The organism is Candidatus Dojkabacteria bacterium (assembly GCA_030583845.1).
Taxonomy (GTDB): Bacteria; Patescibacteriota; Dojkabacteria; order SC72; family JAHDCA01.
In genome coordinates this window covers 634,385-689,604 of record CP129478.1, presented here as the reverse complement: position 1 = coordinate 689,604, position 55,220 = coordinate 634,385, and the positions used below count along the sequence as shown (strand labels likewise).

Annotated in this window: 71 protein-coding genes, 2 tRNA genes, 1 other RNA gene and 1 pseudogene (2 of these 75 running past the window's edge); 14 read left to right on the top strand and 61 right to left on the bottom strand. The window is 44.2% G+C overall.

Annotation, left to right across the window (positions count from 1 at the left end; all coding sequences use genetic code 11):
- The 3 genes from QY318_03175 to QY318_03165 form a co-directional block, all read left to right on the top strand.
- A protein-coding gene (locus tag QY318_03175) for a phospholipase D-like domain-containing protein (protein WKZ30825.1) crosses the window boundary here: on the top strand, positions 1-1,827 show its 3' portion. Its footprint begins 792 nt before the window's first position; the window shows 1,827 of its 2,619 coding nt (coding positions 793-2,619); its start codon lies beyond the left edge, outside the window; the stop codon is at positions 1,825-1,827.
- Positions 1,828-1,910: 83 nt separating this feature from the next.
- The gene (locus QY318_03170; protein ID WKZ30824.1) at positions 1,911-2,741 is read left to right on the top strand and encodes a hypothetical protein; all 831 of its coding nucleotides are present in this window, start codon (positions 1,911-1,913) and stop codon (positions 2,739-2,741) included.
- Between the two features lie 2 nt (positions 2,742-2,743).
- Positions 2,744-3,280, top strand: a complete 537-nt coding sequence (locus tag QY318_03165) for a sigma-70 family RNA polymerase sigma factor (GenBank protein WKZ30823.1) — start codon at positions 2,744-2,746, stop codon at positions 3,278-3,280.
- A gap of 5 nt (positions 3,281-3,285) precedes the next feature.
- Here the strand turns inward: QY318_03165 and QY318_03160 are convergent, their stop codons facing one another.
- The 5 genes from QY318_03160 to QY318_03140 form a co-directional block, all read right to left on the bottom strand.
- A complete protein-coding gene (locus tag QY318_03160; GenBank protein ID WKZ30822.1) occupies positions 3,286-4,284 on the bottom strand; it encodes a phosphatidylserine/phosphatidylglycerophosphate/cardiolipin synthase family protein in 999 nt (332 codons plus the stop codon).
- A gap of 149 nt (positions 4,285-4,433) precedes the next feature.
- Entirely contained in the window at positions 4,434-4,658 is a 225-nt protein-coding gene (locus QY318_03155; GenBank protein ID WKZ30821.1) for a helix-turn-helix transcriptional regulator, read from the bottom strand.
- Between the two features lie 3 nt (positions 4,659-4,661).
- The gene (locus QY318_03150; protein WKZ30820.1) at positions 4,662-5,168 is read right to left on the bottom strand and encodes a hypothetical protein; all 507 of its coding nucleotides are present in this window, start codon (positions 5,166-5,168) and stop codon (positions 4,662-4,664) included.
- 119 nt (positions 5,169-5,287) lie between these two features.
- Positions 5,288-5,361 (bottom strand) — tRNA-Pro (locus QY318_03145).
- A gap of 124 nt (positions 5,362-5,485) precedes the next feature.
- Complete coding sequence (locus QY318_03140) at positions 5,486-6,100, bottom strand: hypothetical protein (GenBank protein ID WKZ30819.1); 615 nt, start codon at positions 6,098-6,100, stop codon at positions 5,486-5,488.
- A 178-nt stretch (positions 6,101-6,278) separates the two neighbouring features.
- Between QY318_03140 and QY318_03135 the strand changes: the two genes are divergently transcribed.
- From QY318_03135 to miaA, 5 genes are read left to right on the top strand one after another with little or no spacing between them, the layout of a single operon-like run.
- The gene (locus QY318_03135; GenBank protein WKZ30818.1) at positions 6,279-7,586 is read left to right on the top strand and encodes a DUF3048 domain-containing protein; all 1,308 of its coding nucleotides are present in this window, start codon (positions 6,279-6,281) and stop codon (positions 7,584-7,586) included.
- 18 nt (positions 7,587-7,604) lie between these two features.
- Positions 7,605-8,177, top strand: coding sequence for a hypothetical protein (locus QY318_03130; protein ID WKZ30817.1), 573 nt, complete (start codon positions 7,605-7,607; stop codon positions 8,175-8,177).
- A 13-nt stretch (positions 8,178-8,190) separates the two neighbouring features.
- Positions 8,191-9,663 (top strand): hypothetical protein, encoded by a 1,473-nt coding sequence (locus tag QY318_03125; protein WKZ30816.1) that lies wholly within the window; start codon positions 8,191-8,193, stop codon positions 9,661-9,663.
- Complete coding sequence (locus tag QY318_03120) at positions 9,660-10,184, top strand: hypothetical protein (GenBank protein ID WKZ30815.1); 525 nt, start codon at positions 9,660-9,662, stop codon at positions 10,182-10,184. Before QY318_03125 ends, QY318_03120 begins: the two co-directional genes overlap by 4 nt.
- Positions 10,168-11,085: a tRNA (adenosine(37)-N6)-dimethylallyltransferase MiaA gene (gene miaA, locus QY318_03115; protein ID WKZ30814.1), complete on the top strand. Its 918-nt coding sequence runs from the start codon at positions 10,168-10,170 to the stop codon at positions 11,083-11,085. Before QY318_03120 ends, miaA begins: the two co-directional genes overlap by 17 nt.
- Before the next feature lie 26 nt (positions 11,086-11,111).
- Here the strand turns inward: miaA and QY318_03110 are convergent, their stop codons facing one another.
- The 3 genes from QY318_03110 to QY318_03100 are packed head-to-tail and all read right to left on the bottom strand — an operon-like array spanning position 11,112 to position 13,623.
- Entirely contained in the window at positions 11,112-11,678 is a 567-nt protein-coding gene (locus QY318_03110; GenBank protein WKZ30813.1) for a hypothetical protein, read from the bottom strand.
- Positions 11,679-11,681: 3 nt separating this feature from the next.
- Entirely contained in the window at positions 11,682-13,013 is a 1,332-nt protein-coding gene (serS, locus tag QY318_03105; GenBank protein WKZ30812.1) for a serine--tRNA ligase, read from the bottom strand.
- Positions 13,014-13,071: 58 nt separating this feature from the next.
- Positions 13,072-13,623: an HD domain-containing protein gene (locus QY318_03100; GenBank protein WKZ30811.1), complete on the bottom strand. Its 552-nt coding sequence runs from the start codon at positions 13,621-13,623 to the stop codon at positions 13,072-13,074.
- A 160-nt stretch (positions 13,624-13,783) separates the two neighbouring features.
- On the opposite strand from QY318_03100, the gene QY318_03095 reads away from it, so the two are divergent.
- A complete protein-coding gene (locus tag QY318_03095) occupies positions 13,784-14,380 on the top strand; it encodes a 3'-5' exonuclease (GenBank protein WKZ30810.1) in 597 nt (198 codons plus the stop codon).
- Here QY318_03095 and QY318_03090 read toward each other — a convergent pair.
- The 7 genes from QY318_03090 to QY318_03060 form a co-directional block, all read right to left on the bottom strand.
- A complete protein-coding gene (locus QY318_03090) occupies positions 14,377-15,162 on the bottom strand; it encodes an ABC-2 family transporter protein (protein WKZ30809.1) in 786 nt (261 codons plus the stop codon). The two genes, QY318_03095 and QY318_03090, sit on opposite strands and share 4 nt — an antisense overlap.
- Positions 15,163-15,966: an ABC-2 family transporter protein gene (locus QY318_03085; protein ID WKZ30808.1), complete on the bottom strand. Its 804-nt coding sequence runs from the start codon at positions 15,964-15,966 to the stop codon at positions 15,163-15,165.
- Positions 15,963-16,328 (bottom strand): hypothetical protein, encoded by a 366-nt coding sequence (locus QY318_03080; protein ID WKZ30807.1) that lies wholly within the window; start codon positions 16,326-16,328, stop codon positions 15,963-15,965. The genes QY318_03085 and QY318_03080 overlap by 4 nt, the downstream gene beginning before the upstream one ends.
- A 105-nt stretch (positions 16,329-16,433) precedes the next feature.
- On the bottom strand, positions 16,434-17,765 hold the full coding sequence (locus tag QY318_03075; GenBank protein WKZ30806.1) for a hypothetical protein: 1,332 nt from the start codon (positions 17,763-17,765) through the stop codon (positions 16,434-16,436).
- A 30-nt stretch (positions 17,766-17,795) separates the two neighbouring features.
- Positions 17,796-18,272 carry a GreA/GreB family elongation factor gene (locus QY318_03070; GenBank protein ID WKZ30805.1) on the bottom strand — a complete coding sequence of 159 codons (477 nt, stop codon included), beginning with the start codon at positions 18,270-18,272 and terminating at the stop codon, positions 17,796-17,798.
- Between the two features lie 101 nt (positions 18,273-18,373).
- Positions 18,374-19,042 (bottom strand): tRNA (guanosine(37)-N1)-methyltransferase TrmD, encoded by a 669-nt coding sequence (gene trmD / locus QY318_03065; protein WKZ30804.1) that lies wholly within the window; start codon positions 19,040-19,042, stop codon positions 18,374-18,376.
- A 28-nt stretch (positions 19,043-19,070) separates the two neighbouring features.
- Positions 19,071-19,145 (bottom strand) — tRNA-Glu (locus QY318_03060).
- 276 nt (positions 19,146-19,421) lie between these two features.
- Here QY318_03060 and QY318_03055 point away from each other — a divergent pair.
- A complete protein-coding gene (locus QY318_03055; GenBank protein WKZ30803.1) occupies positions 19,422-19,886 on the top strand; it encodes a GreA/GreB family elongation factor in 465 nt (154 codons plus the stop codon).
- 121 nt (positions 19,887-20,007) lie between these two features.
- Here the strand turns inward: QY318_03055 and QY318_03050 are convergent, their stop codons facing one another.
- The 9 genes from QY318_03050 to rny form a co-directional block, all read right to left on the bottom strand.
- On the bottom strand, positions 20,008-20,721 hold the full coding sequence (locus QY318_03050; protein WKZ30802.1) for a hypothetical protein: 714 nt from the start codon (positions 20,719-20,721) through the stop codon (positions 20,008-20,010).
- 17 nt (positions 20,722-20,738) lie between these two features.
- Positions 20,739-21,533: a hypothetical protein gene (locus QY318_03045; protein WKZ30801.1), complete on the bottom strand. Its 795-nt coding sequence runs from the start codon at positions 21,531-21,533 to the stop codon at positions 20,739-20,741.
- Positions 21,534-21,573: 40 nt separating this feature from the next.
- Entirely contained in the window at positions 21,574-23,016 is a 1,443-nt protein-coding gene (locus QY318_03040; protein WKZ30800.1) for a CAP domain-containing protein, read from the bottom strand.
- 184 nt (positions 23,017-23,200) lie between these two features.
- On the bottom strand, positions 23,201-24,418 hold the full coding sequence (locus QY318_03035) for a hypothetical protein (protein ID WKZ30799.1): 1,218 nt from the start codon (positions 24,416-24,418) through the stop codon (positions 23,201-23,203).
- 59 nt (positions 24,419-24,477) lie between these two features.
- Complete coding sequence (locus QY318_03030; protein ID WKZ30798.1) at positions 24,478-25,008, bottom strand: NYN domain-containing protein; 531 nt, start codon at positions 25,006-25,008, stop codon at positions 24,478-24,480.
- Positions 25,005-26,894 (bottom strand): N-6 DNA methylase, encoded by a 1,890-nt coding sequence (locus tag QY318_03025; protein ID WKZ30797.1) that lies wholly within the window; start codon positions 26,892-26,894, stop codon positions 25,005-25,007. Before QY318_03025 ends, QY318_03030 begins: the two co-directional genes overlap by 4 nt.
- A gap of 174 nt (positions 26,895-27,068) precedes the next feature.
- The gene (locus QY318_03020) at positions 27,069-27,341 is read right to left on the bottom strand and encodes an HU family DNA-binding protein (protein WKZ30796.1); all 273 of its coding nucleotides are present in this window, start codon (positions 27,339-27,341) and stop codon (positions 27,069-27,071) included.
- Positions 27,342-27,449: 108 nt separating this feature from the next.
- Positions 27,450-28,223, bottom strand: coding sequence for a TIGR00282 family metallophosphoesterase (locus QY318_03015; GenBank protein ID WKZ30795.1), 774 nt, complete (start codon positions 28,221-28,223; stop codon positions 27,450-27,452).
- Between the two features lie 43 nt (positions 28,224-28,266).
- Positions 28,267-29,799, bottom strand: coding sequence for a ribonuclease Y (gene rny / locus QY318_03010; protein WKZ30794.1), 1,533 nt, complete (start codon positions 29,797-29,799; stop codon positions 28,267-28,269).
- Between the two features lie 329 nt (positions 29,800-30,128).
- Here rny and QY318_03005 point away from each other — a divergent pair, with 329 nt between their 5' ends.
- Positions 30,129-30,839, top strand: coding sequence for a class I SAM-dependent methyltransferase (locus tag QY318_03005; GenBank protein ID WKZ30793.1), 711 nt, complete (start codon positions 30,129-30,131; stop codon positions 30,837-30,839).
- On the opposite strand, the gene QY318_03000 is transcribed toward QY318_03005, so the two are convergent.
- The 4 genes from QY318_03000 to queA form a co-directional block, all read right to left on the bottom strand.
- A complete protein-coding gene (locus QY318_03000) occupies positions 30,836-31,069 on the bottom strand; it encodes a DUF1653 domain-containing protein (GenBank protein WKZ30792.1) in 234 nt (77 codons plus the stop codon). The two genes, QY318_03005 and QY318_03000, sit on opposite strands and share 4 nt — an antisense overlap.
- Positions 31,069-31,815: an SAM-dependent methyltransferase gene (locus tag QY318_02995; GenBank protein WKZ30791.1), complete on the bottom strand. Its 747-nt coding sequence runs from the start codon at positions 31,813-31,815 to the stop codon at positions 31,069-31,071. The genes QY318_03000 and QY318_02995 overlap by 1 nt, the downstream gene beginning before the upstream one ends.
- Complete coding sequence (tgt, locus tag QY318_02990; GenBank protein WKZ30790.1) at positions 31,812-32,897, bottom strand: tRNA guanosine(34) transglycosylase Tgt; 1,086 nt, start codon at positions 32,895-32,897, stop codon at positions 31,812-31,814. Before tgt ends, QY318_02995 begins: the two co-directional genes overlap by 4 nt.
- Before the next feature lie 104 nt (positions 32,898-33,001).
- The gene (gene queA / locus QY318_02985; GenBank protein WKZ30789.1) at positions 33,002-34,090 is read right to left on the bottom strand and encodes a tRNA preQ1(34) S-adenosylmethionine ribosyltransferase-isomerase QueA; all 1,089 of its coding nucleotides are present in this window, start codon (positions 34,088-34,090) and stop codon (positions 33,002-33,004) included.
- A 58-nt stretch (positions 34,091-34,148) separates the two neighbouring features.
- On the opposite strand from queA, the gene fmt reads away from it, so the two are divergent.
- The gene (fmt, locus tag QY318_02980) at positions 34,149-35,087 is read left to right on the top strand and encodes a methionyl-tRNA formyltransferase (GenBank protein ID WKZ30788.1); all 939 of its coding nucleotides are present in this window, start codon (positions 34,149-34,151) and stop codon (positions 35,085-35,087) included.
- Between the two features lie 45 nt (positions 35,088-35,132).
- Here the strand turns inward: fmt and rnpB are convergent.
- An RNA gene (gene rnpB / locus QY318_02975) (RNase P RNA component class A) lies at positions 35,133-35,572 on the bottom strand.
- 99 nt (positions 35,573-35,671) lie between these two features.
- On the opposite strand from rnpB, the gene QY318_02970 reads away from it, so the two are divergent.
- Complete coding sequence (locus QY318_02970; GenBank protein WKZ30787.1) at positions 35,672-36,751, top strand: hypothetical protein; 1,080 nt, start codon at positions 35,672-35,674, stop codon at positions 36,749-36,751.
- A 49-nt stretch (positions 36,752-36,800) separates the two neighbouring features.
- Positions 36,801-38,225 (top strand): magnesium chelatase domain-containing protein, encoded by a 1,425-nt coding sequence (locus tag QY318_02965; protein WKZ30786.1) that lies wholly within the window; start codon positions 36,801-36,803, stop codon positions 38,223-38,225.
- Between the two features lie 10 nt (positions 38,226-38,235).
- Here the strand turns inward: QY318_02965 and rpsI are convergent, their stop codons facing one another.
- The 32 genes and pseudogenes from rpsI to tuf all read right to left on the bottom strand — a co-directional run.
- Complete coding sequence (rpsI, locus tag QY318_02960; GenBank protein ID WKZ30785.1) at positions 38,236-38,628, bottom strand: 30S ribosomal protein S9; 393 nt, start codon at positions 38,626-38,628, stop codon at positions 38,236-38,238.
- Complete coding sequence (gene rplM, locus QY318_02955) at positions 38,628-39,074, bottom strand: 50S ribosomal protein L13 (protein WKZ30784.1); 447 nt, start codon at positions 39,072-39,074, stop codon at positions 38,628-38,630. The genes rpsI and rplM overlap by 1 nt, the downstream gene beginning before the upstream one ends.
- 22 nt (positions 39,075-39,096) lie before the next feature.
- On the bottom strand, positions 39,097-39,654 hold the full coding sequence (locus QY318_02950) for a L17 family ribosomal protein (protein WKZ30783.1): 558 nt from the start codon (positions 39,652-39,654) through the stop codon (positions 39,097-39,099).
- A 25-nt stretch (positions 39,655-39,679) separates the two neighbouring features.
- Positions 39,680-40,645 carry a DNA-directed RNA polymerase subunit alpha gene (locus QY318_02945; GenBank protein WKZ30782.1) on the bottom strand — a complete coding sequence of 322 codons (966 nt, stop codon included), beginning with the start codon at positions 40,643-40,645 and terminating at the stop codon, positions 39,680-39,682.
- Between the two features lie 22 nt (positions 40,646-40,667).
- The gene (gene rpsD / locus QY318_02940; protein ID WKZ30781.1) at positions 40,668-41,279 is read right to left on the bottom strand and encodes a 30S ribosomal protein S4; all 612 of its coding nucleotides are present in this window, start codon (positions 41,277-41,279) and stop codon (positions 40,668-40,670) included.
- Between the two features lie 32 nt (positions 41,280-41,311).
- Complete coding sequence (rpsK, locus tag QY318_02935) at positions 41,312-41,707, bottom strand: 30S ribosomal protein S11 (GenBank protein WKZ30780.1); 396 nt, start codon at positions 41,705-41,707, stop codon at positions 41,312-41,314.
- 27 nt (positions 41,708-41,734) lie between these two features.
- Positions 41,735-42,118, bottom strand: coding sequence for a 30S ribosomal protein S13 (rpsM, locus tag QY318_02930; protein ID WKZ30779.1), 384 nt, complete (start codon positions 42,116-42,118; stop codon positions 41,735-41,737).
- 20 nt (positions 42,119-42,138) lie between these two features.
- Entirely contained in the window at positions 42,139-42,255 is a 117-nt protein-coding gene (rpmJ, locus tag QY318_02925; protein WKZ30778.1) for a 50S ribosomal protein L36, read from the bottom strand.
- 2 nt (positions 42,256-42,257) lie between these two features.
- Entirely contained in the window at positions 42,258-42,491 is a 234-nt protein-coding gene (infA, locus tag QY318_02920; protein WKZ30777.1) for a translation initiation factor IF-1, read from the bottom strand.
- Positions 42,492-42,551: 60 nt separating this feature from the next.
- Positions 42,552-43,304, bottom strand: a complete 753-nt coding sequence (map, locus tag QY318_02915) for a type I methionyl aminopeptidase (protein ID WKZ30776.1) — start codon at positions 43,302-43,304, stop codon at positions 42,552-42,554.
- A gap of 15 nt (positions 43,305-43,319) precedes the next feature.
- Positions 43,320-43,970 carry a nucleoside monophosphate kinase gene (locus tag QY318_02910; protein ID WKZ30775.1) on the bottom strand — a complete coding sequence of 217 codons (651 nt, stop codon included), beginning with the start codon at positions 43,968-43,970 and terminating at the stop codon, positions 43,320-43,322.
- 92 nt (positions 43,971-44,062) lie between these two features.
- Positions 44,063-45,343, bottom strand: a complete 1,281-nt coding sequence (gene secY, locus QY318_02905) for a preprotein translocase subunit SecY (GenBank protein ID WKZ30774.1) — start codon at positions 45,341-45,343, stop codon at positions 44,063-44,065.
- An 8-nt stretch (positions 45,344-45,351) separates the two neighbouring features.
- A complete protein-coding gene (rplO, locus tag QY318_02900; GenBank protein WKZ30773.1) occupies positions 45,352-45,807 on the bottom strand; it encodes a 50S ribosomal protein L15 in 456 nt (151 codons plus the stop codon).
- Positions 45,808-45,809: 2 nt separating this feature from the next.
- Positions 45,810-46,532, bottom strand: a complete 723-nt coding sequence (rpsE, locus tag QY318_02895; protein WKZ30772.1) for a 30S ribosomal protein S5 — start codon at positions 46,530-46,532, stop codon at positions 45,810-45,812.
- A gap of 24 nt (positions 46,533-46,556) precedes the next feature.
- Positions 46,557-46,886, bottom strand: coding sequence for a 50S ribosomal protein L18 (rplR, locus tag QY318_02890; protein ID WKZ30771.1), 330 nt, complete (start codon positions 46,884-46,886; stop codon positions 46,557-46,559).
- 20 nt (positions 46,887-46,906) lie between these two features.
- Entirely contained in the window at positions 46,907-47,446 is a 540-nt protein-coding gene (gene rplF / locus QY318_02885) for a 50S ribosomal protein L6 (GenBank protein ID WKZ30770.1), read from the bottom strand.
- A 2-nt stretch (positions 47,447-47,448) separates the two neighbouring features.
- A complete protein-coding gene (rpsH, locus tag QY318_02880) occupies positions 47,449-47,826 on the bottom strand; it encodes a 30S ribosomal protein S8 (GenBank protein WKZ30769.1) in 378 nt (125 codons plus the stop codon).
- Positions 47,827-47,834: 8 nt separating this feature from the next.
- Positions 47,835-48,029, bottom strand: coding sequence for a type Z 30S ribosomal protein S14 (locus QY318_02875; protein WKZ30768.1), 195 nt, complete (start codon positions 48,027-48,029; stop codon positions 47,835-47,837).
- Positions 48,013-48,567 (bottom strand): 50S ribosomal protein L5, encoded by a 555-nt coding sequence (gene rplE, locus QY318_02870; GenBank protein ID WKZ30767.1) that lies wholly within the window; start codon positions 48,565-48,567, stop codon positions 48,013-48,015. The genes QY318_02875 and rplE overlap by 17 nt, the downstream gene beginning before the upstream one ends.
- A gap of 125 nt (positions 48,568-48,692) precedes the next feature.
- Positions 48,693-48,995 (bottom strand): annotated as a pseudogene (gene rplX / locus QY318_02865) (50S ribosomal protein L24).
- Positions 48,992-49,360, bottom strand: a complete 369-nt coding sequence (rplN, locus tag QY318_02860) for a 50S ribosomal protein L14 (GenBank protein WKZ30766.1) — start codon at positions 49,358-49,360, stop codon at positions 48,992-48,994. The pseudogene rplX and the gene rplN overlap by 4 nt, the downstream one beginning before the upstream one ends.
- Before the next feature lie 83 nt (positions 49,361-49,443).
- Entirely contained in the window at positions 49,444-49,701 is a 258-nt protein-coding gene (gene rpsQ / locus QY318_02855; protein ID WKZ30765.1) for a 30S ribosomal protein S17, read from the bottom strand.
- 54 nt (positions 49,702-49,755) lie between these two features.
- Entirely contained in the window at positions 49,756-50,169 is a 414-nt protein-coding gene (gene rplP / locus QY318_02850; protein WKZ30764.1) for a 50S ribosomal protein L16, read from the bottom strand.
- 9 nt (positions 50,170-50,178) lie between these two features.
- Positions 50,179-50,820, bottom strand: coding sequence for a 30S ribosomal protein S3 (rpsC, locus tag QY318_02845; protein WKZ30763.1), 642 nt, complete (start codon positions 50,818-50,820; stop codon positions 50,179-50,181).
- Positions 50,821-51,165 (bottom strand): 50S ribosomal protein L22, encoded by a 345-nt coding sequence (gene rplV / locus QY318_02840; protein ID WKZ30762.1) that lies wholly within the window; start codon positions 51,163-51,165, stop codon positions 50,821-50,823. It lies immediately after the preceding gene.
- Positions 51,165-51,467: a 30S ribosomal protein S19 gene (gene rpsS / locus QY318_02835; GenBank protein WKZ30761.1), complete on the bottom strand. Its 303-nt coding sequence runs from the start codon at positions 51,465-51,467 to the stop codon at positions 51,165-51,167. The genes rplV and rpsS overlap by 1 nt, the downstream gene beginning before the upstream one ends.
- A gap of 20 nt (positions 51,468-51,487) precedes the next feature.
- Entirely contained in the window at positions 51,488-52,339 is an 852-nt protein-coding gene (rplB, locus tag QY318_02830) for a 50S ribosomal protein L2 (GenBank protein ID WKZ30760.1), read from the bottom strand.
- A 2-nt stretch (positions 52,340-52,341) separates the two neighbouring features.
- Positions 52,342-52,632, bottom strand: coding sequence for a 50S ribosomal protein L23 (gene rplW, locus QY318_02825; protein WKZ30759.1), 291 nt, complete (start codon positions 52,630-52,632; stop codon positions 52,342-52,344).
- A complete protein-coding gene (rplD, locus tag QY318_02820) occupies positions 52,629-53,216 on the bottom strand; it encodes a 50S ribosomal protein L4 (GenBank protein WKZ30758.1) in 588 nt (195 codons plus the stop codon). Before rplD ends, rplW begins: the two co-directional genes overlap by 4 nt.
- Before the next feature lie 5 nt (positions 53,217-53,221).
- Positions 53,222-53,806 (bottom strand): 50S ribosomal protein L3, encoded by a 585-nt coding sequence (rplC, locus tag QY318_02815; GenBank protein ID WKZ30757.1) that lies wholly within the window; start codon positions 53,804-53,806, stop codon positions 53,222-53,224.
- Between the two features lie 52 nt (positions 53,807-53,858).
- Complete coding sequence (rpsJ, locus tag QY318_02810) at positions 53,859-54,179, bottom strand: 30S ribosomal protein S10 (GenBank protein WKZ30756.1); 321 nt, start codon at positions 54,177-54,179, stop codon at positions 53,859-53,861.
- A gap of 95 nt (positions 54,180-54,274) precedes the next feature.
- Positions 54,275-55,220, bottom strand: the 3' portion of a protein-coding gene (gene tuf / locus QY318_02805; GenBank protein ID WKZ30755.1) for an elongation factor Tu. Its footprint extends 221 nt past the window's final position; only the last 946 of its 1,167 coding nucleotides appear in the window; its start codon lies beyond the right edge, outside the window; it ends in the stop codon at positions 54,275-54,277.

Here is a 55,220-nt window from a genome sequence, read left to right as displayed (position 1 = left end):
TTGATAATTAAGGATGCACATCTATCTGAGACTCTTCAGATTGATACAAAATTTGCTGCTTGGCAATTTGATGTCGAACCGCTGGCGACTAGAAGCGAGCCTGGTTTACCAACAGTGATGAATGTTGAATGCATAGATGGTGCTATATTTATCAATGGAGAAGAGAGCGATTACTCAAGCTGTCTTTCGACACCACAGTACGATGAAGAGGCTGGTGGAGTTCACATAGTTTGGATTTCACAAGATGTAGAAGGTACCAATTTCACAGAAGGGACAGATATTATTTATGAAGCGACCTTCAACGGCACCTGGAGTGACCAGATGGTGGTGTACGCGGCTGATGAGATCTCGGAGCTAAAACTCACATACTCAGATGGGCTCTGGCTTAGTTGGGTTGAAGAAGGCACCACTTCATGGGCTTTCCAGCCTGTCTATGCCTGTGATAGTGGAAATCTCTCGCGACTTGATAAGGTGCTTTACAATGCCATCACCGAAAAGAATTTCTATACAATTGACTCGTTCATTCCGTACTGTGGCAACAGCTACAATTCTATTGTTTATCTCCCAAACCCTGTATCACGAGATAGCAAGCAGCAGATCTCGCTCAACGGTAGCTATGACGAGATGGCAAAATTAACCAGAGAGGCAAAGTATGAAGTTCTCTTTACAACAATGGAATGGGTAGCCGACGATGAAGGGCTTAGCCCCGGAGCTGTATATGCCGCTGCCATAGCCGACCTTTACAATAGTGTGAAAGAGAATCCTGAGCAGTACCCGAAAGGGATGGATGTGAAGATCTTGCTCGGCAACTATCCAGAAGTAAACAATCGGGAGTGGGGTCAACAGATATTTAATGTATTGGAAGACCTGCATAATGCCGGTCTGTACACATTTAGCGATCCTGAGATCGGATGGAATCTTGAGGTAGCCAACTTTGATGGTACCTGGCCACACGGACACACCAAGTTTATCGTAGTCGACGGCAAAGAGGTGATCGCATCTGGCTTCAACTACAGCTACCTGCACCTAGCCATCAATCATCCATCACTCAAAGGACTAGGGATGGCAGACATGGGTCTCCACATGACCGGACCGGTTGCCCAAAATGCTATGGTTGTATATGACGACCTATGGGACGGCTCCTCTCAGATCGATTGCCCGCATTACAGAGAAGAGCTACCTATCTATTGGGAGTACACATGCGACTTCGCTCCTGCGGAGGTGAGACACATCGAGGAGGTGAAGCGATTTGCTGTAACAGAAGATGATGAAACCTCTTTCTCACTATTCAGAAATAAAGAGTATAAAGAGGCAGACCATGCTGTGGCTGCCGCATTAGGTGCTGCTGAAGAGAGCGTTGATATTTTCCATGTAAATTTCTCCCTTGAGGTTATCTGCGACGTTGGGATAGTGCTAAAAGATTTCTGTGATTTCGATAATGCCCTGCCATGGATGGAATCATTGGTCGAGTCCATTGATGAGGAAGATGTGAAGGTGAGAATAATAGTCGAAAAGAGTGCGATGAACGGGATGGAGAACAAGATTGGATTAAAAGCATTTTACGATGAGCTGAAGCGTCGAGGTGTTGAGGACAATGTGGAGATCAAATTTTATAGTGGGAAGATGCATGCGAAGTCTACCCTTATCGACGATGAATTGTTGATAATCGGCAGTCAAAATATGCACTACAGTGCATGGGGCAAGAGTGGGTTGACTGAGTATTCTTTGAGCACATCAAATGATGAGGCGATCAAAGATTATCAGGAGACATTCGAGGAGTATTGGGATGAGGGGATTCCAGCGGAGGAGCTGATGGAATTGGAGTAAGCTAGAAGAATCCATACAATGCTAAAGGAAGATTGTCTTATCCATACGTATATAAGGGTAGATAATCTTAGTAAGAAATTTGTATGGATAAGTCATTCGACGATCTATTAAAAGGAAAGCAGTCCGAAGCCTTTAGCGGTTACATCACAACCCTTGGTACAACCGCTAAGAGGAAGGGAGACTCCGACAAAATTTATAGGGAAAGGATAGAGAATACTATTGGTCGCAGAAACTTCCTCGATGGGTTTACCACGAAAAGACCACTTTTCATAACCTTTGGGCTAATGTTTACCTTGCTCACAGCGGTGATAGTTATTTCAGCACCAGGAGTGCAGTCCGGCGACAGGTATGATGGTTTTGTTTATTGCTTCCCTTTTCGAAATTATTGTACCGCAGATGTAGGCTTCTACTCAGCTAATGGGACCTATATTAAGGTCGGCTCATTTGGCAAAGAAGGCAGAGATATAAGTGATTCTGATATCCTTGAGTTTCTTCACGGTACCGTAGAAGAGATCATAAGGGTCGGAAAGGAAGACATGGTATGTTCATGGAGCAAGGAACGGAAAGTATATGATTTAGTATATGAGAAAAATGGGAATACTCTATATTTTGACGAGCTGCAGAGCTCCCATCAACTTTGGACAGCGGATGGTGATCTCTACCAATGGACTAACATTGAGGCAGAGAGCTCAATGGAGTATCTGGAGCAGGAATATCTTGCAGTTGAGGAGAAGATACAAAACAAAGAGTTTAGTGAGATAGAAGGTCATGATTGTAGAACAGGGGTATCGTATAAAAATACTCGCGTAGAGTACAGCGATGATGGCGTTATGCATATCTGGCATCCAGATGGGACCTATCAAGCCTATGATCGAGATGGAGTATTATTAATTGAATCGAAAGTGATCGAATAACAATGGAATATTCAGACTCCCAGCTTGTTGAGATGGCGCTACGAAACAGAGAAAATTTTCGCCTGATATACGACAAATACTTCGCTAGCGTCTACAAGTATAGTGTGTATGCAATATTTGATCCGGCGAATGTAGATGATGTAGTCTCAGAGACATTCATCAAAGTCTATAAGAATCTTAGGAAATTTGATCCAAAGAAAGCAACGCTCAAAACATGGATTTTTAACATCACACGCAATACATCGACAGATTGGAATCGAAAAAGAAAATGGCAGTTCAGGAGATTCATGGCTGTTGACCATGAGATCCCTGACAGATCTATCGATTTGGAGCTCGGAGAGCTAATGGATGAAGAGTATATTATGTTGAGAGATGCTGTCCGAAATCTGCCAGAGAATGAGCGAATAGTTATTGAATGTAGATTTTTTGACAATTTTGCAGTTTCCGAGATAGCTCAGGTTACTGGCTTAACAGAGAAGGGGGTATATTCAGCGATTTACCGAGGGTTGAAGAAAATAAAGAGTGGGCTGAAGGAGTAGTTATATCAAGGAGCTGTTGATCTTTCTATATCTAGTCTGAATCGTTTTAGGATTGCCCCCACTAGCTTTGCCGACCTTACAAGAATAGATGATTCTCTTGTCTGGAACATCGCCCCACTTCGCACGAAGTTATCTGAGCCTAATATCATGCTGCTCTCATCAACGATTAATAGCTTTGAGTGAATTCTTTTGGGGAGGATTGTCACTTTCACCGGACTATCTGGGTCTGTAAAATCAATATTTACTCCACGAAGCCAGCTCTTGACAGTAAATTGATTGAACCAGGCCGCGAAGCTATACAGTTTCCCACCGACAGTAACATATGAATTGGCGAAGAGCTCAATCTTAACTCCTCGTTTTGCTGCATTTATAACCGCAAATAGCACTCGATCATCGGGAAGCCACTGTCCACAGATCAGTACGCTTTCCTTAGCATCATTAATAAGTCCGATCGCTTGCTCTATGATTTCAGATTTCCTGTCAGCGTGACCATTTTCAAGTATAAGCTTGAAGTCTGTGTGTTCGTCCGACAGATCGAAAATGTCGTATGGTGTAGAGCTTGTATCGGAGGCTGAGGCATTCATAATGCTATTCAGAATAGTTTCTCTTAGAGCTGGGGCATTATTAAATACCACCATATAATCTAACGCATTCAGTAAATCATCGTGCAGATTTACTCCACCTATCGCACACTTATCGTCAATTACAACCAGCTTTCGGTGGTTATTACCTTGGTATTTCGTAAGCAGATCTTCATTTGTCCATATGACATTTACTCCAAGACTCTGGAGCTCTCGGAATCTAACTGCTGCGACTGGATTGGCTGCTGAGGCTCTTGATATCGCAATAGTAACCGGTATCAGTGGGTTTTCGCTCTTCTTTCTATAAAGCGCATCATAGAAAGGATCGAGTATCTCCTCATGCAGCCATACCTCCATAAAATTGAGGTGGATGCACGATTGCGCGCCCTCGATATTATCTGTAAGCCAGGTGAGAAATTCCAAGGGGGAATGAATTTCGAAATCGTCAAACTGGGACTCGAATTCGAGTGATCTATCTTGTTCTGTTCTATCAGGTACGCCAGTTGTTGATGACAAGTTTCTATAGCTAGAAGGTTAGTCGTGCTTCATACTACTTGGCAGTTACATACTCATTATACATCGGGCGTCGGAATTTCACAGATAAAGACCTCGCTTATCGGCTTCTCCAGTGCAGCCGCAATCTTGAAGGCAAGCTCCAGAGATGGCAGATATTTTCCAGCCTCGATAGCGTTGATAGTCTGCCTTGATACACCTGCCTTCTCGGCAAGCTCGAGCTGAGTCATCTCATTAGCAAAGAACCTCAGCTCGCGAATTTTATTTGTGACTTTGATTTGCACTTCCTAATTTCTCCTATAAAGATAGATCTGCACAAAACCCTCAACGATCGAAGCAATCAAGAAGCTTAAGAAAAAGATGTTAAGCATAACCACGACTGAGTAGTCCATAACGATTACCAAGAGACCGGCTAAGAAACCAACGCCGACAAGCACATAGCTAACACTGGAGGCTCTTAGTCCAACAAGCCTGTCTCGCTCATCCTCCTTCATCTCGCCGCTTATTTTGCGATCAAATGCCTTATCGTCTACCTTGGTATCTTTAGCCTCTGCTTGGATATATTCCTTGGCGGCAAACCCAACCGAGTACAGTATATGAAAGAGTATCTGAAGTAGTATGGCGACGCCTACACCAATAGCTATAAATCGTAACATTGTCTGAGCTGCAAAAAGCAGATCGTCGGTTGATGCCGCTCCGCTGCTATATTGTGAGTTAAGATAGAGTATGTAAGCGGCTAAGATAATAAATCCTGCCAGTATGCTTACGAGGTTTTTGATCTCCTGATATGACATAGCTTTTAGCTAATAATTTAACTTATTAGCTAAGTGTAGCCCATGGATGACATAATGTCAAATATACTTTACATCTGCATTCGGACGCGACTCCCCTTCACAGCTCTCTATAGACATAATCGGGGATGCCGGACTCGAACCGGCGACCTCACGACCCCCAGCCGTGCATACTAGCCATCTGTACGAATCCCCGAGAGGACACACCACTATCGAATTATGCCACAAAACATGGCAAATTGGCGACATATGCAAATTGAAAAAGAAAAAGAGCCCCGGGCAGTTTTACGTGAGGCTCTTTCGTACTCTAAAGTAACTTATTACAGAGTGATTTTCAAGTACACCTTATTATTGGCGGCATCCGAGCTTAATTCAAACTGCTTAGATGAGTACTCCTTGAAGTAGTACATGCTCTTCTGACCATCTTGAGTTGCACTTACCACTGGACGTGTACCACATAGGCTGCTTGCATTTGCTAAGACGGCTACGCGGTCTGAAGCAAGACTATCAAATGTAACCACGATATCTGTGCCAGATGTACCTGCTGACGCTGCTGGTGTTTCACCGCTGCTACTGCTTGTTGTCCACTCAAATGTAAATACCCCGCTTGCTGTTCCACAAGTATATGACTGGATTGATGCATTTTCGGCTGCTGTTGCACCTTCTAAAGTGTCGCCAACTACAACATCTTCATCTTCCTCTACCGGAGCCTCTTCTTCTGGAGTTGTATCTGGTTCCTCTACGACTGTCTCTTCTTCAGTCACATCTTCTTCTGTATCTTCATTGTCAATATCTACAATTATTTCTGAATCATCATCAGCATCTTCTTCTGTCGTGGTATCCTCTGTAGGCTCTTGCATAACATATCTGTAGGCTAGGAAGGCGCCACCACCAAGTAGCAAAATAATTATGATCCACTTCAATGCGTTTGACATTTAGGTATTTATAAATCTTATCTATCATTTATAGTATACAAATATAACGGTCCGATGCAACAGCTAGAGGCGAGACTCGCTGTTATTTAAGAAATAGCTCGACGTATCTATTTGGTAGACTTAGATCATAATTAGAACTATATTTAACTAATCAATAAAACTGCTAAACAGAAGGATCATGAAAGCAAAGAAAATAAACATAAGCGACATACATGATGACACTCCAAAAGGCACGCAAAGCGCAGAAATGTACAGTGCCGCAACTGTTAGTGAGCACCGTGATAGCACTCCAAAATCGAAGTCAAAGAGCAAGCTACCAAAAATCATCGAGGAAAACCGTCCTTTATTTACAGTCATTGCCATAAGCTCGGTATTAATCCTGGTATCGTTATTCTCGATCTACCAGATCACCCGCTACTTACCGAAAGATCCACCACAGATAATTAAGCATACAAAGCAGTATTTAGCAGCCCAGGAGTTAGTAATTACAACCCTCCCTGCCCTCGACGCCCCGGATGTCCCGAGAACCGAGACAAGCCCTCTCAACGGCAAGCTGCTCACGACAGAAGAGCTCGAAGAGATGATGGAGCGACGGGCTGTTGCGGTTATGGTCAACAACCACTTAGAAGCGCGACCGCAATCAAACCTGCAGCAGGCAGACATAGTATATGAGACATTAGCTGAAGGCGGAATTACTCGACTTATGCCGCTTTACTGGAGCAAAACACCTGATAAAGTAGGCCCAATAAGAAGCGCACGTCAATACTTCATAGATTGGGTGCGCGAATATGATGCCATATACCTTCACGATGGATGCGCTTCAGCCGATCTAGGTGGCGATCTGCGAGTCGATGCTTGTGGCAACCTGTATAGACAAAGAATCAAAACATTGACCACATATGGAGCATGGCGAGACAACTCTGGAGGACGTGTAGCCCCACACAATGAATACACATCTGTCGAAGGGGCTGTAGAAAGAGCTGACGAGCTAGGATGGGGAGGATTTCCCACAACTATCCCCGCATGGAAATTTAAACGAGACTCGAGTCTAGAATTACGAGGGGATATGACTGCATTTACTGCGACATTTCTAGACAGGCTTGGTGCACATAATGGCTATAGGTACGATGCTAGATGGGACTACGACAGAGAGAGAAATCTGTTTGTAAGATCGACTGGTGGTTCGGTTCATGAGGATCAAGAGACAGATCAGCCATTGACAGCCAAAGTTGTGATCGTACAAACCGTGGATGGCATACAATCTGGCGATTCTAAAGGACATCTGATTATCGATACTACAGGTGAGGGAGATGCGACGATCTTCCAAGATGGAAAAGCACAGGCAGTCCGATGGAGGAAAAATGAAGAGACCGATAGAACAAAATATTATGACAACGCGGGAAATGAGGTGGAGCTTAACAGAGGGTTAATCTGGATCATGGCAATTCCTGACGGCTGGGGTGGTTTTGATATAATAGCACAATAAAATTATCCACCCTATCAGATGATAGAGAACCTGTTTATCTCTAAGGTCAGGATCAAAATGCTTGACCATTTCTTAAGTAATCCAAGTGAAGAGTACCATGTCCGTGGCCTCGTTAGGCTGCTCGACGAAGAGATAAACGCCGTACGTAGGGAACTTCAGAATCTTGAGAGATGCAAACTCCTCCACTCCCAGCGAAGAGGAAATAAACTTTACTATAAGCTAACACCCGAAAATATTATCGTTGCCGATCTTAGAGCTCTAATCTATAAAGATCGAGCAGATGTACAGAAGGTTGCAGCTGCACTCCTCACAATTGAAGGTATCAAAGCAGCATTTTTAACCGAGAACTATATTAATAACTCGCATGATGCTGAGTACGATATCGACCTGTTTGTGCTTGGCAAAGTCAGCGTCGATAAATTTACAACAGAGATGAAGAAGCTGGAAAAAGAGCTTGAGCGAGAGTTCAGGATGACGCTGTTTACGCCGGAGGATCTGGAATTTCAGCACAAAAAACGAGATGCTTTCTTGCTTAACGTATTGAGGAAAGATAGAATTATGCTCATCGGATCAGAAAAAGACTTATACTAAAGCAACCGAAACTATGAAAATCCCTAAACTATCTCTCCCTTCAAAGGGCAAGAAAAAAGCTACCTCTAATACAAAAGGAAAAGGCGGAGTCTCAAAAGCAAAGAGAAATGTTTCGTCAAATAGTCGACGAAACTTAAGCGCCACTATATTCGGGTTGCTTTTCACAATTCTTGTAACCTCAATGCTCATCAGCGCGGCTTTAATTGCGATGCCAAAGACTGAGCGGTTTACCCCTGATAATAGATTCGACCTAAATGTAAAAGATGATAAGTATTGGGCCAAGCGGTTTGTACTTGAGCTCACTGTGAAAAAAGAAGATGAAGGTGATACAACAGAAAAGGTTGAGGTCACCAAGGGGATTATTCAAAGAAGGCTTGACCGCTACGATGTAGAGCAGGTTTCGATCAAGACGCTTCATGATTACGAGCCAACATCGGCAGAAGAGACCGTTGAAGATATTGTAAACCAGATAGAGGAGCAGGAAGATGTCCAAGGAGCAGAGGATAGCGGCGATAATGAAAAGGCGGAAGAGGATATCAAGGTTTATATCGAGGTCTCTGCTACAAGCTCCCGAGACCAGGCCAGTATAACTAGGCTTATTGGAAGCAGACACTACCTGAAGATCATGACTACCACTCCTGCAGCACTAAACAGCGAGGACCAGCTTGCCGCTTACCTACCGGAGAATTATGACCGAACACAGTTTACACGTCGCTCCTTTAGGAACATTGAGATTAAGCAGCTCTCAACCACAACCGAAGGAGAAGATGCATTTTTCGCCATCTACAAATCATGGCCGCATAATGCGCTCGCATGGAGAGACTTCCTCGGAGACAACGCGGGAAAGACAATCGGTATTGCAATCGATGGCTTTGTAACACCCTATCCCGTTCCAATTGAGTTTGACCCAGATCTGAAGAACCCGCAGCAGAACCCTATCTTTGCACCAGGCGTTACTCAAGACCCTGCAGAAGCTCAGATATTAGACATACTGTACAACTCAGGGGTGATCCCAGTTGAATATTCCATCATCAGCAACGAAGATGCAGAGGTTAAAACATATGAGATCGACTATATCGAAGTCAGCGCAGCATTTATCCTGTCTGTAATTGTAATAATGGCATACAGCTATTTCCGCAACCGCGGTGATAAAGGAAGAAGCCTACTATTTATGCTTACTTCTGTTGCAGCATTTGCTTTCTATGTGGCGGTGTTGAAGATCTTATCGCTACCGATCGACCTACCTATACTGCTCCTCGAAGGATTGAGTATAATATTACTGGCGAAGGTGCTGGCATACAGGACGAGAAGCGTTCTGCTGATCGACCTGCCAGTGATAATGTTCTTTGCACTGCTATCTTTCTATGGAAGTGGATACACTGGTATCTATGGCATGCATATGACAGTGATCGCATTTGCCATGATGCTGATGGTTCCGGTGCTAGACACATATATTAATAAGATGAAAAATCTTTTAATGAAATGAACGAAATATTAGAGCTTGTTGGAATAACTACTGTATATGAGCTGCTGCTCACGTTGCTGCTGATTGTGACTCCACTGGTATTTATGGCTGCCTACGGCTGGTTTCTAATCCGAGATGCAAGGCTTCTATTAATTGTAGCCGTGAGCATCGTGCCGCTGCTTGTTGTGCCGGTGCTATCTGTTTACATCATAGACAGAGCGTTTGACCTCACTGCAGAAGACTCGCTTAGACTAGGATTTCTCTTCGCATCGTTTGTGAACCTCTTAAATCTCTCAGTGCTGGTTTCGAAATATGCCAAAGAGGTTGGAGACAAGAAATTTGATATCGACCATGTAAGCCGCGACCATTTCGCATCAAGCCTAAATACAGCGGCCGTAACTTTCATTATGGTGATGGCTGTAACAATTTTCTTGCCATCTCCACTGAAGGTTACTATGGTTGTCTCATTGCTGACAATCCTTGCAACCCTTGCAGTCAATCATCTTATGGTGAGAGCACTTCTGCGTGAGCGACCACTCTAGCATTGCACAACACCCGATTGTAGTTATTGCCGGCCAGACAGCTTCTGGCAAGTCTGAGATAGCGCTAGAAGTGGCACGTGCGATTAATGGTGAAATTATCAATGCCGACTCGCGCCAAGCTTATCAAGACATGGTAATTGGAACCTCGTCACCAATTCCAGAAAAGCATCTAAGTGATAAGTGTTTTTTGGTGAAAGGAGTTCCACATCATCTATACAATTTTTTAGACCCTGCGGTGGGGTATAACATAGCGCTGTTTCGAGATGAAGCTGAGCGAGTTATATCGAATATGGATCCAACGCATGTGCCAGTGCTAGTTGGTGGCTCTGGGCTGTATATTGACAGCTTTATTTACAACTATGACATCCATGAAGAAAGCGTCGATGAAGCTAGGCGACAAGAATGGGATAGGATGAATGTCGAGCAGCTATGCGAGCTAGCTGGAGAGGAAGCAGTCGCGCAATTAAATGAGAGCGATAGAGGCAATAAGCGTAGGCTTATCAGAATACTCGAGGGCAGGGATGCTCCAAGCGCGAACGATGCGAGAGCTCATATCTATCTGGTAGTGGATCGAGACAAGGAAGTAATCGCTGAAAATATTAAGGAACGCACGAGGTTGATGATCGAAAATGGCTTAGTCGAAGAGAATAAGAAGCTAATTGAGAGTGGCTATCAGTATGAGAAAACTCGTGGGCTGAATACAATCGGATATAAAGAGTTTGCAGGCTACTTTGAAGGAGAGAAAACCCTCGAAGAGGTTGAGGCAGATATAAATCTTCACACTCGCCAGTATGCGAAAAGGCAGCGGACCTGGTTTAGAAGGCATACAGATGCGGTAAAGATAAAGAATTCGGAAGAGGCTATCCGAGTCGTTGAGCCCGACTACCTGCTTCGCAAGTGAGTCGGGCAAGTGGTCGGGTGGTCGGGCTAATTGATCGGGTACTTTTTCAGGATTTTGTATTGCGAGCCTGTTGATTTCACTAGCGAGATCGCACCTGGGGTGAACGAGATCTCTTTCCCAGCAAATACACTTTGGTTCAGAGCAGTAACTGCATCTGAGAGATTTCGGTACTCGACAGCCGAGATCTCATTACGAACACGACCGATCGTGATGTGTGGGATGAAAGCTTTCTCTCTCTTCGTACCTATTATGCTGCTTAATTGCGACACTATGTTGCGCAGCTCATTGTTCTCATCAGTGACTGTGAAATGGAGCAAGCCGGGATTGCGTGACTGGGAAAATCCGAGCCGTACGCTGTTGATGCGGGCGTTGAAAGGCTTATATTTGAAGCCTTTCAACGCGCGCCCAACCTTCACCCTCATCAACGGACTCAACCGCTCGCCGAGGTAAAGCAAAGTTAGATGATATTTAGCTGCTTCTGGATAGTAGACGGGGATATCTTGCGAGTCGAATATAGAAGCATATTGGGGGAGGATCTGAGCCATCCTCCCCTTCTCTATCTCATCCGGGAAGATCCCGAGAAAATAGTTCATTAGCTATGCACGTGGTTCAATCTTATCTTTCCCCACATACTCTCGCAGAACCTCTGGTACTGTGATCGATCCATCCTCATTCTGATAGTTTTCCCAGATTGCGATCAAAATTCGAGGCGATGCGACAACTGTGTTGTTTAGTGCATACGGATAGTAGTTCTTGCCATCTTTTCCTTTGACTCGTAGGTTCAGTCGACGAGTCTGCCAATCTAGCAGGTTTGAAGCGCTATGTGTCTCGCCATATCCGTTTCTCGATGGCATCCATGTCTCGAGGTCAAACATTCTGTATTTGCCAGCACCCATATCACCCGTACAGATCTGCAACACTCGATAAGGCAGCTTCAATGCCTGCAGTAGCTCCTCCGAGTAGCTCACCATCATATCATGCATCTTGGTTGATTCTTCTATGTCGTTCTTGCAGATTACTACCTGCTCAATCTTCATAAATTCATGAATTCGGTATATTCCTCGTGTATCTTTACCGTAGCTTCCTATCTCACTCCTATAGCACTGCGAGAAGCCTGCATATTTCACTGGGAGCTGATCTTCGCTCAATACCTCATCGCGGTGGTAATTAAGCAGTGACGGCTCAGCAGTACCAATTAGATACTTCTTATCCTTATCCTCTCTTCCTTCTTCCTCTTTCACGTGACCCAAACTATCGACTACATAGATGTTAGCCAAATCAAATGGCATATGACCGCTGCCGTACAGTGCATCCTGCTTTACAATCGTCGGCGGCACAAATGTCTCAAAGCCTTTCGATTGCATAAGCTTCAAGCCATACATCATCAAGCCCATGTGCATTAATGCACCCTCATTCTTCAGATAGTAGCCTCTAAAACCACCAGTTTTCACTCCTCGCTCCAAGTCGAGCAGATTTAGCTCTTCACCAAGTTGAATATGATCTCTCTGCTCAAAACTTGGCTTAGCGGGATCTCCACCTTCTCCTCCCTCAGGCGACCACCTGCGTAGCTCGACATTCTCAGAGTCATCTTTGCCGACTGGGGTATCCTCAGAAATAAACATAGGGGTGTACCAGATAAGCTCGTCATATTTAGCTTCAATCTCTGCGAGTTTTGCTTCGGCTTCCGTAATCTTGGCTTTGATACTTTTCCCTTTCTCAACTAGATCTGCTGGCGGTTTGCCGCTTACTTTCTTAATCTCGTCCACGTTGTCGTTTCTCTCTTTCCTGAGCTGCTCAACTTCGGTTGTAAGAGCCTTACGTTCTTCGTAAAGCTTAAGTAGCTCATCGATATCTAGGTTGATATTTTTCTGCTTTACCAACTCCTTATAGAGCTCTGGGTTTTCTACTATTCTTTTAATGTCTGTCATCGAAATTTTTAATAAAGATTAATTTCACAAATCAGCAATAGTTTATCGTTTGCTGCTACTATTTCAGACCGAGCTCATCTTTGATTCCACGCATCGCATCAATCACAAATTGCACATGCGTATCAAAGTCTTCGCCTAGCTCTTCACAACCCTGAGTCAGATGCTCGCGGTGAACCCCTTTAGCAAAAGCCTTATCCTTCATCTTCTTCTTTACCGATTTCACCTCCAGACCTGAGAGCTGGTCAGGCCTTGGGAGAGAGCATGCAACGATAAAGCCGGTCATTTCATCTACTGCAAAAAGAGCCTTGGACATATGGGATGGGCGGGAGCCTGGATTACCTCCATCGGCGTGCCCTTCGATCGCTATAATTATATCTTCGCTAGCCCCATTTTCTCTCAATGTTTGATATCCCCACTCAGATGGATGCTCAGATCCCATTTTCTCATAATCAAAATCATGCACAAGTCCGCATACTCCCCATTCTTCGACATCTTCGCCATACTTTTGCGCATAAGCACGCATAGCTGCCTCAACCGCAAGCATATGTTTAATTAAATTTTCATTCTTGGTGTACTGCTTTACAAGTGCCATTGCACCTTCTCTATCCATGTTCTGTATCACGCGATTTTAATGATCTGTGCTATTATATCCCATAGCTACTTAATTAATAAAGAGGTTAGACCTAGGTTGTTTAGACCCACTCTGCTCAGAGTAGAATTGCTCAGACCCGATCGGGTCTGAGCACTTGGGGTCTGACCGATATACACGTATGATAATTGTAGATGTAGAAGCAACAGGACTAAATGTGACCGAGTGCTCGCTGCTGAGTATTGGAGCAATCTGCCTAGAGGAGCCCGAAAAAACCTTTTACGGTGAATGCCGCATATGGGAAGGAGCAATTATAAATGAAGAGGTTCCAGAAATTACCGGCTTCTCGATCGAGGCGATGCAAGATCCAAACAAGCCTACTGTAAAAGAGTTGTTAGGTAAATATATAGAATGGACACAGCAATTTGAAGATAGAACACATGGAGGATCTTCCGTCGGATTCGATGCGTTTTTATTGGAGAACGAAGCCCAAAGATGGGGTTTTGGCACACCTTTCTCCTACAGAGTGGTAGACCTCCACGCACTTGCTTATGTCAAATATCTCAAGCTAAATGGCAAGCCATATGTGGTCGATGGCAAGAGCAAGCTTGGACTTAGGGGTACATTGGAATTTGTCGGGATGGAGGATAACCGCAAAATTCACAACGCACTCGAAGACGCAAAGCTCACCGCGGAAGCGATGTCACGGATAATCTACGGGCAAAACCTACTACCAGAATATAAGCAGTACGACATTCCTGATTTCTTGAAGGATTAGCTCCCTGCACTGCTATAACGATTAAGCATCAATCTCCACATTCCTATCCCGACAATGAGAAATAGCACAGCTATAGAGGCAGCTACGCCCACCATCCAGATAGCACTTTCCCCAATCAGTATCTCTGCCGGCACAGTCGCTATAAACGCTACTGGAAAAAGAGTATAAAGTATCAGCTGTACAGCCGCTGGATAGATATCTGTAGGAAAGGCGCCGATCCTGGTGATACCCTTCATCAGATCCATAAAACCGGTTTCAACTTTCCACAAACTGATGCTTGCCACCACTAAATGTAAGCCGTACCAAATTACCAAGGCGATAATCAGCATTAATATTGCTAGCGGGATCGTCCAAAGGCTCAGGCTCTCCGACTCAGCGACAAAATAGTAGATCACCATCACAGCACCAGAAAGCGAGGTAATAGCATCATCGATAAAGAATTCGCCAAATGATGCCTGGAAGAGTGAGCCTGCAGGTGAAAGCATAAAATAGTCGAACTCACCCTTCATCACGCGCTCTTCAAGCCGCCATAAATTCACATTAAATATCCCCCACCCTAGATAGTTCACCAGATTATAGTAACCAAGTAGCAAGATAAACTGGTTTCGGCTCCATCCAGCTACTTCACCGCTTTCACCAAACAATCCCCATACAATCAGCAGCTGGGTCGCAACTACGAAAAATGCACGGAAGACTTTAGTTAAAAAGTCTGGTCTGTGAACCATGTCTCGGTTCAAGCTTCTTTTCACAACTAGAAGCCATAGCCTCATATAGTATTTCATCTATCCGCCCTCCGTTTCATATCTGCTTAACGCTTTTTTAATGAAAATTTTGTAAAAAACCACACTGAATGAGAGATATGCCCCTCCGATTAGCAGGCCTCTGAATATTCCATCTCTATCTACATTCCCAATAAGTATCTCGACCGGGAAAGAGTAGATATATCTAAACGGGAGATATTCCCAAATCAACAGCAACACCCCACTTACAAGCAGAGCAATTGGAATATACTCACCTGTCACCAAGCTAAGTGTATTCACAAACATCGTCCTAATACCACGGACATTTTCCATATAGAATGCCGCCAGAGCGAAGATATGCCCAATCATATAATTCGCCCCGATGGCTATCACTATTGCAAATAAAAGACCGATCGCGCGCTCAAGATTCATGTCAACTATCAGCCTATCTCTCCACGCGAAGCTGATTGCCAAAGCCACAGGCAGAAATATAGCTAGCCTGAATAGCTTAAGCCCCGCTGAGCGTCCACCATACATAAACATATAATTGACCGGGCGCAAAAGATGCTGCCCAAACTCGCCGTTCATGATCGAATCTGTCACTGAAAATATGCTCCAATCTTGAGCTATACGCGTTACAATCATAAAAAAGAAGAAGTAGCTAAATACCTCTACTGCCTGATCCACATTACCTTGGTAACGCGCTACCGAGCTCCAGAGATATGCGAAGATAAGCGGCTGCAAGATATCAGCCAGCATCCAGCTGAATATCTTTAATCGATATGATAGATCGTGGGAGATTTCTAACTTGAGGGCAGCATATGATGGTTTCAACCAATGCATCATTTTGCCTTTGATGATTTTTTCTGTTTCGGTGCCTTGGATTCAGCAGCCTTATCACTCATTTCAGCTTTTTTATCTTTTGCGTCGAAGTACTCGGTCTCTAGCTGCTTCAGCTTCCACATGAAAAGCCTCGCTTTATTTTTGGCGTTCGGATAATCTACTGCAAAAGATAGTGCTTGCTCAAGCCATGCCCTCGGCTTCTCTTTGGCAAGCCGAATATAGAGCGAGACATTTTTCTCTTCCCCGAGCTTCATCGCCAACCGATAGCCGTAATCCTGAAATTCTTTGCTGACGTATTTGTTCTTAGCGATGAGGGTCTCTTTATATTTCTCTTTATCCTTCAGTAAATCTTTGAATGACTCCATACCTGAATTTTACCCGACCACTCAGCGTCAGTAAACTAGCTAAATGCTTAAACCCCCAAAGCCTCCTAGAGAGGCAATTTTCGACCAATCAGGACTAAGTGATCGTTACTTCTGAGGAAGCTTCTTGAATATCTCGTAGCTGCCATACTCGTTGAACAGCCTCTCTGCGTCGTCAGCATCTCCAAACTCAAAAATCTGCAGAGTAATGCCTCCCATTATATCTATCGCCTCAGATAGCCTTGCTAAGTCTACCGAGACCTTGTCAGTTGAGAACTCAACAGCTCCAATCCTTGAGGCATAATTAAACAGTAACGCAAAACCCTTTGCGTACTCATCGATCGAGGAGCTCTCCTCATGCCGAAGACAAACATCAACACTATAGATCAGTGTCGCGACCAGCATATCTTCCATCTCTTCTTGGGTGAAAACACCCTTGAGAAAATGATACTTCGCGCTCTTCATACCAAGAAGCGTCGCATTTAGTTCGCGAATAGCATTTGAGTAATTTTGTAGCCTTTCTTCATAACCGTCGAATTTGACAAGACCTTCTGTTATTTCATGAAATGCTAATGAATAGAGCTCACCTTCCATTGCATCTTCAAGCTTTACATCTTTACCTTTTATATCGATGCGGTCCATCAGCCAGGAGAGGTTGTTCCTAAACTTGTACTCGAGCGCATTTCGATACACCAGAATCTTCGTGCCCATCTTTTCCGCAAGATCGGTTTCATTTGGCAGATTAGTCCCGGTTGATTGGGTGTTTGATTGCCTTCCTGAGAACATCAATACATCGTCTACTCTAAATGTGACTTTGCGCCTTTGAATCTCTTTTGAAGCCATTGAGGTCGGATTTAGGATATCGGCTGTCTTGAACAGCTGGATAAATTTGTCACTATCCTCTGTTTCTTTCTCTCGTAAGACGCGCAGGTTGAATTGGAACGATTTCTTGTAGCCGAGGAGCTTATCTTCATATGTCTCGAGTGGACCCATGAGCACTTCAATTCGAGTGTGGCCATTTTTAAGGTATACATTTAATGCCTCGTCGAAATCACCTTTATCCCATGCCTTTGCTAGCTTCGTGAAGTAGCTTTTCGTTTCAGAATCTTCAAGAATATCGGCGCATTCTTTAAGTATTTTTACAACTTCATCAATTTCTGAATCGAATTTATCTCTGTAGTGGACCGCCTTCAGTCTGCCGTTGCTCTCTTCTACAAATGTATATGGGGATGTTATTGCGGAGTCTTTCTTAGCCGCCAGCAATACCTCTTTCTTCGTAACGCCATCCGGGTAGACGTTGACCATACCTTTCCCGGGATCCACTTGAGCCAGCCACATCTTATGTACAATTTCTCCCACTACCTTGAGCCGCTCAATGGCATCAAGCTCTGACTTAGATAGATGCGACAGGTCGGCATCTAAGATCTTTGGTTCAATCATTCCTGCTTAGAATGGTTTAATTTATATGAGTTACTCAATACCTAGTATTCTGAATGCTTTCTTGATGCCCCCCATATCCACCAAGACTTTGTCACCGACTTTCGCACCCACAAGCGACCTGCCAACAGGAGATTCGTCGGATATCTTATTATTAAGCGGATCTGCCTCCAAAGCTGAGACTATCATGAATTTCTCCACATATCCCTCAAAACCCACCTTTACGGTGGTTCCGACGGAAACAGTATCCTTGAGCGAATGCTTCACAATCTCAAAATTGGAGAGAATATCTTTGATCTCTACGATCCTTTTCTCGAGGTATCTTTTATTATCCAACACATCTGAGAATTCGTCGTCCTCCTGGCTATTCGGCAAGTCTCGCAGCCAGTTTAAGCTATCTGCGATCTCCTGCCTACCTTTGGTTTCGAGTATACTCAGCTCTTTTTTGAGCTCCTTGACCTTTTGCTTGGTCAAGAAATATTTCTTGCGTCCCACGTACAGTCCTTTCAACCGGCACTAAATACATTTAATCCCTGCGGTCATTATACAACGAATTGGCGCGCACTCAAAGCATAAATAGGTATAAGTAATTGCCTATAGGATAGAGGATTTTACCTGGCTTTAAACTGGTCGGTCATCTTTTTCGACGACTCTTTACGCCATTCGGTGATTTCTTTATGGTTTCCAGAAAGCAACACATCCGGCACTTTCCAGCCATTAAACTCCTCCGGGCGTGTATATTGTGCATATTCTAGCAAATTGTTTTCATGAGACTCATCGGTAGAAGAGTGCTCATTGCCCAGAACGCCAGGAAGCAACCTCACAACTCCATCAAGCAGAGTCAAAGCTGGCAACTCACCACCTGATAGGACATACTCGCCTACCGATATTCGCATATCCACCAGATTATCAAGGATCCTCTGATCAAAGCCTTCATAATGGCCAGCGATTAGTATCATATGCTCAGTATTCTTTGCAACAATCTCCCTCAATATTTTCTGCTTAAGCAGATGGCCTTTTGGTGTTAAAGCAACTACCACGCTATCTTTCTGGCGTAGCTCTTCAAGCGCGCGGTATATTGGCTCAATTTTCATGACCATGCCTGCACCGCCGCCATATGGCCGATCGTCTACACTTTTATGATTATCAGTTGTCCATTTGCGGAGGTCATGAGCTTTGCATTCCAAAGCGCCGGACTCTTTAGCGATCCTGAAAAGGCCGAACTGCATGAAATTTTCAATCTGCTCTGGAAAGATTGTTATTACATCGACTTTCAACATGTTTGGGATATTGTTATTTCTCTATATTTGGTACCGCCACGGGGAATCGAACCCCGATTGCTAGGATGAGAACCTAGTGTCCTAGCCGTTAGACGATGGCGGCGTAGCTAAAACAGATCTCAGGAAAGTATTTTACCATAGACTTAATGAACTGTTAATTGCTAAAAAGCTATGATTTACATACATATAAGTTATACTTGCTGACCTTTTGCTTGGACAATTGGCACCTTAACTCTGCAATATACTTAGTAAAAGAAGCCACCTGGACAAGCAACAGGTCAGCATGTATGTTGCATAATATTTCGGTTCAGTATAGAATTTGGATCGGTTTTCCCGTCAACTACCCAATGACATAAGCTAATATTTTAGTCACGCAATCATGAACGAGAAAGTTCAACTGACACAGAAGGGATACGAAAAATTGAAAAAGGACCTGCAGAAACTTACTGTCAAAAGAGACGAGCTCAAGGGCATTGTAGAAGAGATGCGTGCACGAGGCGATGTATCTGAGAATGAAGGCTATACGCTTTCATTGGAGCAGTACCAGGTGAATGAGAAACGAATTGCGGATATACAGGTAATACTTGATACCGCAGATATTGTTAATGATTCAAAAGGCGGAGATAGTGGCGTCGTAGAGCTTGGAGCAGAAGTAGAGGTGGATGTTGATGGCAGCAAGGTTGTTTACTTCATAGTTGGTGAGTCTGAGTCTGACCCGCTTAACAACAAAATTACCCTCAAGTCACCTATCGGCATGGCAATAGCCGGCAAGAAGGCTGGCGCAAAAGTAGTCGTAGAGCTTCCTCGAAAGAAGCTTGAATACAAGATCCTGAGCGTAAAGTAACCCCGCTAACTTATAGTGCGTTTTCCGATAGCGACGAGAATGCACTTATCTAAGTAACGCTACATCTTTTGAAAATCTTACTCCACAGATTTAACAACTACCGCACTATAAGTTAGCGGGGTTACGGGTGGAGATATGTCCCCGATTCAAATACCGCAGCCAGATCAGCCTGGCTCTCAAGATTTTTTCCACCTGATACGAAGAAAGATAAACCTTTCCTCACAGAGAACTGTGCCGCATGAGTACCAACCGGCACATGCAGTCCTGGCGCATCGTGAGCATTTTCCATTGAGAGGTTGAACATCTTGAAATAGTCACTCCATGTTAGATCCTGTATAGGCGTGGCGTCTGGGTTACTCTTCGGATCTGCGGTGTACACATGGTCAATATCTGAGAGCTTGTAAACTTTATTCTGCCCGATTATATCTGCAACTATTGCGGCATTCATATCCGAGCTCCATCCAGCTTTGAAACCACCAGTAATAATCGTGCCTCGCTTATTGGTAACAATAAATTCAAGCAGCTCTCCAAAACTAGTCGGCAGCAGTATCTCACCTGCACTGCTGCCTAAAACAGATGCGAGTATTGCTGCGTTTGTCCGTGTTGCTTCCATACCGATCCGGTGCTTGGACAGCTCATCTTTGGCGAGATCTTCAACCTGACTCACCAGATGCCTCGAAATCTTCCCTCCACCGACGACAAACACGATGAAATTGTACTCAGGACCGTGCGCGACATACCAGCTATGAAGCTTCTTCATCAGCTCCTTGTTTATGCCCAAGTTGAGGTCGTAGATCAGCGAGCCACCTAGTTTTATTACTATTGATTTCTCCAACTGTTTAGATTTTTAAATTAGAAACTTGTAACTATAATAAATGCCATCAAAGCAAAAAGCAGAGGCGGCAGGTAATCGCTCAGCTTGCTTGTACCACTCAATTTTACGGTCCAAAGTGCGACTACAAGATAGAAAAGTATGCTCATAACCAGTGGGAATAGATAGCTCCCGCTATCCATGAAGAAGTATGCTACTGCCCCTAAGAATATTGTCGAAGCCACGAGAACAGCAAAGCCGGCCCAATTCTGCTGTTTATTTATCAGCAGCTGATGGCCAAGCAGTATAAATGCTGCCACGCTCACGCCCAGCACTCTTACGGCGAATGAGTCACCGAAATATGTAAGCAATGTTACAGCAAGAAAGAAAACTATGATATCCAAGAAGCTTAGAATTGTCCGTGTATCACGCTCGATTGTGAAAACCTTGGTATATGAGTTTTTGATATTCACAAAGATTACGAAAAATAGCATCGAGCTTAGGATTATAAGTAGCTGGGTGAGAACCAAGTTTACGCTAACATAGAGGAAATAGCTCACAAGACAGTAAAAAAGCAATGGCAGGATGAAGTTAATGAAAAATCTCTCATGATTCCGAATTTTGATCAGCGCATCAGAATTATCAGACACCTTCTTATACGAAAGCCTGAAGTATGTGGTGAAGATCCAGGTCACAACAAGCAGCAACCCAATAAAGCTGAAAAAGAAATAGACCTGCCCCACGCCAATAATCTCAGGTACCTGTGATATCTCCCATATGATGAAGAGTATCACTGCATACACAAACTCTCTTTTATACCTGCTAATTAAGCCCATCGAGACATCACATAATTTAATTCATGCGACAAACCGCCGCTTAAACCACCGAGCCAAAAGTTCCAACAAATGTTCCCGCTAGTAACAGGAAGACCCAGATCGCAGTCGTAAGAAGGTAGCCACCACGCTCGCTAAGTTTCCCTAATTTATAATAGTGATAAACCTGCAGCGAAATCAATCCTAAGATCGCCATTCCAAATACGACATTCACTTCACTCTTCAACGGAATCCCTTGCAAAAACCCTGTAAAGCTACCTATATCATCTTTCGGGAGGATCGAGCTTACAGATTCAACATCCTGCACCGGCTTGATAAACCGACTGAGGATCTCATGCTCACCCACGTTTCCTATAGCATCCGCCAGAAGTAGCTTCACAGATATATGATTTGCTACTTCAGAGTCTGAGATGCTGAGGAACCATACCCCATCTTCAGTGAACTCCATCGGAAATGGCTTTGAGCCAACCTGCACTGTCGCGACCATCTCAACCTCTGAGCCGTAGAGGGTTAGCTCCCACTCTTTCTGCTCATCGTTAAACTCAATCACCAGATCATCCTCTTCGAATGCCGGAGGCGTACTGTCCAAAGTAAACTTCACGCTATCCTCAAATTTTTTATCATCCTGCTCAACCCTCGCGGTTATCTCATGCTCTCCATCTTCCCAGCCCTGGCTGTTTCCTACGCTCCAATCGGTTTCTGCTGAATCACTTTCGCCAATCACAACCTCTTCTTCAGTTACACGCACCTTATATGACCCTACAACCCGCTCAACCACATCAATCGTACCTTCTATGGCTTGAGATGGATCCTTTACAGTCTCACCATCAGCTGGCTTTACAATGCTGATGCTCTTGATCTCGCCACTCTCTTCTCGTGGCTGTGAGCTCGGCTGTGGAGTCGATGGCTGCGAAGAAGGTGTAGAGGTAGTAGAACCTGATTGTGCGCCAAACATCTGTACCACAAGCGTAGTCTGCTCGCCAAGTAGCTCGCCCTCAACCACAGCGATTCCGATATCACGATAGTTACCATTCACAATGTTTGCGCGGTGGGTTGGGCTAGCCATCCAGGCCTGGTGCACACCCTCAGAGGTTGAGAAGCCTTTGGCTAGATTCTCGCCAGCATATACATAGGTGTAGCCCGCAGAGGTGATAAATTGCCACGGAGTCTCACCGTTAGGCCCAAAATGGTTCCAATAATCCTTCGTAAGCATATCGTTGGCCTTTGCATATGCTGCATTTGTCAGCCTCGAATCGGTCGTTAAGGTCGTCAGGCCAAGGTTTTGCCGCTCAGCATTTGTAAGTGAGATTAGTGTGCCTGCCGTTATAGAGCTTGCGATTACCTGGCTTGCTGATTCAGGGAAAAATGCTGGATAACCAACATTAAATGTGACCAAGAACAGAGTATAGATGACAAGCGCTGGCTTGCGCAGCAGATAGGGTCTGAACTTGTTTTTCGTCGTTGGTATGAATAGCCTTCGCAGCATTTACGGCAGTTTACAAAGATTTATTTCACAATTTTGCTTAGTACAGTGTATTAGATTTAAATTCTTTAGTAAACCCAAAACGTAAGCCTATTCATAGAGAATCTTACCACTGTAAATGGCTTTCCAAATAAATCAAACAGAGCGCTATCCCAATTTGAACAATAATGCCATTTACTTCTAATTACTAAAACTTTATCACAGTATCGATTTCTTTCATCAGTTTATCAGTCTCCAAAAGTACAAAAATAATCCTCTGATAATGCTCCATGTCTTCATACGATAGCTCCCGACCCTTACGATCCTTAAGCCACTTCTGAGCTGGTTGATACCCACCAATATAGAAATTCCATGCGATCTCAGGTACATTGTCAAAATATTGAGTGCTGTTTATAAATACTTTACTGTCCTCATATTTAACTCTCTCAACTAAATCGCTACCCTCTATGGGGAATGGTAAACTGGCCTCTGAGATCTTTGGAGATTCCATAAGGTGGAGCTCTCTAAGCTGTTTTCCCAGTTTTACAAATTTGTCGAATGTTTCGCGATCCTTCGGGTATGGCACTCTTGGGAAATCTATTTTGAGGAATTCCTTATACTTTTCGCGGTAGTTTGGGGAGTGTAGCACTGCGTATATGTAGTCAAATAGTTCTTCTGGTGTGAATGTGCCATTTAATTGCTTTATCTTGTCGGCGATTTCATCGTTTACATTTGAAGTTTTTGAGCCATCGGCTGCGTACAGATAGAGCGGGAATACATATGTTTGAAAACCGTAATAGTTAATATCGACCATACAATTACACACACTGATTGTCGAAAAATTTTGTGTATTTACAAGCTTCCGCATTAGTAGAAGTCCCACGTTTGGTTCAAAGAAATTTTTCATCATTTGCTTCCTTGAATCACCTCTTGGAATAATGTTCGAGATTCTCTCAACAGGATAATACGTGAATCTTGTATCGAATGGTGAATAAAGAACCTTCCTAATATTATTGTAATCGGTCTCGAAATACTGCACCTTTTCCTTTAATACCCAATCTTTAGTTTCATTAAAGTTATATTTATTAAGAAAATCTTCTTTAGAGAGTGTGTTTATATCCTCTAACATTTTTTCTACATCGTATCGTGTGAAGTGATTTCTTACCAATAGGTTATCTTTTCGAAACTTTGTCCCACTTGCATTAAATGTAAGTAACTCATCTACCCTAAACCCGCTTTCATACTCCACAATTGATCCAAAGTCCTTTGGCACAAAATAAAACGAAGGCTGAATGTAATTAAGCTTTTGCCAACTAATACTCGCCACAGAGTTCTCCTCTAGGAATTTAAACTTATCCTCACGCTTTCCAAACAAGTCAATATGATGAACTCTTGCTAATTTCTTTTTAGTGTTTTTGTTATTCATGTTGATTGATCTACTTATCTATTTGTGATAGAATTTCCTATCACCATAACCAGATAGGCCTAAGGTTTCGACCGAACGCTGATGCTGGTTTTTCTTTTCTTCCTATACCCAAAAGACTTAATAATTTGATCAATTCTCGTAATATATGGCGAGTACGGCTTTAGTAGCTGCGAGTACTTGGAGTTAGGAGTTAACAGTGCCAACAATTTTTTCCTTTTCACCAGAAACTGAATTAAACACGAAAAATCACCATCACCGCTTACTATAATTGCCTTGTCATACTTGCTGTACTCGATTGCAGAAGCATGCAGAACCAATTCTGCGTCTACATTACCTTTGACGGTCTCCTTACCACGGACAAAATATCTCACTGTCGGCTTAAATACCAGTATGAAGCCAGCAGATTGTAGATCACTATACAATTGTTGGTTGTTTGGAACCAATCCAATAAATAGATAGGCCTTTTGCACATTATATTTATTTTTCAGGTACAGTCTAAATTTCTGGTAGTCTATCCTCCAGCCCAAGGATCGCATACCTAGGTTCAAGTTCTGACTGTCTATGAAAGCGTAGTTTCCTTTCTTGCTCATATTTGAGGCTTCTTAACAAAAAAGTTAATCGAGACACCTTGCTGAATGTCAAATACATTCTCATCTTTACCACCATCTGGAGTCATCTCCTTCTTTTTCGAATTACCATGCAAATCGACTACATAAATGTCATCAAACGTTTCTAAGAGATGCTTACGCATCTGCCTGTGGATGATTCCATCGAGGAAAGAGTTATTGGTTATCATTGCCACAATACCTGAGCCATTTTTCTCGATCTGTTGCTCTGCGAAACGGATAAATTTAATGTAATCATCAGAGAGCGGTTGAATATTTCTTTCATTAAGATCTTTCTTGTACTCTTTCACCTCACTCTCGATCCATTCTCCTTTATTCTGAGAGCTGACACTGTAGGGAGGATTGCCAAGAACAACCATAACTGGTGTATCATGCTTTATCTTCCTTGCTGCTTCCGATTCCTGAGCAATACTATCCGCAAACCCGAAAGCGAATAGTCCATCCTGACCCTGTAGGTCATCAAGCGAGTTCGTGAGATAAATACCCAACCTTTTGTTGAAGTGGATAAAATCCGTTTTCTTAAATGCGACAGTTAAACGTAGATGCGCTATCGTGTATGGAGCCATCATCAGTTCAAACCCATGAAGCCTTGGAAGAAGCTCGTTGTGTACGTACTTATGCCAAGCTCCTTGGTTCTCATTCTTGGCGAATGGTGCGTATATATGCCTAATTACAGCACTGAAGAAAGTTCCTGTACCTACCGCTGGATCTAGTACCTGCACAATGTGATTACCCTTCTGGTCTTTACTGGTATCGGACAATCCTTTCGGTAGGCTGAAATCCTTTTTCAATATATGGTCGACAGATCGTACGATGAAATCCACAACTGGCACAGGCGTGTAATAAGCTCCCATCTTTTTTCGCAACACCGGATCATACTCTTTGAGAAAGTCTTCATAAAAATGGATAACCGGATCAGGAGCCTTCCGACGATCTTTTGACTGCTTACCGTAATAATCATCCATCAGTTTTTCAATATCAGCATGGCTAAGCACTTCACAAAGCTCGTCTACGATGTATTTAAGGCGAACATTAAAATTTGGTCCAGCAATATGATCGAAAAAGTGCCTCAAAAATGGATTAGAAGCAGGGATAAGCTCACGAGCCTCCTCGCGGCTAAAGCTATCTTCTGATTCATCATAGAATCTTGCGACGAAGAGTCCATACACAAGAGTCTGGGCATACATGTCTGCGAAGTCGTCTATTTTGAGATCGTGTACCAACAAGGTCTTGATTGTATCGAATACCTTCTCAAGATCAGCCGACTCTTTGTCCGGATGCTCAATAATCTCAAGAATATTGTCTCTTATTCTTCTGGCTTTACCGCCCATTACCTTCGCAAGGTGGAGTCCTGATTTGATAGGTTCTTTATGAGATTTGGTAAAATCGAGTAGAGTTTTCGCGAGATTTTGGTAATTATGAGATTGTGGTTCAATCGTGCGTCCCTTCTTGTCATACACGGCGATTTTTACCGGATCCTGATACCTATGACCATTCCTATAAAACCGGAACTCAAGATAATCTGTCAGCACAAGATTGTCGTAACCGAAGTATCTAGCAATTTGCTCAGATTGCTCTATCTTATCCAGCGACACCCCAATGTCTTTCACCTCAATGTAAAGCAATGGGACCCTAGCTTTGCTGTAGACTATAAAATCAGGTTTATTCCCTTTAGATGACTTTTCATCATGACCTATATCCTTGACGCCTATCTCTTCAAATACGTTCTTTAATAGCTGCTCAAATTCAGCTCTATAGCCCATCTCAGAAGTTCTCTCATTTTTGAACTTGCGTGATACTGATTCTAGATAATTAGTGAATATTGCATCTACATGTTTTTCGGCTGGCATTTTGTACTCTCTGGAAGTATTGCTACACGATTATATCGCAGTTTCTCAGAGCACGACACTGTTTGTCGTTAAATTTCATGAAAATTAGGCAGAGCATATAAAAAAGAATCGGGAGCCCTGTATACAGACTCCCGAACTTTTCTCTCTTATATAACAGAGAAATACCGGCACTAACTACTTAACGGCCTCCTTCAAAGCTTTACCAGCCTTGAATGCAGGAACGTTAGAAGCAGCAAGTTTGATCTTTTCCATGCTCTGTGGGTTGATACCCATTCTTGCAGCTCTGTGGCGTACTTCGAATTTACCGAAACCGGTAAGAAGTACTGCATCACCTTTTGCAAGAGCTTTTGTTACAGCGTCGAGCATAGCATCAAGAGCTTCAGAAGCTTGCTTCTTTGTTAAGCCAACTTCATTAGCTACTACCTCTACTAAATCTTTCTTCAACATTTGCGTATGCCTCCTTTCCAAAGAGTTAATATGAAAAATCCTCTTAATAAGGGCTTTCATATTAGCCAAAAATAAAAGATTTTTACAAGCTTGTCAATAATCCTTTAGTTATAGGATTTCATTTATACGCCTTATTGCGACGGCCTTTGTTGGGGATTCTATGTCAATAATGACTGCATCAAAGCGAATTGGACCCTCTTCCTCGATCTCATACCGAGGTGAGTAGGGATACATATTTTGCTGATAGATAATGTCTTTTTTGACCCACAGGGCCGAGTCGTGAGGGCCACACATGCCTAGGTCGGTTATGTACGCCGTCCCACCTGGCATCACCCTTTCATCGGCAGTTGGAACATGTGTGTGAGAGCCTACTAGAGCGCTTATCTGCCCATCAAAGTATAATCCAGCCGATAGTTTTTCACTGGTCGCCTCTGCATGGAAATCGACAATTATTCCTGCATACTTCTCGTACTCGACCTCCTTCAGATAGCCTTTCAAGGCTCTGAACGGCTCTGTAAGCGTCCGTTCATTCATAAAGGCAATTCCCATCAATGAGATCACCAAAATCGTGCCTTTAGCTCCTAGATCGATCTCACCGAACCCTTTGCCAGGGAGGTCGTCTGGGTAATTTATCGGACGAATGATTGGATAATCGCCGCCAAGCAGCTCATGAAAGTCCTCGTGGCGCCAGATATGATTGCCGGCCGTCATGAAATCTACTCCTGAAGCCATTAATTCGTTTACTGTGGAAATAGTCGCACCTCTACCATGAGCAAGATTCTCGATATTGGTCATAACCAGATCGATATCGTGCTTCTCTTTCAGCTTAGGGACCATGCGGGAAACGGCCTCACGGCCTGGCTTCCCACATATGTCTCCCATTATTAATACTCTAATCATTTCTCCCCTCTCTAATTACCGCTAACTATTTGGCAACCTCTTGGACTCGCTTCTCACGGATAACTGTGACCTGCACAGTACCTGGATATGTTTGAGTCTCCTCAATCTTCTGAGCGATATCCTTTGCCATGATTGTAATATCATCATCCGATGTTTCGTTTGGCTTTACAAGCACCCGCACTTCACGGCCTGCATGTATTGCGTAAACTTCATCAATCGACTGACCACCAACCTCTTTTGCGATATTCTCAATACCCTCTACTCGCTTGATATACTGCTCGTAGCTGTCTTTTCGAGCACCAGGTCGTGCACCTGAGATTGCGTCCGCGAAGTAGACAATCCATGCCTCGATTGACTGTGGTTCGATATCGAGGTGGTGTGCCTCAATTGCGTTCACTAGCTTGTCAGGCAGCCCATATTTGCGTGCGATCTGACCCGAAATATGATGGTGAGCACCCTCAACCTTGTGGGTAAGCACCTTACCAACATCGTGTAGTAGGCAGGCCTTCTTTACCAGATCTACATCTGCCCCAACCTCTGATGCGATTACGGCGCCAAGTCGAACCACTTCAATAGAGTGCTTCATCAAGGTCTGGCCGTAGCTGGTTCGATACTTCATCTTTCCAACTAGCTTGAGCAAGCCGAGGTCCATCCCTGGCCAATTAGCCTCATCGGCCAGAATCTGACCATTCTTCTTGATCTCAGAAGCGATCTCATTCTTAGCTTTGCGGATCTCATCCTCAATCGTGCCTGGGTGGATACGTCCATCTTTGATCAGCTTCTCCATCGCAACTCTGGCGATCTCTCTACGGAGCGGATCAAATGATGACAATCCAATTGATGTTGGCGATTCGTCAACAATCACATCCACACCGGTAGCTTTCTCAAAAGCGCGGATATTTCGTCCATCCTTACCGATAATTCTACCCTTAACCTTTTCATCCTCTACTTTCACGCTTGAAGTTGTAGTCTCACCGACATAATCAGTGACAATGCTCTGCATAGACTCAACAAGGATCTTCTTTGCCTTCTCATCAGCGACCTCTTCGGCACGCTTCTCGGCCTTGCGGATAAGCTTTGCCTGGAAGTTCTTAATATCTTCCTCAACCTCTGCGAGAAGCTTCTCCTTAGCCTCGTCGCGGGTAAGACCTGAGATCTTTTCAAGCTCAGTTTTAAGCTTGAGGCGAGTTTCTTCAATAGCCTTCTTTGCCTGCTTTACGCCATTCTGTTCAGCCTCGAGCTCTTCTGATTTGCCGTCTAGAATCTTGCTTCGCTCGTTTAATGATTTCTCTCGGGCGACAAGCAGATCTTCCTGCTCGGTTAGCTCCTTGCGAAGCTTGCGCATTCTCTCTTCAGACTCCTGTACTACACGCTCGGCTTTCTCTTCTGCCTCGCGCATCTGCTCTGCGGCTCTCTTCTTAACTATTCTCTCTATTTCCTCTTCTGGCATCTCCTCAACTATGGTGGTCTCCATCTTTGATCTCAAGACAAAGAAGGTCACCACAGCTGCCAAAGCCGCTGCTACCAAAGCAGCAACTATTACAGCGATAATTTCCATTTCACTTAACATTAAAATTTAACACTATAGTAGTGTTAAAGAAGGGATGCGCAATAATTACCTATTCGTCAGTATTGATGGATATTCCAGGCGCACTCTTTGCCGCCCAGCTTTCGTCGTTTCTTAAATTCTGCAAATCTAAACAACTTTCCATATATAAATCTGTCAGTGCTTCAAGCACAAGAATTCAGTAATTATTAGCGATTATGGTAAAAACCCCTAATCTAACACATTATCACTATCTTGAGATTATAGCATGGAAGAGGTTAAAGATGAATTGGGAAAACGACTCAGCTGCCAATTTGTTCCAATCAACTTAATGACGTAATATGGAGTGGCGTAATCTTAATGCACTTCAATTGATGTCACAATATGACCAGATTGCCTCCAGGTACCACAAATACATGCTAGATCATGCTGGAACCGCCGAGGAAGATTTCATTCATTTGCTTGGGTTAGACAGAAAGCCCATTTCCATCTTTGAGTACGGTTGCGGATCTGGTCGTGATGCAGCGTACCTACTATCTCAACATGAACTTATCTCCAAATATGTAGGTATAGATAATTCTGAGGGTATGCTTCATGAATTCCGTAGTAATGTAACTGATGGTAGGGCTACAGTCGAGTTGGCCGACCTTGACGAATATAGCTTCGGTTCAGCGACATATGACCTGATCTTTGGTCGATTCTCTATACACTACACAAGGGACATTGCCAAACTTATGCAGAAGACCCACAGTGCAATTAATCCGGGCGGCTTCTTTGCATTCCGAGATGTACACCCACTCGTAGGCCTCTTTAGGAAGAAAAGTAAGCTATATCACGTTAAGGAGGATGTTGATTTCCCACTCGCAGGGGGCAAAAGCGATATGTTTGTAACACATCCGACATTCACCTTCGAAGAGTATATTAACTCGGCCTCTGCCGCAGGCTTTAGAATATTGAGGGTAATCGAAAGACTCGGCACTCAGTCAAAGGAGTTAGGGGTCGACGGCTACGAGATACCAACTACTGTGTCATTCTTCTTGCAGAGAGACTAGTGTATGCCGAGGAATTCAAACCTCGGAACTTCCTTCCCATCGACTACAACATTCTCCAAGAACATCGAAAGTGGCCTGACCCACATATGGTTATGACCATCTTCGCTCTCGTACAGATGAACATATACAACCATCTCCTCTAATGTCTCACTATGTGATGCGATGCCCAGAACGAGGTACTTCTTACCCTTGTAGTGACGATACACGCCACATTTAATCTTTGGCTCCATTATTTAATCGTTGCTTTAGAATTTAGTAGAAACACTGCCTGCTTCCGATCCAGATCCGGCCACCTAATATTTTTCCAATCCCCGACCTTGGCCGTCTTTATGTACTGATCTTGGCCACCAAGATTCACAGCAATCGAGAGCTCACAGTTCGGGTGGCACACATTTAGCATCGAATTCCACAGGTGGCGATTCCGATATGGCGTCTCAATAATTATATGTGTCGTCGCACTTTTTAGAGAATCAGCTTCCAGAGCTCGTAACACATCCTCTCTTTTATTCTGATCGACAGGCAGATAACCGTCGAAGCAGAACTTCTGGCCGTTCAAGCCCGATGCCATCAGCGCAAGCAGTATCGAAGATGGACCAATCATTGGGACTACCTCGATATTCTTCATATGTGCTAGCCGCACAAGCCTGCTCCCAGGGTCTGCTACAGCAGGCACACCAGCTTCTGTCATCATCCCAGTATCGACTCCGTCGCTGAGCAGCCTGATTAATTCGTGCGCTGCTTTATCTCTCGTATGCTCATCGAATGTATAGATCTCAATCTCTTGGATCGGAGTCTCAGGATTGAGCAGCTTTAGAAATGCTCTAGCGGTTTTAGGATTTTCGGCAAATATCCTCTTCAGCTTTCTTACCTTTTCGGCATCTCCCGGGAGGAGAAATTCCTGCTGCGATGGCGATAGAGGTGTCGGCACTAGATATAGCTTGCCGGCTTTGTTCCTTTTTTGGTTAGATTTCTTCATGATGCGTCGGCTAATTGTTTTAGAATATCTTTATACTCTATAGATGTTATACCATCTTCACCTAGCTCGTTCATCTTCTCAATTAACCGCTGATAAAACCTGATGTTGTGGATTGTTGCTAGAGTCATTCCTGTCATCTCGCCCACCTTTATCATCTGATGAATATAGGCCTTTGAGTGGTTTGTGCATGCCTCGCAGTCGCAGCTCTCATCGATAGGACCGGTGTCGGTTGCGAATTCTGCATTTCGTATGCGCATCTCGCCATTTGTAGCGGTCGCCGAGTAAAGTGTGCCATGCCTTGCATTCCTTGTGGGTAGCACTGTATCAAAAAGCTTGTATCCTACCTGAGCCGAGTAGAAAATATCATCGGGCTTCCCTACCCCCATCGCATACTTGAACTTATCGGCCGGAGTGTTGTCCACCACTGTCTTCATCTGGTCTAGCACAAGCTTCCCTTCATCATCCAGTACATAGCCACCAAAATTGTAGCCATCAAAGCCGATCTCTGTCAGCGCTTCCGCACACTTGATTCTTAGGTCGCTGAAATTCGCCCCTTGAACTACTGCTGAGAGCATCTTTCCCTCTCTTTCAGCGTCGCTGTAGCTGGTTAGGTAATGCTCTTTGCATCTCTTTGCCCATTCAATTGTTCGATTTACTGACTCTTCAGCTTCCTCGCGTGTTGTTACTGCCTTCCTGCAATCATCAAGCACCACCAGTATATCTGTACCCAGCATCATCTGAATATCTATCGACTTCTCAGGTGTCAGCACATGTGTTTTGCCATCTCGTGGAGACTTAAATATAGCTCCATTCTCGTCGATCTTTCCTTCCCACTTACCTGAGTGTAGAAGTGAGAATACCTGAAAGCCTCCAGAATCCGAGAGGGTAAGTCCATCCCAGCTCATAAATTTGTGGATGCCACCTAGCTCTTTGATCCGCTCAGGGCCGGGCGAGATAAGTAGATGGAGGGTGTTTACTACGATGCCTTTTGTGTTTGTGGATTTTAGCTGCTGCGTGGTGATTGAACGGACAGCTCCGCGTGTAGCATCTGGCAAGAAGTTAATGTTATTTAGATCGTGCATGGTGTTATTATACCGCGTTTTTTGCAAAATGCTCAGACCCGATCGGGTCTGAGCACTTCCACTCTGAGCAGAGCGGGTCTAACCCACTTAGGGCTGCCACATGGTTAACCCAAAATCAACATAGAGTCTCCATAGCTAAGAAACTTGTATTCCTGATCAATAGCCTCTTGATATGCACGCATTGTTAGATCGTAGCCGGCAAAAGAGGCAACCAGCATTATTAGGCTTGATTTTGGCGCATGAAAGTTTGTCACAAGCCGATTTACAATTTTCCATTCGTAACCAGGATAGATATAAATATTCGTCTCGCCGCTGCTGGCTTTTACCAAATACCGAACGCCATCCAGGCCTGCATCTTCGTTACGAACACGCAGGTATGCGCAGCTTTCCAGGACTCTAGTTGCAGTTGTGCCAAACGCCCACACATTCTTGCCACTGCTGATAGCTTTATTCACTGCTGCGGCTGTCTCTTCGCTCAAGTGATAACGCTCGGTATGGATCTGAAAATCCTCTATCTTCTCGGTGCGAACGGGAGCGAATGTCCCCCAGCCTATATCGAGCTCCACGAAGACAACTTCTGCACCTCGGGCCTTTATCTGGTCGATAAGCTCATCGGTAAGGTTGAGGCTTGCTGTTGGTGCTGCCACTGAGCCAGGCTCGCTTCCAAATACTGTGTTGTATCGGATCTCGTCTTCAGCGGTTGCTTCACGCTTGATATATGCAGGGAGCGGGACATTGCCATATTTAGAGAATAGCTGCTCAGCTGAGATATCTAATATTTCAACGAGAAAACCCTCGCCAGACTCTCCTCTCGACAGAACTTTTAAAAGTGCTTCCGAGGCATCTACTACCCTGAGCAGATCGCCCGCTTGCACGTTTTTGGCCCTACCGATTAATGCGAACCACTTCTCATTTCCCTGCTCATTCAGATTCACTCGATTAAGGAATAGCACCTCAACCCTTTTGCCGTTTGATGAATTTTCCATATATAGCCGGGCTTTCTGTACAAGTGTGCGATTTAGTACTACCACATCGCCCACTTCAATATAATCAGGAATATCGGAGTAGTTTTTGTGAGAGAGCTTTGAGCTATTTTTGTCGAGAACCATCAGCCGTGTCGTCCCACGCTCTGCTGGTGGTGAATCGGCGATTAGCTCTGAAGGCAAGTTGTAATCAAAATCTGTCGTAAGCATGGGGATAATTATACAGCAGAAGTGTTATCTAGCTCATCTCCTAGTGCTATAATCCAGTATGGCAATCAAGACACTCTTTCTCGGCTCCAATTGGGAAGCACTCACAACATTAAAGACATTGCACCAAGATAGTCGTTTTGAAATTGTTGGCGTAATCACCCAGCCCGACAAGCCCACAGGCCGCAAGCAGGAGATCTTACCAACCGAGGTTAAGCAGTACTGCTTAGACAACAACATCCCCGTATTCCATACAGAGAAAGATGAGGCAAAATACCAAGAGGCGCTCGATACATTCAAGCCTGAGCTACTTGTGTGCAAATCATTTGGCGAGATAATTCCTGAATTCTTCTTGGAGGCACCTAAGTATAAAGCTATTAATATCCACTTCTCACTCTTGCCAAAATATCGCGGAGCAATCCCGATTCAGAAAGCAATCTTAGAGGGCGATTCTAAAACAGGCATATCAATTGTGCGCATGGTGAAAGAGCTCGACGCCGGCGAGGTGCTCGAGACATTTGAAGAAGATATATTGCCTACGGATACAAATCAAACCTTGCGCGAGAGGCTTGTAGAGAAAAGCAGTAAGGTAATCGGCGATATTTTAATGAAATGGGTGGCAGGAGAGATTAAACCGATCCCACAAGATGAATCTAAAGCAACCTTCTGTTGGCAGAAAGAGATTTCGAAGGATGCAGCTCAGATAAATTGGAGCCAACATGAGCCTGACTATATCGAGAAGATGGTGCGCGCGATGCAGCCGTGGCCGGTGGCGTGGAGTTTCTTCACAGAAGGACGACGGATGAAAATTTTCAAAGTAGAGGTGATTGATAATAGCGACGGACAGCTGCAGATTGAAGCTGGAGATTTCTACACCAAGGAAGAGAGGCTTTTTGTAGGGACAAAAAATCCATTGAAATTGATACAGATTCTTGAGCTTCAGCTCGAGGGGAAGAACCGTATGTCCGCCGCAGAGTTTGTGCGCGGGCAAGACTTATAGTTTAGCAATACGCTACTTATTACAAGTATCACATATTTCATATGTGTTACAAGTATCACATAAGCCGGATTCTGTTTAGACAGCCATCTATCTATGCCCCGTTTGGGTTGCTTCGAGAGGGGGTTACCCGCGCCGGAGCATTGCTGCTCAGGCCGGTAGTCTCTTACACTGAAGCCCGAAGGCCTCATTCTCCGTAGTCCCTAAGGACGCAGGAGAATACCTTTTCACCCTTACCCTTCAAAGCTCTTGCGAGCGAAGAAGGGCGGTTTGCTTTCTGTTGCCCTTTTCTCCGAGAAATCACTTCCCCCCGGCTCCTTTCCCTCCCTCGCTTCTTACGAAGCTTCGGAGAGCTCTTGCCGGCTCTCATCCCGACATGTTCGGGATCGACATGAAGTCCGGACTTTCCTCCCGACCATCCCGCTAACTTATAGTGCGGTTCGCACTATAAGTTAGCGGGATGGTCGGGCGACTGTCTGTGATACTTGCGACGTAATTATACAACTATTCCCTCAGGAATAACAGAAATAGCGATTAGACAACAAAACGAAAACAGCATAATATGGAGAGAATTTAAACAAACTGCCATGAAAACATTTATAGATATCTTCAGGTGGCTCCTGACAGTTCTTTTCTCAGCTCTGCTACTTATCATTACCTTTTTAAGCCTCAATGTATTAGTTCTCTCCTCAAAAATTACTGACGCTGACGATGTTAAATCGTGGATTAGCAGCTCAGGTTTATATGAGAATCTCGTCCCAATCGGGCTGCTTGTATTGGAGGATCGACTTCGAGAGGGCACCCTCGAAGATGAAATCTTTATGACAGAGGAAGAGATCGAGGAGCTTGCGGGCTCAGTGCTAGAGCCGGAGTGGGTACAGGAACAGGTCGAGATTGTCATAGATGCATTATATAGCTGGCTAAATGGTGATACTGAAAGCATACAATTCACAATCGACCTAGCCGACCGGAAGGCCGAAATTATTAATGTGATCAACACGATGCTAAAGCGGAAATTTGAGGCGGCGTCACTTTGTACCCAGTCAGAGATGCTTGAACTGGGAGATAATGAGTTTGACCCCTTCTCATACAGCTGCTTACCACCCGGGATGACAGTCGAAGAGGCACACAGCAAAGTCGACGAGTTTACACAGGCTATGTCCGAGCATGAGGCATTCCTTGCTGATACGAAGCTAGACTCATCTATGGTCATGTTGCCACCAGACGTCGAGGAAAATGCACCGCTCGTTTTTATGGCTCTGAAATATGGTCCTTATGCACTACTGCTGCTTGGCTCACTTATCTCTCTGCTAATTGTTGCAACCTCCCCTAACCATAGGTTTGGATTCAACCTTGCTGCTGTCGTGTGGGCTTTGAGCGGATTCCTGCTTGTAATTATTTCAATCATCATAACCAGCAGCTACGAAGAGTTTATCGAAATATACTTGTCTGAGATTGTTCCACAGGACCAGATCTTTATAGTTAAAGAGATCGCCTCACCGCTATTTATTGCTGTAGTGCTCGACATCGCCAGATCATATCTTTATATTGGCTTGGCAACCGTGATGGCGTCACTACTTTCAGTGGTCGGAATATACTCGGTCGAATTTCTGATCGACTACAGGAGAGGCATAAAAGAGCGAAAGAGTTCTCCTTTCCCGAAATAGGCTTTTAGATTTTTCAGATATTTTTAATGTTTACATATCATAATCTGATATGTATTCATCAGTAAGCAGCATTTTGCCAATCGGCTCACTCTACGAGCCAATCAAGATAGAAGCCAAACTTTTAAGCGGGCTTCCTTCTTTCAAGATTGTCGGAATTCCAGAGAGGTCCGCGAGGGATATTAAAGAGCGGGTCTACTCAGCTATCAAATCATCGGGCTACAAATTTCCTTCAAAAAAAGTAAGAGTTTCTATCACCCCGTCAGGCTTTCCTATATCATGCGAGGGCTTGGATCTGCCTGTCGCCATATCGATTCTTATGGCATCGGCTGCTCTTCCAAGCAGCTCTGGAAAAACAGCTGCATACGGTGCACTCACTCTTGCAGGAGAATTGAAAGGCTGCTTTGGCATGCCGCAATTTCGCAGCTTTGCTACTTCTTTAGAGGCAGAATCAACAAACTGTTCCTCACTGCTTGATGCCTGCCGCGCAATTGTTTCGAGTAAAGCAGCTCCACTTTCCTTAAGCAAACAGATTGAGCTTATCGGCAAGAGATCACCAAACAGCTCGACGCGGCTCGTCGTGAACGATTATATCCGCAGAGTTCTTCTTATAACTGTCGGTGGTAGGCACAACTGCCTTATCCGTGGACCGTACGGGATAGGCAAAAGCAAATTTCTGGAGCTGATGAGTCAGATATTGCCTGAGCCAGTTGATGATGAGCTGGATCAGCTAGGAATGATGGAATACAAGGAAGAGGGGTACCATTTCCCTTACTCGCAGATCACGCCACTAACCCATATGACTGACCTAATAGGGAAGCCATCCCAGCCTGGCAGCGGAATCTTGCACCGCTCAAATTTAGGTGTAATCGCAATCGATGAGATCAATAGCCTAAGCAATCGCGCCATCAGCCTATTTCAAGAGTGCCTAGACCGGCAACAGCACGAGCTATATATCTGCAATCGACCGTACCGCATCCCGACCAAATTTATACTCGCAGGCAGCATGAATCTATGTAAGTGCGGTCTCAAAGGGCTTGAGACCAATGGGGATACGGCTTTACAGTGCAGCTGCTCGCAGCTTGATATCGAGCGACACAATTCTAGGATGACGCCACGATTCTTGAGTCGATTCGCAGTCCGAGTGACATTAAACAGCAACCTATTGGATTCTGAGGGTAGCCAGAGCTCAAGCAAGCAGAACGAGCCCGAGCAGATTAGCAAAAGCATCCGGCTGCTATGGAATCTACAGCGAGAGAGAGGAGGTATGCTCAACAGCCAGCTCGAGGTTACCGATATAGATCAGACAATTTACAGCAGCGAGGCGCTCGATCAACTAAGTACGATTAGGTCACGCGAAAGAGTGCCATTGAGAGACTGCCTCAGCATTGCTAGGGTCGCGCGAACAATAGCCGATATAGACGGGAATGAACTTGTAACAGTTGAAAATATGCTCGAGGCCAGAGGACTTCGATAAAAGCGTAAGACTAACGCTTTGAGAACTGTGCCTTCTTTCGAGCTTTGCGAAGATTGTACTTCTTTCGCTCAACCATCCTTGGGTCGCGGGTTACCAAGCCCTTGCTTCGTAGCTTTGGCTTGAGCTCGCTATCCATGCTGTAAAGCGCTCGGGCTAGTCCAAGCTGAACAGCTTCTCGTTGGCCAGTCATACCACCACCGCTTACCTTAGCTGTGAAGTAGTACTCACCCTCGAGACCTACAGTCTTTAGTGGCTCCAAAACGATAGAAACATCTGCCTTTGTAGGGAAGTAGCCGTCCAATGGCTTCTCGTTTACGATGCTTGTATCTTTTCCTTTGTAAATTCTTACTCGTGCGGTTGATGTTTTTCTTCGACCTACACCTTCAAAATACTTCTCAGCCACTACTTAGCAGATAACAATTTATATTCAACGGGCTTCTGTGCGTCGTGCTTATGTGTCGCACCTGGGTACACAAACAATCTCAGCATTCTACCATCTCGAAGCTTGTTCTTTGGGATCATATTTTTGACAGCTTCTGCAATTACGAATGTTGAGTCCTTCTTCATCTGCTTATCAAAAGTGATCTCCTTGAAACCACCAGGATAACCGCTATGTCGCCTATACATCTTCTGTGTAGCTTTTCGACCGGTAACCTTAACATTGTCGCTATTGATAACTACAACATAGTCTCCTGAGTCGAGGTTTGGTGACTTGTTTACTTTATGCTTTCCAATAAGCAGCGATGCAATCTGAGTAGCTACACGGCCAAGTACCTGGTCACCAACATCCACTAGGTGCCAATTTCGCTCAATGTTTTCTGGTTTTACCCAATCTGTCTTATATTTCATCCGAGTCTATCTAAATTAATGCTTAAATTCCTGATCTTACTGTTGACTTACCCTTGTTGCTACCACCGATTCGGCTTCTGAATGACTTGGCAATCTTGCTGCCGATCTTGTCATCCTTGGCACCCTCTTGTGCGGCTAACTCTGTCTGCTGCTTGGTTGCTTCTTTCACTTCAGCCTCTTTCTTCTTGCTGTCTGCTGTGACTTTCTTCCTCTTTACATGCTTCTTAACGCCAGCATATCCAGTTACCTGTACCTTTGATTTCTCACTGTTGTCACCAGCTCTAAATCCCACTTTCATGATTGTTACACCTGTATTACCTGCTGCAACATACTCCTGAACTGCTTTAACAAGTCTTGCATCTCCGAGCATCATGTTGAGGTATCTAACTGTTGCGAGCTCATCTGCACCCTTTTCTGCCTTCTTGAGCAGACTCTCAGCATTGGCCTTCAACACCTTTGCTTTAGGGGTTGTAGTTGTAACTCTACCGTCAACAAAAAGCGATCGAACCTGGTTCTTAACCAACGCATGCCTGTGTGACTGCTTTCTTCCTAATTTTTTTTGTCCTGTCCTCTTAAACATCTAACTAATCAGTTAATAATAAATCTTATGCCTCGATCTCAATGCCATACTGGCTCATCAGATCCAAAACCTCGTTGAGTGACTTGTTGCCAAATCCAGGAAGTGCCAAAAGGTCACTTGCTGTTACCCCTCGAAGGTCGCCAACTGTCTCATATCCTCCTGCCAACAATCCTGACTTTGATCTCTTTGAAATTGGAAGATCTTCAACTCTCCATCCGCTAACTTCATCGTCCATCCCTTCACCAGCTGCTTCTGCGGCTGTGTCGGACTCTCTTGCTGCCTGTGCCATCTCCTCAACCTCAGTAACAGGCACACCAAGTGCGACCATTACCTTGCCTGCAAAATCCTGGATGATTTTAGCAGATTCTAAGAGAGCATCAATAGGCTTGATTGAACCATCTGTCTCAATCTCTACGATTACAGCGTCCAAGTTGGTCTTCTGACCCTTACGTGCGCTGGTTACATCGAAGCTAACATTCTTGATTGGTGAGAAGTCTGCATCAAGAGGGATTCTTCCCATCTCTGATCGACCTGCTTCATCAGCTGTCCTATATCCAACACCCCGCTCAACAACGAGCTCCATGCTTAATGAAGCTTTCTTATTTGTGAGGGTTGCGATATGTGCCTTATTATCACTTACTTCAACACCACCTGGGAGCATCAAGTCGCCAGTTGTGACTTCTTTCTCGCCTGATACATCGAGCGAAACAATCTGTGGCTCATCTGATGTTGAGCTAAATTTCAATGCTTTCAAATTCAAGATAATCTCAACTACATCCTCTTTTACACCCTCAATTGTTGTGTACTCATGATCAATCCCTGCAACCTTCAAGCTTGTGATTGCTGCTCCCTCTAGGCTTGAGAGAAGAACCCTTCTCAATGAGTTTGCGAGTGTATGACCATATCCTCGTGGGAGAGGTGAGATCTCGAACTGGGCTGCATTGCCCTCATCCTTTACCACTTTTACCTTTATATCTTTAAAATCGACCATTATATTAATGAATAAATTAATGTTATCTAGAGTAAAACTCAATAATATAGTGCTCTTTGATTCCCTGATCGATCTCATCTCGCTCAGGCAACCTTCCAACTTTCACTACCGACTTTTCACCCTCAATCCATACTGGCTTTGGAATCAAGCTTTCAGCTGGCTTCAGTTTCTCATTCTTCAATTTCACCTCGTCACCAACTTTTACCTCATAAGATGGGATGTTCATTACTTTTCCATTAACCTCTACATGCTTATGTGTTACAAACTGGCGGGCTGCCGATCTTGAAGGTGCCAAGCCTGCGAGATAGATTACGTTGTCCAATCGTGTTTCGAGCAACCTTAGAAGCTCAAGACCCTTATCACTCTTGTTTACCTTTGATCTTCGGTTAGCCTCGGTATAGAGGTTATTGAACTGCTTTTCACGCATTCCATAAGTCCTCTTTACTCTCTGCTTCTCACGCAACTGGATACCATACTGAGACAATCTTGGCTTTCGCGCATTGCCGTGCTGTCCAGGTGCATAAGGCTTGCGTGCAAGTGCATCCTTCTCTGAGTGCGATCGCGAACCTTTAAGGAATAGGTTAATTCCTTCTCTCCTACTTAGTTTTCCTTTTGGTCCGGTATATCTTCCCATAGCTAATAATTAGATAATAAAGAATAAAATTACTATTTCCTTGGCTTCTTTCTTGGCCTGCATCCGTTGTGTGGAAGAGGTGTGCGGTCTACAAGCATAGTGATCTTTAAGCCTGCAGCGTCGAGACCCTTAACAGCGGCATTTCTACCTGCGCCAGGACCTGCTACATATACTTTTACATCTTGTAGGTTATATTTCTTAATTGCTTTTAATGCTGCATCTGTTGCTGCCTTGGTTGCTGCGAAAGCTGTGCTTCTCTTTGAGCCAACAAAGCCAACGCTTTTTGGGCTTCCCTGTACTAGAGTATTGCCTTCCTGATCGCTAATAGTGATAACTGTATTGTTGAAAGTTGACTGTACAGTAACAACCCCAGAACTTACATTCTGTTTCTTCTTCTTTGATACTGTCTTCTTCTCTTCTGTAGCCACTTAACCTACGAGTAATAAGTAATATATTTAGGTCTTTGAGACCTTGATCTTCAATCCACCAACTGGCAAAGCTCTACCCTTTCGTGTTCTAGCATTTACTCTTGTTCGTTGTCCTCTTACTGGAAGACCAAGCTTATGCCTAATACCTCGGTAGCTTCTTGTGTCCTTCAATCTCTTAACATTTCGGAAAACTTTCTGCTTCAACTCACCCTCTACTTCATAGTTCGCATCAATATGGGTTCGAAGCTTTGTGATATCGCTCTCTGAGAGCTCTTTCAACCGTACATCACCATCAAGGTTCAATTCGTCGACAATCTGCTCTGCAGTTGTCTGCCCAATTCCATAGATATATGTGAGTGCAATCTTCAACTTCTTGTTATCTGGTATTTCAACTCCTGAGACTCTCGCCATCTGGTTCAATAAATATAAATTTATCCTTGCTTTTGCTTGTGCTTAGGATCTTTCTTGCAATAAACATAAATGCGCCCTTTCCTTCGGACAACATAACAATCTCTACATCTCTTTTTAACCGAAGCCTTAACCTTCATTTCTACTTGTATCTATAAGTAATTCGTCCTTGGGTTGGGTCGTACGGCGAGATTTCCATCCTCACCTTATCGCCCTCCAGAATTCGGATATAGTGCATCCTCATCCTACCCGATAGGTATCCTATAATCTCATGCTTTGCACCATTCACCTCTATCTCTACTACGAACTTAGTATTCGGGAGGCACTCTTTGACAACGCCTTCGACCTCGACTACTTTTTTCGTTTCGTTAGCCATAAATTCGCTATTTCACCTATACTTCTTAGAAATCCTTCGGATTATATCAGACAGATGTGGTTATAGCAATCGCCAATCCGTCAAAATCTTGGGGTTCTCCTCAACGACTATGGTGTGTTCGAAAAGTGCTGACAGCATACCATCTTTTGTATAGGTTGTCCAGTTATCGTCGGCATCAATCACCACTTCTGGCGAGCCTTGATTGACTATCGCCTCAATAGCCAAAGTTTGACCCACATGAAGCTTACTTCCGGCTCCTGGCTGGCCATATCCTGGCACATATGGGTCTTCATGCAACGAGTAGCCAATACCATGCCCCACAAACTCTTTCACTACCGAGAAACCGTTGGATTCGATCACATTTTGCATTGCATAGCCAATATCTCCACTCGTGCTACCTGGGGTTGCAGCCATTATACCAGCAAGAGTGGCTTCTTTTGTTGTATTTATAAGGCTTATAACCTCCTTCGGGACCCCACCAATTGGGAGGGTCACAGACATATCTGAAAACACATCCTTATACCGAATTCCATAGTCAATGCTTACAATATCGCCATCCTTTAGCTCGTAATCGGTAGGGATGCCATGTACAACTACATCATTTACACCTATACAGGCATTGGCAGGAAAGCCCTCGTAGCCTAGAAAAGCTGATTGGACGTTATTTTTCTTGGCCAGATCAAAAGCGAGGTCGTCAATTTCTAGCAGCGATACACCGGCCTTTGCCTTCTCGACAAGCCTTTCCATAATATCCGAGCAGATTTTGCCGGCATCCTCCATTTTTTTAATTTTTTCGCGATCGTATTTTTTCATTAACTTTCTCAATATTTAATAACCGAGCTGCTTCACCACCTCTGCATGTATCTCCTCAATCGAAGGCGAAGCATCAATCTCTGCGAGCACTCCTCGATTTCGATACTCAGCAAGTATCGGCTCGATATCTTTATTGTATTCTCGCAATAAACTCAATGTCGTTTCCTTGCTGTCGTCGTCTCGCTGGGTCAACTTTGTCCCATCCTTGTCACATACACCTTTTACCTTCTCTGGCTTAAACTGCTCGTGATATGTAGCCTGACAGGTAGGACAGTACCACCTCAAAGATCGCCTTAATACAGCCTCTTCTTCAGATAGGGTGAAGTGAATAAACTTATCCAGTGTTCTATTACAATTTTTCAAGAGCTCGTCAAACATCGGGATCTGGTCTGCCTTGCGGACAAGCGATACAAATGCCCAGTCACTATTCTGATCGAAGCGGGTGATATATTTCGCCGCAATCTTGTAGATCAATTCCGACTCGACAAATATCCCCTTCACCGCATAATCATCATGTGCCCTCACGGCGTCCGGATCACCCTCTTCATACAGCTTCCTCATCGCCTCACCCGTCCCGATCTTGGTGAATCCAAACTTCTCGCAAATAAGATCTACCTGCGTATCCTTTCCGGAACCGGAAGGACCATGAAAGAGAACTGTCCTCATGAATAGCTAGGGCTAAAGTTATCAACTGTCCGACCACTTGGCGACCATAGCTTTGGATATTTATTCTTCTAGTGCCGCCAAGTGGTCGGACATTAGATATACTTCTCGTAACTTCTGACTACTACCAGTGAGTTATATTGCCTTCTCATATCCAATGCCACGTTAACCATGATGAGCAGCCCCGTACCTGTGAATATTGCGGCTACCAGTACCCCTCCAGCCACCAAAACAGTTGGCAATACAGCCAAAATTGCGAGGAAAAGCGCACCTGCCGTAGTTAGCCTGAAAGAGACCATCCTGAGATATCTAGCAGTTTGTGCACCAGGCCTGATACCCGGGATGAATGCGCCCTGCTTCTGGAGGTTCTCGGCATACTCGTCGGTGTTGAATACAATTGTCACATAGAAGAAGCAGAAAAGTATCACAAGCACAAAGGTCACTACAACCTGAACCCACGGATCATTGCTCCATTCAAGCACCTGGTTTGCGAAATCAACCATCCTATCGGAGACTACATTCTCACGATTCGGACTCACGATGAATGAGGCAATCGCGGTAGGCAACGCAAGCACATACGACGCAAAGATCACCGGCATTACACCGAACTGGGTCAATTTTACCGGGATATAGCTGTCTTGATTCCCAGTCGCCCGCACCCTTCTTGAATATGTCACAGGAAGCCTTCGTTCACCCTCGGTAATAAAGATAACAACTGCAATCATCCCCAATATGATCAGGAAGAACCAAACCATCTGCAGCGCATCTGCCGACTGGAGGTTTGCCGAAAATATACCAGGAATGGTCGCCACAATTCCTAAGAAGATAATATACGAAGAGCCATTTCCTAATCCAGACTCAGTCACAAGCTCGCCGATCCACATCATCAACATAGCTCCAGCTGTAAGCGTGGCAATCATTGTAACCAATGGCAGGAGCTCAAGCTCGCCCATCAAGCCGTACCCTCGTAGAGTCGAGTAGATCAAGATTGCCTGCATTATCGCAAGAGGCACAGCAAGATATCGGGTGTACATTGAGATAACCCTTCTGCCTGATGAGCCTTCTTTCTTAAGCTCTTCAAGCCTCGGGACTATCGTTCCAAGTAGCTGAAGTATGATCGATGCTGAGATATATGGACCAACCCCTAGCGCAATTACCGATGCAGTTTCTAGCACACCTCCTGTGACAGCTGAGATTGTGCCACCTGCGCCGATAATTCCACTCAATTGAGCCATCGTATCGGCGGTAATGCCGACAACAGGCACAGCAGCGAGTGCCCTAAATACAACTATGACTAACAAAGAGAAAAAAATCTTATCTCTGATCTCCGTTGACCTTAGAGAGGTCAGGAATCTTTGTAGGCCGTCTATAAACATAAGAAATGCTACTCTTTAACTTCCTTAATTACACCCTTTGCTCCAAGCACTTTGTCTCGTGCGCTCTCAGACAGCGCTAGACCCTCTATAGTAAGCTTCTTATCCAAATCTCCTGATCCGAGGATCTTCACATGTGTAGTCCTTTTCTGAATCAATGCTTTCTCTCTCAATGTATCAAGATTTACTGTCTCACCTGTTTTAAACTCTTCGTTAAGCACTGCGACATTTACAACTTCATACTCAATCTTGAATGGTCGGCTGAATCCCTTGTACTTAGGCATTCTGCGGTAGAAAGGCACATTACCACCTTCAAACATTACGAGTGACTTGTGGCCTGATCGTGATTTCTGACCCTTCGAACCTCGAGTTGCGGTATGTCCACCAACACCGCTACCATAACCGCGGCCGATTCTCTTTCCCTTGAATGTTCTATTTTTTCTTTTTGGTAGATTTTCGAGTTTCATACTTATTCTTTTACCTCAGTTTCAACTTTAACTTCTGGTTTGTCTACTTTTGCAACCTCAACAGCTGCCTCTGGCTTCCTTCTATCATGTCGCTTTCCACCGAATCTTCCACCTTTTCTTCCTCGGTTATCACCACGCTTATCATTCTGCTGTCTCAATTTCCTTGCGGCGAGCTCTTTCTTCTTTCTCTCCCGCTCAATCTCTTCTTTGAGACCAATTCTTGCCTGCATATTCTTCATCTTTGCGAGCACTCTTTCATTTCGAAGTGACTTCAAAGCCTCAAATGTGCAGTAGGTGTTTCCGATCAGGTCGTTCGAGCCCAAGATTTTACCATAAACATTATCAATACCACACACCTCAAGCACTGTTCGTACTGAAGAGCCTGCGATGATTCCTGTACCTGGCTTGGCAGGACGAAGCATCACTTTGCATGCTCCACTCTTGTAGATAACTTCATGTGGGATGGTATCTCCAACCAACTGGATCTTTGTCATGTTCTTTTCTGCCTTACGTGAGCCCTTCTCTACTGCATTTCGGGTATCAAGACCACGTCCAAGACCTACGCCTACAGAACCGCTCTTATCTCCTGATACAACCATGGCACTGAATCTAAGCCTCTTACCACCGGCGGTTACCTTGGCAACGCGTCGAATAGCTACGGTCTTTGACTCGTACTTTGATTCTCTTCGATCTCTTCTATTGTTCCTGTTATTTCCTTCTCTCATATCGTGCTTAAATATTTAATTTCTTTAGAACTTAAGACCAGCTTTTCTGATTCCATCTGCTATTGCTTTGACATTGCCATGATACTTATATCCGCTTCTGTCAAACACAATTTTCTCATACTTTGCCTTAACAAGCTTCTTTCCCAATTCCTCACCCATCTTTGCCGCATTATCCATGCCCTTGTCAGACATTGCTGAAGCAATTACCTTGTGAGCATCATCATCAGCAGCGCCAGCATAGAGGTAGCTATTGCTCTTGAAGACGAAGACTCGAGGAATTGCTGCACTACCATGCAGATTCTTCCTGATATGTCTCTTTCTTTTTTCTCTTCTTACTTTCTTACTAGCCTTCATTTCAACAGATCTCAAAATTATTATGCAGTTACTGCTTTAGCACTCTTTCTACGTACATACTCACCCTCATATCGGATTCCCTTGCCTTTATAAGGCTCAGGCTTCTTTATCTCTCTGATTCTTGCTGCAACTTCACCAACTTTTTGCTTATCATGTCCTTTAACAATTATTGTAACCTCATCTGGAACCTCGTACTGAATACCCTCAACTGGCTCGACTACTACTGGATGAGTCAGCCCAAGTGAGAGTGATAGGTTTGCACCTTCCATCCTGACTCTGTATCCAACGCCTACCAATTCAAGCTTCTTCTCAAATCCATCTTTGACACCTGCTACCGCACCAGCCAGAAGAGCTCTGAATGTACCGTGGATCGACCTTGAGAATCTCTCATCATCTTTCCTACCAACTACAATCTGACCGTCTTTAACTTCTACAGTAAGCTCTGCAGGTAGTGTGTGAACAATTTCGCCCTTTGGGCCTTTTACTGACACAACGTTTCCATTAATGTTTACATCTACACCTTCTTCAATTTTGATTGGGTTTATCCCTACTCTCGACATAATTACCAGATTTTACAGATATATTCTCCACCAAGCTTCTTTGATTTTGCTTGCGCACCAGTCATCAAGCCATTCGAAGTGCTGATTATAGCAATACCTCGTCCGTTCATCACTGGCAAGATATCCTTATAACCAACATATATTCTCTGACCTGGCTTGCTTACCTTTACAAAATTCTCAACCATTGGCTCGCCAGCAGCATATTTCAAACTTACAACAATATCGTTCCCATCAATCTCATAACCCTCAACAAAGTTCTCTTGCTTCAAGATCTCAACGATCGATGCAGAAATCTTTGAGTTAGTGACGTTAACACTCTCGTGTCTCCTCATTACTGCATTTTTAATTCTTGCCAATGTGTCTGCAACTATATCGCTCATTTTTCTTCCTACCAAACTAATTTCTTAACACCCGGGATTTCACCCTCGTGTGCCAATTTTCTAAAACAGATTCTGCACATACCAAACTTTCGAATATATCCCCTTGGCCTGCCACAAATTTCGCACCTATTATACACTTTGGTACTGTGCTTCTGTGACTTCTTGTATCTTTTCGCTTGTGCTACCTTAGACTTCTTTGCCATCTTTCTTGAATGGGAAACCAAATTTATCCAACAACATCTTCGCTGCTTTGTCATTCTTCGCAGAAGTTGCAATGTTTACCTGCAAGCCTCTCAATTTCTGTACCTTATTCGCGTCAATCTCTATAAACACTGTATGCTCAGGGATACCTACAGAGTAGTTACCACTTCCATCAAAAGCCTTTGGTGAAAGTCCACGGAAGTCTGTGGTTCTTGGGAATACAACGCTAATCAGCTTGTCCAAAAACTCCCACATCTTCTCACCTCGCAGTGTAACATGTACTCCAATATCCATATTCTCTCTCACTTTGAATGAAGATACAGCTTTCTTTGCCTTAGATACAACTGGCTTCTGCCCGCTGATCAGGGTAAGAATCTCTACTGCTTCATCAATCGCCGCCGAGTTCTTTGTAGCATCACCTACTCCTGTGTTTATAACGATCTTCTCAATTCGAGGGACCTCCATAATATTGTTGAATCCACCCTCTTTGAGCAATTCCTGTCTGTACTGTTTGTCGTATAATTCCTTTAGTCGTGCCATATCTATTTATCAGCTTTCTTAGTTTTTGTGCTCTTCTTAGCTACTGTCTTCTTTGTTTTATCTTTTGTCGTCTTCTTTTTCGTTTCTGGTTTGCTATCTGCTTTCTTCTCTTCCTTTACACTGCTCAATGCCTTGCCTGATCGCTTTGCTACTCTTACTTTATTGCCGCCCTCTACTGTATATCCAACCCTTGATGGCTTAGATGTAGATGGGTCAATAAGCTGTACTTTTGATACTGGCATTGGCTTTACTACATCGATGATCTCTGACTGCCTTCGCTGTCCGTCACCTTTTAGGTGCTTCTTAAAGACATTAACACCATCAACTACAACAGTACCTTTCTTTGGCAAAACTCGTACAACTACGCCTGTCTTGCCTCGATTTACTCCGTACAAAACCTTTACTGTATCACCTTTCTTTATTCTCATAGTACCTCCGGTGCCAACGAGATTATCTTGTCGAATCCGTTATCCTTCAATTCACGAGCAACTGGGCCAAACACGCGGGTACCCTTAGGAGCCTTCTTTGCGTCGATCAATACACAAGCATTGTCATCAAATCGGATGTAAGATCCACCGGATCTTCGCTTCTCTTTTCTGGTTCGTACGATCACTGCGCTATGTACCTCATGTGCTTCAATAGCAGCATTTGGTGCTGCCTGCACAATAGAGACCTTAACGATCTCTCCAACTCTTGCCCATCTTTTCTTAGATGCGCCAGGAATACCAATAACCTTGGCTACTTTTCCTCCTGAGTTATCCGTAACTTTTAGCTTCGATTCTCTCTGAACCATTTAAAGCTCCTATTAATCTAACAATTCTTCTGTTAAATCCTTAACAATAAAGTTGAGGACTTAATCAAAGTCGCTAGACCTATTTATGCTTCTAGAACTTGCACAACTTTCCAGTTCACGTTCTTGGCAACTGGTCGGGTCTCTTCAATTACAACTCTTGCACCGACTTCAATCTCCTTGGTTGTACTGGCAAAGAAAGCTTTCCTGTAAGACACGATCTTGTAGTACTGTGCGTGCTGTACAGGCTTCTCAACGCGTACTTTTACGGTGCCCTGCATCTTATTGCTTAGCACTACACCTTCTAATCTCTTTCTATTTTTCTTCTTGTTTGCTTTATCCATAACTGTTTTGCGCTGAAGGATTGTATCAATATTCCTTCATATATTCAACTATTTTTAGATCTCGCTTCGGTATACAAACTTAGTTTTTACTGAAAGCTTGTGTGCTCCAAGTCTGAATGCCTCGCGTGCGATCTCCTCGGTAGTACCACTCATCTCAAAAAGCATTGTCCCTGGCTTTACTACTGCTACATAGCCTTCAAGATCACCCTTACCTGCAGTCATTTTCGAGTTTACTGGCTTCGATGTATAAGGCTTGTGTGGGAAGATCTTGATCCATACCTTTCCCTTTCGCTTGATATGACCAACGATAGCTCTACGTGCAGCTTCAATCTCTCTTGATTCTACCCAGCCTCGATCTACAGCCTTCAGACCATACTGTCCGAACTGTACCTCATTGTTTGCTGAAGCAATTCCACCCCTCTTGCCTCTGAACTCTTTCCTATATTTTGTCTTCTTTGGCTGCATCATAATTTTTAACTATTCCTGATCATCTAATTTGCTCTCTCGATATACCCACACCTTTACACCAAATTTGCCCAAGTCACCTGTCTGCGCAACAGCAGAGCAGAACTCAATGTTTGCCTTCAATGTGTGAAGTGGGACAGCACCCTGAGAGAACTTTACAGTTCTAGCCTGCTGTGCACCATTGATTCGTCCGGCTATCCACACTCTGATTCCTTTTGCACCTGCACCCATTGCCTTCTCAATTGCGGCCTGAGCCAACATTTTTGCAGGCATCCTCCTCTTCAAACCACTTACAATCTCGCTAGCTAGAATATTTGCTGAAAGGTCGGGCTTCTGAACCTCTTTTACCTTTACATCAACCTCTAGCTTCAACATCTGCTTCAGCTTCTTGTTAAGATCTTCAATTCCTGTGCCACCTCGTCCAATTGCTACACCTGGCCTTGCCACAAATGCATCAACCGATACCTTGCCAGCTGACCTACTTACTTCGATACTGTCCAAGCCTGCTGCATCAAGATTCTCTGCCACAAATTTTTTGATCTTTAGATCCTGGTGGAGCTGCTCTTTGTATGCATCACCTTCGGCATACCACTTTGACTTCCAAGTTTTACTTATCCCCATGCGCATCGCATTGGAGTTGATTTTGTGTGACATTTAGCTCTTAACACTCAGCTCTAAATTTAAATGCGACCTTCTCTTCAAAATTCTTGATGCCCTACCTCGTGATGCATATCGACCTCTCTTATAAGGGGTCGCACCATCTACAGAGATATGACTTACAAAAAGATCTTTTCCGTCCATGTTGTAATTATTCTCAGCATCGGCGAGCGCACCCTTCAGTGCTTTATACACAAAATTTGCGCCCTTCTTGTTTACAAATTTCATCATCTCCATAGCCTCTGCTGCGTTCTTTCCTCGAACCATATTTGCAACCAACCTCAACTTTAGAGGAGACTGCGCGATATTTTTTACTTGTGTTTTGACTGTTCTGTTTTCCATTATTCGAATCTACCTGAGCTACCGTAAACCTTAGAGAGCTTACCCTTCTTAGCATGACCCTTGAATTTCCTTGTAGGGGAGAACTCACCAAGTCTATGTCCAACCATGCTCTCTGAGACCAGTACTGAAACATGATCTTTACCGTTGTGCACACCAAAAGTCAATCCAACCATCTCTGGAGTTATAACAGAAGCTCGGCTCCATGTCTTAATAGGAGACCTCTCACCTGTTTCCAGAGCCTTTCGAACCTTTTTCATTAACTTCTCGTCTACATACGGACCTTTTTTTACTGATCGTGACATCGAAATCTACTTTAAAATAATTACTTCTTCGCGTAAGGCCTTGTCTTAGACCTTCTCATCCTTACAATAAATCTATCAGTTCTCTTATTCTTTCTTGTCTTCACGCCAACTCTGTTTCCATAAATATCCTTTGCTGGTCCACCGATTACACCCTTACCTTCACCACCACCATGTGGGTGCTGTGCAGGATGCATCACCATTCCTCGTACCTCTGGTCTCCAGCCAAGCCTTCTCTTTCGTCCAGCCTTACCAAGCTTCATATTCATTCGATCTTCGTTTCCAACCTGTCCAATTACAGCCATAGCCTCACCATGTACTAATCGTACCTCGCCCGATGACATCCTTAGCTGCACATATTTACCTGTTGAATCAACACCCAGAACAACAATCACCTGGCCTGCTGCCCGTCCAAGCTTTGCACCCTTGCCAGGTGTAAGCTCAACACAGTGCACTTCAGTACCTGAAGGAATATTCTTCAATTTCATTGCATTTCCTACAAGCACGTCTGTCTTCTCACCAGAGACAACACTATCTCCAACTGACATCCCTCGAGGTGCGATTATATATCGCTTCTCGCCATCGGTATACTGTACCAATGCTAGGTTTGCAGATCGGTTAGGGTCGAAGTAGAAGTTTACAATCTCTCCAGGGATATCAAATTTATCTCTCTTGAAGTCAATAATCCTCAATCTTCGCTTCTGTGCACCACCTCTATGGCGTACAGTGATCCTACCCTGGTTGTTTCGACCGGTAATTTTCCTCTTCGATGTTGTCAATGACCTTGGACCCTTCTCCTTGGCGAGGTAAGACCTATCTTCAAGCCTTGTACCTCTCATTGATGCGGTTGTTGGTTTAAATTTCCTTGTTGCCATCTCTAGAAGTTAAAGAAATCATCAATCTTATCTCCATCTTTCAATTTCACAACTGCCTTCTTGCGGTCAGAGATTCGGGTAGACTTAGAGTATCTCCAGTCTCTCCTAATCTTGCCAGGTCGGACTGTTGTATTTACTGATACAACCTTGACCTTGTATTCACCCTCTATCGCCTTGGCAATTTCTACTTTAGAAGCTGCAGGATCGACATAGAAAACATACTTGTTCTGAGCGTTTGCCATGTCGTAGCTCTTCTCCGAAATAACGGGCTGTATTATAGCATTTCTTTTCATGAGAGCCTACCCTCCAACTTACTTAAATCCTCTTTATCAACATAGATCTTTCTACATATAGAGATATCGTAGGTGTGCAGATCCATACCTGATACAAGCTGCACATTTCCGACATTTCTAAATTTCATATATGTATCCTTATCTGAAGTCACGAAAAGCACCTTTCCTTTCTCTTCAAATGATTTTCGATCTGCCTTGCCAAAATCTACAATCATCAATTCGTTATCTCCAAGTCTCTTCGATAGAATTGACTTGAGCGAGTTTACCTTCATTTTCTTATTGATGCCGCGCTTCCAATTTCGGTAGTTAGGGAGGAATGTTACACCACCACCAACCCATAGAGGGGAGCGGATCGATCCATGTCTTGCACGACCGGTACCCTTCTGTCTCCATGGCTTCTTACCACCACCGCTTACATCACCCTTGCCTTTTGCATGTGCTGTACCTGACCTCTGGTTAGACCTAAACACGTTTACAACCTGTGCAACAAGATCCGCGTTAAAAGGTGCTGCCCATACAGCATCATTTAGCTCTACCTTGTCACCTGTCTTCTTTCCTTTTAGGTCTACTACTTCGTAATTCATGTCAATTATTCGGCTACTGCAATTAAAACTTTGCTTCCCTTTGATCCTGGGATTGCCCCAGATACCAATAGATAATTCTCTTTCTTATCAACAATCATCTTATTCTTAACAGTAATCTGATCACCACCCATTCTTCCAGCCATTCTCTTACCCTTCAATACCCTACCTGGGTCTGTACCTGCACCGATCGAGCCAGGAGCTCTATGCCTATCTGACTGACCGTGGGTCTTAGGACCACCATGGAAACCCCATCTCTTAACTACACCTGCAAAACCCTTACCCTTTGTTGTAGCCTTTACATTTACCTTAACGCCTTTCTCAAATCCATCTGTACTTACATCACTACCTACCTCCATGCCATCATCAAGCTTTGTCGAAACCCATTGTGTATATCTCGGGACAGAGCCATATTTCTTATACTTGCCGACTGCTGCGCCATTACCCTTTTTGCTGCCAATTCCAAGCTCGTAGCCCTTATCATCAGCAAAAGAGACTTTACAGCCATCAACGTCAACAACTGTGACAGCGACAGAGTGGTCACCATCAAATACCCTTGTCATTCCCTTTTTAATACCTAGAATGTATTTCATATCTTTCGTTAGTTAACCATTTAGCAGCCTTTTCTTAAGTGGCCACCCAAATCTAATTCACTTGCTGAATTTCAATACCCACACCAGAAGGCATCTGGAGATGCTGTAATGCATCTATAGTCTTGGCAGTTGGTTCCACAATATCGACCAGTCTCTTATGCTTCCTCACTACAAAGTGCTCCATAGAGCTCTTATACACATGAGGCGATCGGTTTACGGCAAACTTCTGGCTTCGAGTCGGGAGTGGAACCGGTCCCGCGACTTTTGCACCTGTACCTACAGCAGCTTCAACAAGACTTTTTACGGACTTATCAACAACAACCGGGTCATAACCTTCAAGTTTGACTCGAATTTTTGGTAGTTTGTTTGCCATTTCCTTTAATCAAAGAGCAAATAAAATAATTCTTAGTTCTCCCCCGCTAACTTATGGTGAGCTTCTCACTATAAGTTAGCGGGGGAGTTTACTGACTAGTTAGTAATCTCTGTTACAACCCCGTGACCTACTGTGCTACCACCCTCACGGATAGCAAACTTCATTCCCTGCTCAACAACCACAGGAGCGATCAATGTAACCTGGAGCTCAACATTCTCTCCTGGCATTACCATCTCTACTCCATCAGGGAGCTTAACTTCACCTGTCACATCTGCAGTTCTTACATAGAACTGTGGCTTATATCCTGATGTGAATGGTGAGTGTCGACCACCCTCTTCCTTGCTAAGTACATAAACCTCAGCCTTGAAGTCTGTGTGTGTCTTTACTGAGCCTGCAGCTGCAAGAACCTGACCTCGCTCTACATCTTCTCTCTTCAAACCACGGAGGAGGAGACCTGCGTTGTCGCCTGCCTGACCTTCCTTCATTGGCTTGTTGAATGTCTCGATTCCAGTTACAGCTGTCTTCTGGTCTTTTCGACCCATTCCGAGGATGTCTACTTCACCGTTAAGTGCGATTACACCTCTCTCGATTCTTCCTGTTACAACTGTACCTCGACCCTCAATTGAGAATACATCCTCAACTGGCATCAAGAATGGCTGATCAAGAGGTCTCTCTGGGAGAGGGATCTTCTCGTCGACTACTGCCATAAGGTTCTTAACGCTCTCGATACCCTCTGCTTCACCATTGAATGCCTTGAGTGCATCAACCTCAACAATAGGTGTACTTGCGTCGTATCCATATTTCTCGAGCAAGCCCTGGATGTCGGCCTTGATCAATTCCATAATTTCAGGATCAACTTCACCGAACTTGTTGATAGCAACAACCAAATGCTGCACACCAACCTGTCGAGCGAGTAGCAAGTGCTCTCTTGTCTGAGGCATTGCTCCGTCAGATGAAGAAACAACCAAGATTGCGCCGTCCATCTGTGCGGCACCTGTGATCATGTTCTTGATGTAGTCCTTGTGACCTGGACAGTCTACG

Excerpts from the sequence above, each read along its gene's own strand:
- rplN (WKZ30766.1), bottom strand. The coding sequence starts at position 49,360 with ATGGTTCAGAGAGAATCGAAGCTAAAAGTTACGGATAACTCAGGAGGA.
- QY318_03130 (WKZ30817.1), top strand. The coding sequence starts at position 7,605 with ATGATAGAGAACCTGTTTATCTCTAAGGTCAGGATCAAAATGCTTGAC.
- trmD (WKZ30804.1), bottom strand. The coding sequence starts at position 19,042 with ATGTTGAAAGTCGATGTAATAACAATCTTTCCAGAGCAGATTGAAAAT.
- rpsS (WKZ30761.1), bottom strand. The coding sequence starts at position 51,467 with ATGTCACGATCAGTAAAAAAAGGTCCGTATGTAGACGAGAAGTTAATG.
- QY318_03125 (WKZ30816.1), top strand. The coding sequence starts at position 8,191 with ATGAAAATCCCTAAACTATCTCTCCCTTCAAAGGGCAAGAAAAAAGCT.
- QY318_03085 (WKZ30808.1), bottom strand. The coding sequence starts at position 15,966 with ATGATGCATTGGTTGAAACCATCATATGCTGCCCTCAAGTTAGAAATC.
- QY318_03045 (WKZ30801.1), bottom strand. The coding sequence starts at position 21,533 with ATGGGCTTAATTAGCAGGTATAAAAGAGAGTTTGTGTATGCAGTGATA.
- rpsM (WKZ30779.1), bottom strand. The coding sequence starts at position 42,118 with ATGGCGAGAGTCTCAGGAGTTGAAATACCAGATAACAAGAAGTTGAAG.
- rplO (WKZ30773.1), bottom strand. The coding sequence starts at position 45,807 with ATGAAACTCGAAAATCTACCAAAAAGAAAAAATAGAACATTCAAGGGA.
- rplE (WKZ30767.1), bottom strand. The coding sequence starts at position 48,567 with ATGGCACGACTAAAGGAATTATACGACAAACAGTACAGACAGGAATTG.
- tgt (WKZ30790.1), bottom strand. The coding sequence starts at position 32,897 with ATGCACGATCTAAATAACATTAACTTCTTGCCAGATGCTACACGCGGA.
- rpsJ (WKZ30756.1), bottom strand. The coding sequence starts at position 54,179 with ATGGCAAACAAACTACCAAAAATTCGAGTCAAACTTGAAGGTTATGAC.
- rpsE (WKZ30772.1), bottom strand. The coding sequence starts at position 46,532 with ATGAGAGAAGGAAATAACAGGAACAATAGAAGAGATCGAAGAGAATCA.
- QY318_03040 (WKZ30800.1), bottom strand. The coding sequence starts at position 23,016 with ATGCTGCGAAGGCTATTCATACCAACGACGAAAAACAAGTTCAGACCC.
- rpsD (WKZ30781.1), bottom strand. The coding sequence starts at position 41,279 with ATGGGAAGATATACCGGACCAAAAGGAAAACTAAGTAGGAGAGAAGGA.
- rpmJ (WKZ30778.1), bottom strand. The coding sequence starts at position 42,255 with ATGAAGGTTAAGGCTTCGGTTAAAAAGAGATGTAGAGATTGTTATGTT.
- QY318_02970 (WKZ30787.1), top strand. The coding sequence starts at position 35,672 with ATGAAAACATTTATAGATATCTTCAGGTGGCTCCTGACAGTTCTTTTC.
- QY318_03100 (WKZ30811.1), bottom strand. The coding sequence starts at position 13,623 with ATGGATAGAGAAGGTGCAATGGCACTTGTAAAGCAGTACACCAAGAAT.
- QY318_03110 (WKZ30813.1), bottom strand. The coding sequence starts at position 11,678 with ATGAACTATTTTCTCGGGATCTTCCCGGATGAGATAGAGAAGGGGAGG.
- rny (WKZ30794.1), bottom strand. The coding sequence starts at position 29,799 with ATGGAAATTATCGCTGTAATAGTTGCTGCTTTGGTAGCAGCGGCTTTG.
- rpsH (WKZ30769.1), bottom strand. The coding sequence starts at position 47,826 with ATGAGCGATATAGTTGCAGACACATTGGCAAGAATTAAAAATGCAGTA.
- QY318_02945 (WKZ30782.1), bottom strand. The coding sequence starts at position 40,645 with ATGGTCGATTTTAAAGATATAAAGGTAAAAGTGGTAAAGGATGAGGGC.
- QY318_02910 (WKZ30775.1), bottom strand. The coding sequence starts at position 43,970 with ATGAGGACAGTTCTCTTTCATGGTCCTTCCGGTTCCGGAAAGGATACG.
- rpsC (WKZ30763.1), bottom strand. The coding sequence starts at position 50,820 with ATGTCACACAAAATCAACTCCAATGCGATGCGCATGGGGATAAGTAAA.
- rplM (WKZ30784.1), bottom strand. The coding sequence starts at position 39,074 with ATGAAATATAAGACAGATTGGGTAAAACCAGAAAACATTGAGCGAAAT.
- secY (WKZ30774.1), bottom strand. The coding sequence starts at position 45,343 with ATGTTTATAGACGGCCTACAAAGATTCCTGACCTCTCTAAGGTCAACG.
- QY318_03030 (WKZ30798.1), bottom strand. The coding sequence starts at position 25,008 with ATGAGCAAGAAAGGAAACTACGCTTTCATAGACAGTCAGAACTTGAAC.
- fmt (WKZ30788.1), top strand. The coding sequence starts at position 34,149 with ATGGCAATCAAGACACTCTTTCTCGGCTCCAATTGGGAAGCACTCACA.
- QY318_02995 (WKZ30791.1), bottom strand. The coding sequence starts at position 31,815 with ATGAAGAAATCTAACCAAAAAAGGAACAAAGCCGGCAAGCTATATCTA.
- QY318_03135 (WKZ30818.1), top strand. The coding sequence starts at position 6,279 with ATGAAAGCAAAGAAAATAAACATAAGCGACATACATGATGACACTCCA.
- QY318_03005 (WKZ30793.1), top strand. The coding sequence starts at position 30,129 with ATGGAGTGGCGTAATCTTAATGCACTTCAATTGATGTCACAATATGAC.
- QY318_03055 (WKZ30803.1), top strand. The coding sequence starts at position 19,422 with ATGAACGAGAAAGTTCAACTGACACAGAAGGGATACGAAAAATTGAAA.
- rplR (WKZ30771.1), bottom strand. The coding sequence starts at position 46,886 with ATGAAGGCTAGTAAGAAAGTAAGAAGAGAAAAAAGAAAGAGACATATC.
- QY318_03000 (WKZ30792.1), bottom strand. The coding sequence starts at position 31,069 with ATGGAGCCAAAGATTAAATGTGGCGTGTATCGTCACTACAAGGGTAAG.
- QY318_03025 (WKZ30797.1), bottom strand. The coding sequence starts at position 26,894 with ATGCCAGCCGAAAAACATGTAGATGCAATATTCACTAATTATCTAGAA.
- QY318_03095 (WKZ30810.1), top strand. The coding sequence starts at position 13,784 with ATGATAATTGTAGATGTAGAAGCAACAGGACTAAATGTGACCGAGTGC.
- QY318_03020 (WKZ30796.1), bottom strand. The coding sequence starts at position 27,341 with ATGTTGAAGAAAGATTTAGTAGAGGTAGTAGCTAATGAAGTTGGCTTA.
- QY318_02875 (WKZ30768.1), bottom strand. The coding sequence starts at position 48,029 with ATGGCAAAGAAGTCTAAGGTAGCACAAGCGAAAAGATACAAGAAGTCA.
- QY318_02950 (WKZ30783.1), bottom strand. The coding sequence starts at position 39,654 with ATGTTTAAGAGGACAGGACAAAAAAAATTAGGAAGAAAGCAGTCACAC.
- QY318_03170 (WKZ30824.1), top strand. The coding sequence starts at position 1,911 with ATGGATAAGTCATTCGACGATCTATTAAAAGGAAAGCAGTCCGAAGCC.
- QY318_03165 (WKZ30823.1), top strand. The coding sequence starts at position 2,744 with ATGGAATATTCAGACTCCCAGCTTGTTGAGATGGCGCTACGAAACAGA.
- QY318_03075 (WKZ30806.1), bottom strand. The coding sequence starts at position 17,765 with ATGATTGAACCAAAGATCTTAGATGCCGACCTGTCGCATCTATCTAAG.
- QY318_03080 (WKZ30807.1), bottom strand. The coding sequence starts at position 16,328 with ATGGAGTCATTCAAAGATTTACTGAAGGATAAAGAGAAATATAAAGAG.
- rplC (WKZ30757.1), bottom strand. The coding sequence starts at position 53,806 with ATGAAATACATTCTAGGTATTAAAAAGGGAATGACAAGGGTATTTGAT.
- rplF (WKZ30770.1), bottom strand. The coding sequence starts at position 47,446 with ATGTCGAGAGTAGGGATAAACCCAATCAAAATTGAAGAAGGTGTAGAT.
- QY318_02965 (WKZ30786.1), top strand. The coding sequence starts at position 36,801 with ATGTATTCATCAGTAAGCAGCATTTTGCCAATCGGCTCACTCTACGAG.
- rpsQ (WKZ30765.1), bottom strand. The coding sequence starts at position 49,701 with ATGGATAAAGCAAACAAGAAGAAAAATAGAAAGAGATTAGAAGGTGTA.
- queA (WKZ30789.1), bottom strand. The coding sequence starts at position 34,090 with ATGCTTACGACAGATTTTGATTACAACTTGCCTTCAGAGCTAATCGCC.
- QY318_03035 (WKZ30799.1), bottom strand. The coding sequence starts at position 24,418 with ATGAATAACAAAAACACTAAAAAGAAATTAGCAAGAGTTCATCATATT.
- QY318_03140 (WKZ30819.1), bottom strand. The coding sequence starts at position 6,100 with ATGTCAAACGCATTGAAGTGGATCATAATTATTTTGCTACTTGGTGGT.
- QY318_03090 (WKZ30809.1), bottom strand. The coding sequence starts at position 15,162 with ATGAAATACTATATGAGGCTATGGCTTCTAGTTGTGAAAAGAAGCTTG.
- serS (WKZ30812.1), bottom strand. The coding sequence starts at position 13,013 with ATGACAGACATTAAAAGAATAGTAGAAAACCCAGAGCTCTATAAGGAG.
- rplD (WKZ30758.1), bottom strand. The coding sequence starts at position 53,216 with ATGAATTACGAAGTAGTAGACCTAAAAGGAAAGAAGACAGGTGACAAG.
- QY318_03150 (WKZ30820.1), bottom strand. The coding sequence starts at position 5,168 with ATGTCATATCAGGAGATCAAAAACCTCGTAAGCATACTGGCAGGATTT.
- infA (WKZ30777.1), bottom strand. The coding sequence starts at position 42,491 with ATGGCTAACGAAACGAAAAAAGTAGTCGAGGTCGAAGGCGTTGTCAAA.
- rplV (WKZ30762.1), bottom strand. The coding sequence starts at position 51,165 with ATGGAAAACAGAACAGTCAAAACACAAGTAAAAAATATCGCGCAGTCT.
- map (WKZ30776.1), bottom strand. The coding sequence starts at position 43,304 with ATGAAAAAATACGATCGCGAAAAAATTAAAAAAATGGAGGATGCCGGC.
- QY318_03015 (WKZ30795.1), bottom strand. The coding sequence starts at position 28,223 with ATGGGAGACATATGTGGGAAGCCAGGCCGTGAGGCCGTTTCCCGCATG.
- rplP (WKZ30764.1), bottom strand. The coding sequence starts at position 50,169 with ATGATGCAGCCAAAGAAGACAAAATATAGGAAAGAGTTCAGAGGCAAG.
- QY318_03120 (WKZ30815.1), top strand. The coding sequence starts at position 9,660 with ATGAACGAAATATTAGAGCTTGTTGGAATAACTACTGTATATGAGCTG.
- rplB (WKZ30760.1), bottom strand. The coding sequence starts at position 52,339 with ATGGCAACAAGGAAATTTAAACCAACAACCGCATCAATGAGAGGTACA.
- rplW (WKZ30759.1), bottom strand. The coding sequence starts at position 52,632 with ATGAAAAGAAATGCTATAATACAGCCCGTTATTTCGGAGAAGAGCTAC.